Source organism: Bacillus sp. ATD, assembly GCF_050585765.1.
In the GTDB taxonomy this organism is placed as follows: Bacteria; Bacillota; Bacilli; order Bacillales; family Bacillaceae; genus Bacillus; species Bacillus stercoris.
The window spans coordinates 288,358-346,028 of record NZ_JBOBQH010000003.1 but is presented as its reverse complement, the minus strand read 5'-3'; the positions used below and the strand labels follow the sequence as shown (position 1 = coordinate 346,028).

Genomic DNA, 57,671 nt, shown 5'->3' with positions numbered 1-57,671 from the left:
CACACTGACTTTATTATGGCTGTCATTGCTGAAGAGCTCGGCATTTTTGGGGTATTGTTTGTGATTTTCTTATTGGGTTTTGTCGTCATAAAAGGTTTTTATATTGCCAGAAAATGCGAGGACCCGTTTGGAAGTCTTCTAGCGATCGGCATTTCAAGCATGATTGCCATCCAGTCGTTTATTAACCTTGGCGGTGTCAGCGGATTAATTCCGATTACAGGGGTTACCCTGCCATTTATCAGTTACGGGGGCTCTTCTTTGGTGCTGCTGCTGGGGAGTATGGGGATATTAGCGAATATCAGCATGTTTGTAAAATATTCAGAGAATAAGAAAAAGAGAGAACCCTTGGCGACGAAGGGACTGAAAAAGAAACAGCTTAAAAAAACTGTTTATCAGTAAAAAACAAGTGTGTACAGGGGAAGGATATTCCGCTATGATAGATTATATTCCATTCGGGTAAGGGGGAAAAAAGTTTGTCTCAGCAATCGATACAAAAAGTATTAGTAGCAAACAGGGGAGAAATTGCAATCCGAATATTCCGGGCGTGTACCGAGTTGAATATTCGTACAGTTGCGGTCTATTCAAAAGAAGATTCCGGTTCCTACCATCGGTACAAAGCGGATGAAGCATACTTGGTCGGTGAAGGGAAAAAACCGATTGATGCTTACCTGGATATTGAAGGGATCATTGATATTGCGAAAAGAAACAAAGTCGATGCAATTCATCCGGGATACGGTTTCTTATCTGAAAATATTCATTTTGCGAGACGATGTGAAGAAGAAGGCATCGTATTCATTGGTCCAAAATCCGAGCATCTCGATATGTTTGGTGACAAGGTAAAAGCGCGTGAGCAGGCAGAAAAAGCCGGAATCCCCGTGATTCCCGGAAGCGACGGTCCTGCAGAAACGCTTGAAGCTGTTGAACAATTTGGACAAGCTAACGGTTATCCGATTATCATTAAAGCTTCGCTTGGCGGCGGCGGCCGCGGTATGCGGATTGTCAGAGCTGAAAGTGAAGTCAAAGAAGCATATGAACGTGCAAAATCAGAGGCGAAAGCAGCCTTTGGCAATGATGAAGTTTATGTAGAAAAATTAATTGAAAATCCGAAACATATTGAAGTTCAGGTGATTGGAGACAAGCAGGGCAATGTCGTCCATCTTTTTGAAAGGGATTGTTCCGTTCAACGACGCCACCAAAAGGTCATTGAAGTGGCGCCAAGTGTGTCGCTGTCACCTGAATTAAGGGATCAAATTTGTGAGGCGGCTGTTGCGCTTGCGAAAAATGTAAACTATATAAATGCGGGTACGGTCGAATTCCTTGTTGCAAACAACGAGTTCTACTTTATTGAAGTAAATCCTCGCGTGCAGGTTGAACACACGATAACAGAAATGATTACGGGTGTCGATATTGTTCAAACACAGATCCTTGTTGCCCAAGGGCACAGTCTTCACAGCAAAAAAGTAAATATTCCTGAGCAAAAAGACATTTTTACAATCGGCTATGCCATTCAGTCACGGGTTACGACTGAGGATCCGCAAAATGATTTTATGCCTGATACAGGAAAAATTATGGCTTACCGTTCAGGCGGCGGTTTTGGTGTCCGTCTTGATACCGGAAACAGCTTCCAAGGCGCCGTGATCACACCATACTATGATTCACTGCTCGTTAAGCTTTCAACTTGGGCTTTAACGTTTGAACAGGCGGCTGCCAAAATGGTACGAAACCTTCAGGAGTTTAGAATCAGAGGCATAAAAACGAACATTCCGTTCCTTGAGAACGTTGCAAAACATGAGAAGTTCCTGACAGGGCAATATGATACGTCTTTCATTGACACAACGCCTGAATTATTTATTTTTCCTAAACAAAAAGACCGCGGAACGAAGATGCTCACTTACATCGGCAATGTGACAGTGAACGGCTTCCCCGGAATCGGGAAAAAAGAAAAACCGGCGTTTGACAAGCCGTTAACCGTAAAGGTAGACGCTGATCAGCAGCCCGCCAGAGGAACAAAGCAAATTCTCGATGAAAAAGGTGCAGAAGGGCTTGCAAATTGGGTTAAGGAGCAGAAATCTGTCCTTTTAACAGATACGACATTCAGGGATGCCCACCAATCGTTATTGGCAACTAGAATCAGATCGCATGATTTGAAAAAAATCGCAAATCCAACGGCTGCATTATGGCCTGAACTGTTCAGTATGGAAATGTGGGGAGGCGCGACCTTCGATGTAGCCTACCGATTCCTAAAAGAGGATCCGTGGAAACGTTTGGAAGACCTTCGTGAAGAAGTGCCGAATACCTTATTCCAGATGCTGCTTCGCTCATCAAATGCGGTTGGCTATACGAATTATCCGGACAATGTGATTAAAGAATTTGTGAAGCAATCAGCTCAATCGGGCATTGATGTGTTCCGTATTTTCGACAGCTTAAACTGGGTAAAAGGAATGACGTTAGCCATTGATGCCGTTCGGGATACCGGCAAAGTGGCAGAAGCGGCGATTTGTTATACGGGAGATATCCTTGACAAGAACCGGACGAAGTACGATCTTGCTTATTATACATCGATGGCGAAGGAGCTTGAGGCGGCCGGTGCCCATATTCTCGGGATTAAAGATATGGCAGGGCTGTTAAAACCGCAGGCTGCATATGAACTCGTTTCAGCGTTGAAAGAAACGATCGACATTCCGGTTCACCTTCATACACATGATACGAGCGGAAACGGTATTTATATGTATGCAAAAGCTGTGGAAGCCGGTGTTGATATCATAGATGTGGCGGTCAGCTCAATGGCGGGATTAACGTCACAGCCTAGCGCGAGCGGATTTTATCATGCGATGGAAGGCAACAACCGCCGTCCGGAAATGAATGTCCAAAACGTTGAATTGCTGTCCCAATATTGGGAGTCAGTGCGTAAATATTATAGTGAATTTGAAAGCGGAATGAAGTCTCCGCATACTGAAATTTATGAGCACGAGATGCCAGGGGGCCAATACAGCAACCTGCAGCAGCAGGCCAAGGGAGTAGGCCTTGGCGACCGCTGGAATGAAGTCAAGGAAATGTACAGACGCGTGAACGATATGTTCGGTGACATCGTCAAGGTAACGCCTTCTTCAAAAGTAGTCGGAGATATGGCACTCTATATGGTGCAAAACAACCTGACTGAAAAAGACGTTTACGAAAAAGGCGAATCATTAGATTTCCCTGATTCTGTTGTGGAGCTTTTCAAAGGGAATATCGGGCAGCCTCATGGCGGATTCCCGGAAAAACTGCAAAAGCTGATCTTAAAAGGGCAGGAGCCGATTACAGTCAGACCGGGCGAACTGCTTGAGCCGGTATCATTTGAAGCGATCAAACAGGAATTTAAAGAGCAGCATAACTTGGAAATTTCAGATCAGGACGCTGTGGCGTATGCCCTTTATCCTAAAGTTTTCACTGATTATGTGAAAACGACAGAAAGCTACGGAGACATCTCGGTATTAGATACACCGACATTCTTCTACGGCATGACATTAGGTGAAGAGATAGAAGTTGAAATTGAGCGCGGCAAAACGCTGATCGTTAAGCTGATTTCAATCGGTGAGCCTCAGCCTGACGCCACTCGCGTCGTTTATTTCGAACTGAACGGGCAGCCGCGTGAAGTAGTCATTAAAGATGAAAGCATTAAGTCTTCCGTTCAGGAAAGGCTGAAAGCAGACCGGACAAATCCAAGCCATATCGCAGCTTCCATGCCTGGAACCGTTATTAAGGTATTGACTGAAGCAGGTACAAAAGTCAATAAAGGTGATCATTTGATGATTAATGAAGCGATGAAAATGGAAACAACGGTTCAAGCCCCTTTCTCAGGAACAGTCAAGCAAGTTCATGTGAAAAATGGCGAGCCGATTCAAACGGGAGATCTGCTCCTCGAAATTGAAAAAGCATAAAAAAACAAAGAGTGTATATCATTTGATATACACTCTTGTTTTTTATAGAAAATGCGGAGTGAAACTGTTTAGAAGAGATGTAAGCGGCCTTCAAAGATTATACAGTAGTGCTGTCACAAGCCATTTCCTTTTCAAAATCAAACAGGCTTTTATACCGGCGATCTTTTAGATACTTTATTACTCTAGGCTCTATCTGACTATCCATGGTCAAAAGGGTTTATTTTCATGAAGTGATACTAATACAAAGGCTGGCCATTGAAACAATAAAGCGCCAAAACAAGACATGAAAAAAGACCAAAGCTGCTTAAGGCTTTGGTCTAGAGTCTTTATGACTGTCTGGAATCGTAACGGAAGCGGGCAATCAATAATAAGAAGTAGCATAAAACGCCAAACAGACAGGCAATAAAGAACGAGTGGGCAAGTGCAAAGCCCAGTGCCAGTTCAGTGTATACGATCATAATACCTGACAGTGCCTGTAATGTGATGAAAATAAGACACGAGATCCATCCCCAAAAAATCTGTTTTTGATCTTTGTAGGAAGTGATAGCATGAACTGCGGCAACAATAATCCATACAAATAATAGTAAGGCTGCTGCTCTGTGGCCCATTTGCACCCATTCATGGAATTGGGTCGGAAGTCCATTGTTCAGCGGGCTGCACAGCGGCACATCAGGACATGCAAGACTTGATTCAGTGTGTCTTACATATGCGCCTGTATACACAACGATATAGGAATATATTAAAATTCCTATCATGTGAAATTGCATCTTTTTGCCGATTTGAAGCGGCTTAACCAGTTTTCTGACTGATTTATCAGCTTCAAATATGAGTAATGTCAAAATAAGCACTGAAGCAAAAGAAATTAATGAGATGCCGAAGTGAAGCGCCATTATCAACGCGTTCGAACCGAATACGACAGCCAATGCGCCAAGCAATGCCTGTAGAAATAAAAAGATAATAGACATGATCGCGAGAAACGTTGTTTCACGGAAAATCGGCGTGATTTTTCTCCATGACCAAAACGCAAGGCTTAACACAAGGATAATAGAGATCCCGCTTGCGAATCTGTGGCTCCATTCAATAATTGAGGCCGGATTCAGTTCAGGGAAAAAACGGCCGTGACACAGCGGCCACTGTCTGCCGCATCCTTGGCCGGAACCTGTTTTTGTAACGAGAGCACCCCCGATTAAAACAATAAGCATGACAAATGTCGTCAAGACACCGAGAGCTTTTAATGCTTTATTCATACAATATTCACCTTCTCAACATACTGCTGCAATTTTATATACGTTCCAAGTGTAAGCGAATATGTGTTTTGTGGCAATTCCCAGAGGCTTTTGTTCACAAAAATATAATAGAATGACGGCTTCTGGAAAATGTACACTTGATTATTCGTGCCGGGTCTGATAGAAATAAGGTAAACGCAATGCCAATTTGGCGATTGCCTGCATCTTTGGTAAAATTCATAAAAAGTTCACAAATAAATTCCTGTTTGTCGTTTAATATTTAATAGGATGTTTTTTTACAAGATGTTATCTTGTATGATAGAGTTGCAGGTTTTTTTATTCTCCTGCGTTAGGTTTGTAAGGGAGGTTTACGTTATGGCTAACTCCAGAATCTTAAATGATACAGCTATAGACGGACAAATTGAAGAAACAACGGCATGGAAAGATTTTCTGTCCCTTATTAAAATAGGGATCGTCAATTCTAACCTCATCACGACTTTCACTGGAATGTGGCTTGCACTACATATTTCCGGTTTAAGTTTTTTAGGCAATATAAACACCGTTCTTCTTACATTAATCGGTTCATCTCTGATTATTGCGGGTTCTTGCGCGATCAATAACTGGTATGACCGGGATATTGACCATCTTATGGAGCGCACGAAAGTAAGACCTACGGTTACGGGTAAAATTCAGCCGAGTCAGGCGTTATGGTCAGGAATTTTGCTGGTTGCTTTAGGATTGATTATGCTGCTGATGACAACTGTCATGGCTGCTGTCATCGGTTTTATCGGAGTCTTTACGTATGTTGTATTGTACACAATGTGGACGAAACGCCGCTATACGATTAACACTGTAGTGGGAAGCGTTTCAGGTGCAGTGCCGCCGCTTATTGGATGGACGGCAGTGGAAGGGAATATCGGTGTCGTAGCATGGGTGTTATTCATGATTTTATTTATTTGGCAGATTCCTCACTTCTTAGCATTGGCTATTAAGAAAACTGAGGATTACAGAGCTGCAAATATTCCGATGCTTCCTGTCGTATACGGATTTGAAGTGACAAAAAGACAAATTATTGTGTGGGTTGCGTGCCTGATGCCGCTTCCGTTTTTCCTTGGTAGCCTAGGGCTTCCAATTGTCATCCTCGGTTTGCTGTTAAATATCGGCTGGCTGATTCTTGGCTTAATGGGATTCCGCTCCAAGAATATTATGAAGTGGGCAACGCAGATGTTCGTATACTCACTTAACTACATGACTATCTATTTCGTTGCCATGGTTGTCTTAACTCTTTTCTAAAAAATAGATATGCTGCTTGTTTTATCGCTTCAAAATAAACGATGACAACTAGTAAATGCCGCCTTGACCTCTTGTTTAATCAGGCGGCTTTACTTTTATACATAGATGGCATTTTGAGTAAAAAAACTCATAATTTAAGAGAAGAGGAAATGTAAGTGCTTTATTGGTGATAGGCTGGAGGCGATGGTTTTCGATCTGCTTTCCGCCTTTGTATTGACCAGAAAAGGGGTTGGGTGAAATGGTAAAGCATTGGCGTCTTATTTTATTATTAGCCTTAGTGCCGCTTCTATTAAGCGGATGTGGAAAACCTTTTTTATCCACGCTCAAGCCTGCTGGCGAGGTGGCTGATAAACAGTATGACCTGACAGTGCTCAGCACATTGATTATGGTGGTTGTAGTTGCAGTAGTATCTGTTATCTTCTTTTATGTGATTGTGAGATTCAGAAGATCACGGGTCGGTGAGAACACGATACCGAAACAGGTAGAGGGGAATAAATTTTTAGAAATCACATGGACCGTGATCCCGATTTTGCTGCTCATTATTCTTGTGATCCCTGTTGTATTATATACGCTGGAGCTAGCAGACACATCACCAATGGATAAGAAAGGCCGCAAAGCTGAGGATGCTCTTGTAGTCAATGTCCGGGCAAATTTATACTGGTGGGAGTTTGAATACCCTGATTACGGCATCATCACAAGCCAGGAGCTGATTGTGCCGACAGACCAGCGTGTATATTTTAATTTAAAAGCTTCTGATGTGAAACATTCCTTCTGGATTCCTTCAGTTGGAGGAAAACTTGATACAAATACGGATAATGAAAATAAGTTCTTCCTGACATTTGATTCGAAACGAAGCAAAGAGGCAGGAGATATGTTTTTTGGAAAATGTGCAGAGCTTTGCGGCCCTTCACATGCGCTGATGGATTTTAAAGTGAAGACAATGTCTGCAAAGGAATTTCAGGGCTGGACAAAAGAAATGAAAAACTATAAATCTACAGCAGAGAGTGATTTGGCTAAGCAGGGTGAAGAACTGTTTAAAGAGAAAAACTGCCTGAGCTGCCATGCGGTAGAGCCGAATGATAAGCGTGCAGAAGCCGCTAGAACGGCACCAAACTTGGCGACCTTCGGTGAGAGGACAAAAGTGGCAGGGGTGAAAGAGGCCAACAAAGAAAATGTGAAGGCCTGGCTGAAGGACCCTGACAGCATAAAGCCGGGGAACAAAATGACAGGAACATATCCAAAGCTCTCAGACAACGAAACAGATGCGCTTTATGAATACTTAAAAGGCTTAAAAGCGGAAAGCAAGTAGGGAAGAAAGGGAGATATTGGGGGAGGTCACATATGTTGAATGCGCTTACAGAAAAGCGGACGCGCGGATCTATGCTTTGGGATTATTTGACGACGGTGGACCATAAAAAAATCGCGATTCTTTATTTAGCGGCAGGAGGATTCTTCTTTCTTGTCGGGGGAATTGAAGCGATGTTTATCAGAATTCAGCTTGCAAAGCCGGAAAATGCGTTTCTCAGTGCTCAAGCGTACAATGAAGTAATGACTATGCACGGAACGACGATGATCTTTCTGGCTGCGATGCCGCTTTTATTTGCCTTGATGAATGCGGTTGTGCCATTGCAGATCGGGGCTCGGGACGTTTCGTTTCCATTTTTAAATGCGCTTGGTTTTTGGCTCTTCTTTTTCGGAGGCATTTTCTTAAATCTAAGCTGGTTTTTGGGCGGAGCGCCAGATGCGGGCTGGACGTCATATGCCTCTCTTTCGCTTCATTCAAAAGGGCACGGCATAGACTTTTTCGTCCTCGGACTCCAAATATCGGGGCTCGGGACGCTGATAGCCGGGATTAACTTTTTGGCCACGATTATCAATATGAGGGCTCCGGGCATGACGTACATGAGACTGCCTTTGTTTACATGGACGACATTCGTGGCCTCGGCATTGATCTTGTTTGCCTTTCCGCCGCTTACGGTCGGATTGGCTCTTATGATGCTGGATCGGCTGTTCGGAACCAATTTCTTTAATCCCGAGCTTGGAGGGAATACGGTCATTTGGGAGCATTTATTTTGGATTTTCGGCCATCCGGAGGTTTATATCCTAATTTTGCCTGCATTCGGTATTTTTTCCGAGGTCATCCCTGTTTTCGCCAGAAAGCGTTTGTTTGGCTATTCTTCAATGGTTTTTGCCATCGTGCTCATTGGCTTTCTGGGCTTTATGGTATGGGTGCACCACATGTTCACAACTGGTCTTGGCCCGATTGCAAATGCGATTTTTGCGGTTGCCACAATGGCTATCGCGATTCCGACCGGGATTAAGATTTTCAACTGGCTGTTGACGATTTGGGGAGGAAATGTGAAGTATACAACCGCAATGCTGTATGCTGTCTCATTTATTCCATCTTTTGTGCTTGGCGGTGTGACGGGAGTCATGCTGGCAGCGGCCGCTGCTGATTATCAGTTCCATGATACGTATTTTGTGGTGGCGCACTTCCACTACGTCATCATTGGCGGCGTGGTATTCGGCCTATTAGCCGGTGTTCATTTCTGGTGGCCGAAAATGTTCGGTAAAATTCTGCATGAGACGATGGGAAAAATTTCATTTGTACTGTTTTTTATCGGTTTTCACCTCACGTTTTTCATTCAGCATTTTGTCGGTTTAATGGGGATGCCGCGCCGGGTTTATACGTTTTTGCCTGGCCAGGGGCTTGAAACCGGCAACTTGATCAGTACAATCGGGGCGTTTTTTATGGCGGCAGCTGTTATTCTTCTGCTGGTCAATGTCATTTGGACTTCGGTAAAAGGCGAGTATGTAGGCGATGATCCATGGCATGACGGACGTACGCTTGAATGGGCCGTTTCTTCGCCGCCGCCGGAGTATAACTTTAAACAGCTTCCTTTTGTCAGAGGACTTGATCCGCTTTGGATCGAGAAGCAGGCAGGTCACAAATCAATGACACCGGCGGAACCGGTTGATGATATTCATATGCCAAACGGCTCAATCCTGCCGCTCATCATTTCCTTCGGCCTTTTTGTCGCAGCGTTCGGGCTGCTGTACAGAAGCGATTACGCTTGGGGCTTGCCAGTGATCTTTATCGGACTCGGCATCACCTTTATTACGATGCTGCTCCGCTCAGTCATTGATGATCACGGCTATCATATTCATAAAGAGGAACTGCCGAACGATGATAAAGGGGTGAAGGCATAATGCAAATTCAAGAAAAATTCACCGCAGAAACCTTTCCAGCTTCTCCTGAAAAAGTAACACTGGAAGGGAAAAATAAATTTCTAGGCTTTTGGCTTTTTCTTGGCGGAGAGACTGTTCTGTTTGCGTCTCTCTTCGCCACGTTTCTGGCGCTTCGGAATTCAAACGCCAGTGATCCGCCTACAACCGAAATGTTCGACGTAACACTTGTATTCATTGCGACAATGCTGTTATTAACGAGCAGTTTAACGAGTGTGTACGCGATGTACCACATGAAGAACTTTTCCTTCGGCAAGATGCAGCTTTGGCTGGGAATTACGGTTTTATTGGGGGCGGGCTTTTTAGGACTGGAAATCTATGAGTTTAAGCACTACACCCATGAATTTGGCTTTACCATCACAAGCTCTGCGCTCGGTTCAGCGTTTTACACGCTTGTCGGTACACACGGCGCCCACGTGGCGTTTGGGCTGATGTGGATCAGCACGCTGATGATCCGCAATGCCAAGAGAGGGCTGAACCTGTATACGGCGCCTAAGTTTTACGTTGCCAGCCTTTATTGGCACTTTATTGATGTCGTGTGGGTCTTCATCTTTACCGTTGTATATTTAATGGGGATGGTGGGATAAACATGGTCGGTAAAAAAAGCAGAGGGCATATCAACAGCGACCTTGAATTTAAGAAAAAAAAGCATGCCCAGGAGATGAAATATCAGGTTTTGTCTTTTGGTTTAATGATCGGTCTTACGATTGTTGCATTTCTGACTGTGGCAACAGATGGTGTTGCAAGCTGGTTTACGATTCCTTTCATTATTTTGCTTGCTGCAATTCAAGTCATCTTTCAGCTGTATTATTTCATGCATATGAATCAAAAAGGGCATGAGGCGCCGGCATTGTTTTTGTATTCAGGGGTGTTTGTCGCGTTTATCACTGTGCTTGCGTTTGTCACAATTATATGGTGGTAATTTGAACAGCCGCCGGAGGTGAAGAAATGAATCAGTTGGAGATATTTGGGTTTCGCGCCATGTGGAGCCCTTATCTTTTTTGTATCCTGTTAGGCATTACGGCGATTTATCTCTATTTTTACAGGCGAATGTTTTCAAAGCCGAATCGAATAACTGGAAAAGAGATGGTGTGTTTTCTGTCGGCAATGCTGTTTTTATATGCGGCCGAGGGAAGCCCTGTTGATTTGCTCGGACATATTATGTTTAGCGCGCATATGGTACAGATGGCTGTCCTGTATTTGGTTGTACCGCCGCTGTTGATCGCTGGAATTCCTGCATGGCTCTGGGAGAACATCATTTTCAGGCCTGCCATCAAACCGGTTTTTTCCTTTTTCACGAAGCCCTTAATTGCTTTGCTTTTGTTTAATGGCATTTTTTCTTTATATCATGTACCGCTTATATTTGATACTGTCAAAACTGATTCGTTTTACCATACATTCATCACTTGGCTTATCTTTGTGCTTGCATTCTTCATGTGGTGGCCGCTTGTTCATAAGGTGGGGCGTCTACGTCAGCTCAGCGGCTTGATGAAGCTGGGGTATATTATGGCGGACGGTATGCTGCTCACACCTGCTTGCGCCTTAATCATGTTCAGCGGTGCACCGTTATACGCCACCTATACAGATCCGTCTGCATGGGCCGAGGCAATGAGCCTTTGCGTGCCTGCGGATATGATGGGGCAGGTCCCATTAACAGGACCGGAGATGTTGAATACACTGCCTTTGTTAGAGGATCAGCAGCTTGGAGCCGTCATGATGAAAATCATTCAGGAAATTGTGTACGGTACTTTTTTGGCGATTATTTTTTTCCAATGGGTGAAGAAAGAAAGGGAAAAGGACGGGCAGGAGGAGCCGCCGTATATTCAGCAGACGATATCATAAAAGGTACAGCGGAATATGCTGTACCTTTTCGTTACATTTGAACTGTTTTTAACATGTCGGATATGTCCTGAATCAGTGCTTTGCTTTTTGTCACAACCTGTATGGGAAACTCTTCCGTTTCTCCATACTCTACTCCGTGCGGGTAATAATGCTTGCCTAGGAGAGGGGACATTAATTGAATCACCGCGCGTCCGCTTCCGACATCACCCTCTGCCGCAATTCCTTGTATCCGCAGGTAAAACGTGCCCTCAATCGTCGAAAACTTCTTGTCATAGGTGACTCTCTCGTAATCCCATTGGCCCGCTCTGATGAGACCTTTGCTTTCCATTAAGTCGTCTAGCAAGCTGAGTTCAGCCTTAACCCCTTCAAGTCCGCTTTCAGTAAACTTCAACACCGACCCCTCCTTATAAAAATTACCTTTCCTGACAATCATAGTATGAAAGCGTTAAACTTTCAATGAATCTTCTTCTTTTGAAAGTATGCAAAAATTAAATTTTGACGACAATAGCACTAGACTAAAGGAGGTTAAACGGATGACAAAAATAAAAGATCTGATGACAGCCGACTTGCAATATTGCACGGTATTAGATAATGTATATGAAGCTGCAGTAAAGATGAAGGACGCGAATGTAGGAGCGATTCCAGTGGTTGATGAGGATGGGGAAACATTGGTCGGCATCGTGACCGACCGTGATCTCGTGTTAAGAGGAATCGCCATCAAAAAACCGAACTCGCAAAAAATCACTGACGCAATGACCGAAAAACCTGTCAGTGTGGAGGAAGATGCTTCAGTTGATGAGGTTCTTCATTTGATGGCATCGCATCAGCTCAGAAGGATACCAGTTACAAAAAATAAAAAACTGACTGGAATTGTCACGCTTGGTGATCTTTCTTTATCTGAGCAAACAAATGAACGTGCCGGCAGCGCCTTATCGGATATTTCCGAAGGTGATAATCGAGAAGAAGGCTTTTTTCATTAACACATAAATCTTTGACATGTTAAATAGGCTGTATTGTAATGGGTTGTAAGGCAAGACATTGTGAATCGCCATGGGGGTGATAGATTGAAAAATATATTGAGAGCAATGGTTATCCTCTTGATTATTTGCGGAACTTATGTTCTGTTTATTCAATATGGATCTGTTCCTGAAAAGAAATCAAATGACAGCGAGCCTCAGGTGTCAAATGAGGAAGCACAAAGCAGCAAACGAATACATATGCCGACTTCAGGATTATTGTCCTTCATGGGCAAGTCCGCCGATGAAGTAACGAAAAAGCTTGGGGAACCTGAACGCATTGACCCTTCAGCTTATGATTACGATTGGTGGGTATACAATCAAGGTAAGGACCAATATATCCAAATCGGGGTATTAAACAATAAAGTGGTCACATTATTCGCTGCTGGGAATGATATTAACGCCAAGCCTTTCAAAATTGGCGAATCAACCGGAGATGTGTTCAAGACGACCCAGGTGGCGCCATTTGTGAATGTAGAGTATAAAGGAAATTCCTATCGGTTTGAGTTTTCTGAAGAGGATATCAATACAAGACCGACTGTAAAGGTAGGAAAAATGTATGTCCAGCTGTATATGGACAAATTTGAAGGGAAGCTATCCAGCATCAGGGCGTTTGATGCGCAGACCTTTGTAAAGCAAAGGCCTTATGAGGTAGTGTACCGCGGGGAATTAATCAAACCGAAAGCCGTTTCAGATGAGAAGTGGAAAAAGATCCAAACAACGAGCGAAAAGCAAATACTTGATTTGACGAATGTCATACGCGTCAAACATGGACTTGCGAAGCTTGAGTGGGATCAGCCGACGGCGGAAGTCGCCTTTGGGCATAGCGAGGATATGAAGGAAAATAATTATTTCTCACATGTTTCTAAGAAATACGGCTCACTGAAAGACCGCTTAGAAGAAGGGCATGTTGACTTTCAGCAAGCGGGAGAAAATATCGCATACAATTATGTGGACGCTCCGGCCGCTGTAGAAGGCTGGCTGAATAGCGAAGGCCATCGAAAAGCGCTCCTGAATTCAGATTATACGCATCTTGGTGTCGGAGTAGACCGAAAGTATTACACCCAAAATTTTATTAAGCGATGGTAATGAAAGCCGCGGACGAATGGTTCCGGGCTTTTTCTAATTTCACACAAGCTGGTCTGCGCTAAGAGAAGTGTAAACACAGACGGTTCAATATGTTACTTTTCTTGCTGTTGAGGAGCGGATTTCCCCTTCTTCTTAAGGCTTTTCACCAGTGTTTAGGGACAGCACTAAAAATTCATTTGTGAATGAATATAGGCGAACACAATGCCCGACAAAACGATACATTGTAGTAGGTAACGATTTTCGGAGGGGGTGAGGATTGTGGCGAATCAACATGCCAATCATTCAATCAATGACTTTAAACAATTCGTCAAAAAGCATCCCAAGCTGATAAAAGAAGTGCGAAAAGAACAAAGAAGCTGGCAGGACGTATATGAAAATTGGGTTCTCTTCGGGGAGAGCGACCCGATTTGGGATCCGTATCGGGAACCGGAAGAAGCTGCAGAGGCTGTGCCCGAAACACCGCAAAAAAATGATTTTGTCACGAAAATGGTGACAGCGGTGAAAAAGATGGATGTCAATCAAATGAACGAACAAATCAATAAAATGAGCCAGTCAATCTCATCGTTGCAAAACCTTCTTAATACATTTTCCGGGAACAGCCAGAAGCAATCTCAGCCAGGCTCTGGACAGCATCCTTTTTCTTTTCGAAAGGATTAAAAAAGGGGATCTCATATGCGCAAAGAGGTGCAGGAATATATTTTCGCAAACGAAGAACGGAAACGATTCATCAGAGAGCAGCCGATATGGTACCGCAGGCTTTCGAGAAAACCGGATGATCTGTCCACCTTTCAGCTTGAGATGATGAATTTTTATGAAAAAACCATTCCGCATCGGGTGAATCAGTTTACAAACGGGATTCAAATGGCGCAAATGATGATGCAAATGTTCCAAGCGATGCGGACAAAAGATTAAAAGGCCCGGGAAAGGGTCTTTTTCGTGCGTCCATACGGAGTTTGTTTTCGGCTGTGGTTAAGCATTTTCCAATTGGCTGGTTTCATGGTAAACTAACAACTGGAGGTGCATGTTATGTATGCGACGATGGAATCCGTGCGGCTTCAAAGTGAAGCTCAGCAGCTTGCCGAGATGATTCTGCAGTCGGAGACGGCTGAGAACTACCGCAATTGTTACAAGCGTCTCCAGGAAGATGAAGAGGCAGGGCGGATTATTCGTTCTTTTATCAAAATAAAAGAGCAGTATGAGGATGTACAGCGTTTTGGCAAATATCATCCTGACTATAGAGAAATATCCCGGAAAATGAGGGAGATCAAACGTGAGCTGGACCTGAACGACAAGGTGGCTGACTTCAAGAGAGCTGAAAATGAACTCCAGTCCATTCTTGATGAGGTCAGCGTCGAGATTGGGACAGCTGTTTCGGAGCATGTGAAAGTTCCGACTGGGAACCCTTATTTTGACGGTTTGTCTTCATGCGGAGGCGGCTGCGGTTCAGGCGGAAGCTGCGGATGTAAAGTGTCCTGACGAGACTGGCCGTCTCGTCTTTTACATATAAAAGAAATCAGGCAGGTGATTGTATTGGAGAATAGGCGCCAGGGCATGGTTGTGTATCTGCACTCCCTAAAGCAAAGCAAAATGCTGAGAAAGTTCGGGAATGTGCACTATGTATCAAAACGATTAAAATATGTCGTACTGTACTGTGATATGGACCAAATTGAAAAAACAATGGACAAGATTGCGTCTTACTCTTTTGTGAAAAAAGTAGAGCCTTCTTATAAACCGTTTTTAAAATTGGAATTCGAGTCAAAGCTTGATAAGGCAAAAGAATACGATTATAAAATCGGCATATAGCAATAAAAAAACCCCCGCAGACAACTGCGGGGTCCTTCTATTCCTTAATATGTTAAGGAGAAGGCAAAGGGAGAGGAGAAACCGGAGGAAGAACTTATGGGGAAACGTAAGTCTTCTCCGCGGTTGGCAACAACATCCTCTAGATGCTGTTGCTTATAGTATGGACAAGGATCATGCTGCCTATACACCTGTTTATCAAGATTAGCGTTCATTGTTTGGGAGAATGCTTTATGTTAAGATAGGATTGATTTTTTTCTATGTACATAGCGGCGTCTGGCCGAATAAAGAAACAAAATAGCTTTTAGAAAAAGTGGTGTGGAACATGAGAGTAATTTCTGGATCAAAAAAAGGCCGTTCACTAAAGGCTGTGCCGGGAACATCAACAAGACCGACAACCGACAAAGTGAAGGAATCCATTTTCAATATGATCGGCCCTTATTTTGATGGGGGCAGGGGACTAGACTTATTCGCAGGGAGCGGAGGTCTTGGAATCGAAGCGCTTTCACGCGGGTTTGAGCATTGTATATTCGTTGACCGTGATTTTAAGGCCATTCAAACGGTAAAATCTAATTTGAAAACGCTGGAGCTTACAAAACATGCACAGGTATACCGCAATGATGCGGAACGTGCTTTGCACGCTGCTGCAAAGAGAGAAACCGGCTTTCGCGGCATTTTTCTCGATCCGCCGTATAAGGAACAAAAGCTGAAAGCACTTTTAACTTTGATTGACGAATATCAAATGCTGGAAGAAGACGGCTTTATCGTCGCTGAGCATGACAGAGAGGTCGAGCTTCCCGAAACCGTAGGAGATCTTGTGATGACAAGAAAAGAAACCTATGGGCTTACAGGTGTGGCGATTTATAAAAAGAGGGGGTAGTGAGGTGGCGAGTATAGCTGTCTGTCCCGGCAGTTTTGATCCGGTGACCTACGGGCATCTGGACATCATCAAACGCGGGGCGCATATTTTTGAACAAGTGTATGTATGTGTGCTGAATAATTCTTCAAAAAAGCCTTTGTTCAGTGTAGAGGAACGGTGTGAGCTTCTGAGAGAAGTGACAAAAGACATTCCGAACATAACAGTTGAAACATCACAAGGACTGTTAATTGATTATGCAAAAAGAAAAAATGCCAAAGCGATATTAAGAGGCTTGAGAGCTGTATCAGATTTTGAATACGAGATGCAGGGAACGTCAGTAAACCGTGTGCTTGATGAATCCATTGAGACATTTTTCATGATGACAAACAATCAGTATTCGTTTTTAAGTTCAAGTATCGTAAAAGAAGTGGCGAGATACAACGGCTCGGTATCAGAATTTGTACCGCCGGAAGTAGAGCTTGCGCTTCAGCAAAAATACAGACAAGGATGAGGGGGTTGACTCATCCTTTTTTTGTGCCGTTTGTCAGTCTGTAAGAAAAAATGATAATGTACGTAAACAGCGCGCATAGTGTGACAGCAGGTCCGATCTGCACAAGCAGATTCCAGCCGTTTATAAATGCAGTCGGCATGTCACTGCTATTAAAAGATTTAAACACATACTGATAAGGATCATGCAAGGCCGTGTAAAGCGGTTTCCATAAAAGCATGACGAAGACAGCGGCATAAACGCCCTGCAGCAAACGTGCGATAAAGAATGGTTTAAATCTAATATCAGTTTCCGATAAAATACCTGCCACTTGAGCTTGTACGGAAAAGCCGCTAAACCCGAGAATAAAGCTGACGATAATCGCTTTTTGCAGAAGAGAAACATCTGTCTCGCTGACAAGCTTGCTGCCTAACGTGATTTCAAACATCCCCGATAAAAGCGGAATGTCCAATTGAGCCGGAAGCTGGAACAAAGTCAGCGCGCCTTTTGTGAAAACAGACAAAATATCAGTCAGCTGAACCACGGACAACAGCCGATTGAAGACAGAAAATAAAATAATAAAGCCGCCTACCATAAGAAGCGTTTGAACAGAAGACGTCACGGCGTCGCCTAAAATTTTGCCCAAAGGCCGTTTTTCCGCAAGTCTGGCGGTATGAAGGGCGTGTAACGCATCTTTGATCGAAGGAAAGGGTATCGTTTTCTTTCTTCTGAGATGCTGCTCTTCTTTGCGGCCGTAGGAACGCATCGTTAATCCAACAGCCAGATTCCCCAAATAGTGTGCAGAAGCCAATAAAATGCCTAGTGACGCGTTTTGAAAGAAACCGACAGCAACAGCGCCGAAAATAAAGAGCGGGTTTGAAGAATTGGTAAACGACGCAAGCCGTTCTGCCTCTACTCTTGAAATTTGTTTTTCCTGCCGCAGACGGGCAGTGAGTTTTGCTCCCGCTGGGTTTCCTGATGCCATTCCCATAGCAAGAACGAAGCCGCCGACACCCGGCACGCGAAAGATCGGCCGCATAAAAGGCTCAAGCAAAACACCGACAAACCGTACAATGCCAAAGCCGATTAAGAGTTCGGACAGAATAAAAAATGGCAGCAATGACGGAAACACAACCTCCCACCACATAGAAAGCCCGGTTTTAGAGGCTTCGAATGAGGCCTGTGGATGTGAGATGACAGTCGCTGTTAAAAAAAGAAAAAACGAGGCAATCAAAAGTGTATTGATCTTCGACAAGTTCATTCTTACCTCCCCGATGCTAAAAATGCCCAATGACATGTATATCATGATAAAATAATGTATGACATGAAACGGCCAAGCAGTACCTGTCCTCTTGATTCTTTGTACTAATATACGAGCATAGGGGTTCAGTTTAGACCATAGAATTCGGTATACAGGGAATTCAGGCAGGAGGTTAACGCTTTGGCCAAACCTAAAATCGGGTTAGCGTTAGGATCGGGAGGGGCCAGAGGGCTTGCTCATCTCGGTGTGCTTTCCAGTTTACATAAGCATCAAATTCATGTGGATATGATTGCAGGAAGCAGCATGGGCGCTTTGGTGGGCAGTTTTTATGCCGCCGGCCATGACGTGGCAACGATGAAAAAAGTAGCCAAAGCCTTTAAACGGAGGCTTTATGCTGATTATACGGTGCCGAAGCTCGGTTTTCTAAAAGGTGACCGCGTCAGACAGCTTGTGCATGCTTATACATTCGGAAAACCGATTGAAGAGCTCCAAATTCCGCTGGGCATTGTTGCATGTGATTTACAGACGGGAGAAAAGATTGTGTTCCGCAAAGGATCAGTGTCAGATGCAGTGAGGGCCAGCATCAGCATACCGGGTATCTTTATTCCGCAGAGGCTGGACGGACGCCTTCTTGTAGACGGCGCGGTCGTCGATCGAATTCCGGTTTCTGTTGTAAAAGACATGGGAGCTGATATTATCATCGCTTCGGATGTTTCCAGGGTTCGAAAAACTGAAACAGCAGTGCATATTTTTGATGTGATTATGCAAAGTATGGATATCCTGCAAAATGAATTGGTGCGGCATCAAACGATTGCCGCAGATATCATGATTCGCCCTTCTCTTGAAACATACAGCTCAAGCTCGTTTGCCAATATTGAAGAAATGATATCGGCAGGCGAAGAGGCGACAAACCGATCGATCAGCAAGATAAGAAAAGAAATAGAGAATTGGGAGGGCTCATAATTTGCTACGTAAAAAACATTTTAGCTGGATGCTCGTCATCCTCATACTGATCGCCGTTTTATCATTTATAAAACTTCCATACTATATTACAAAACCGGGAGAAGCGACAGAGCTTGCTCCATTGATAAAAGTGGAGGGAGGCTACCCGGAAAAAGGAAGCTTGTCCTTAATGACTGTCAAAGTGGGACCGGCTAATCCGTTTACATATGTGTGGGCAAAGATGCACCCTTATTATGAAATTGTTCCTGATGAGAGCATTAAGGAAGAAGGCGAGTCAGATAAGGAGTATATGAAAAGGCAGCTCCAAATGATGAAAAGCTCGCAAGAAAACGCGGTTATAGCCGCCTATCAAAAAGCAGGAAAAAAAGTCAGCTACTCCTTTAACGGCATATATGCAAGCTCAGTTGTAGAAAACATGCCGGCAAAAGGGAAAATAGAGGTCGGTGATAAAATCATCAGTGCAGACGGCAAAAACTATCAGTCAGCTGAAAAGCTGATTGATTATATCAGCAGCAAAAACGCAGGCGATAAAGTGACGTTAAAGATCGAAAGAGAAGAAAAAGAAAAGCGTGTCACTCTTACGTTAAAACAATTCCCTGATGAGCCGCAACGGGCTGGGATCGGTGTTTCACTTTATACGGACAGAAACGTCAAAGTGGAGCCGGATATTGATTTTGAAATCGAGAATATCGGCGGTCCTTCTGCCGGGTTAATGATGTCTCTTGAAATCTATAATCAGCTGACAAAAACAGACGAAACAAAAGGTTATGATATTGCGGGAACAGGTACCATCGATGTTGACGGAAAAGTAGGCCCGATTGGCGGAATTGATCAAAAAGTCGTCGCCGCAGACAAAGCCGGAAAAGACATTTTCTTCGCGCCAAATCAAAACGGCGCCAGCAATTCCGATTATGAAAATGCTGTAAAAACAGCAAAAGATATTGATTCAGATATGAAGATTGTGCCTGTTGATACCATGCAGGATGCGATTGACTATTTGAATAAGCTGAAAGCGAAAAGCACCTGATTCTCAGGTGCTTTTTCTATACATTTAAAAAGTGTTGTCCATCTTCGTCATAGCGAATCGGTGTATGTCCGTATTCCTGCAGGTCAAACTCGGTTCTCAGCGGCTCTTCTATCGGCAGGCTGTAAATTCTGCTTGCTTTTATGTCCAGATCGAGAGCTGGATGAGAGAAAGAGGACAGTTTGCTGACAAGCGGAACAGACAGTGCTTTTTTCTTTTCGGATAAATAAGCCTGTCCTTTTTTCGTCATGCCGAGAAGCCTGATATATGGCACCTTATCGTCGTCAAGCAGCTTTTTTATATCCTGTTTTTTTGTTCTGGTTAAAATGTGCGTATTCATCCGCTGGAGCCTTGTCCATGTATAACGTTTCGTTTTCAGCAGCTCCATATATTCCAGATAGGAGCTGGCCTTTCTGATCGAACGAAGAATTCTGTGCTCTAAACCTTCCTCCACCTCGTATATTTGCTGTAATTCCTGTGCTGTTACTGTTGAAAGGCTGTATTTCAAGTAAGAAAAGTAGCGCTCAGGTGTATGCCACAATCCGAAAGATTTGCGGTAAGCTGCTAATTCTCGTGCAGATGCAGCAGGGAGAAAACGAAGGCAGGCTTCGAGACTCTGGCCAGTCATCGCTTTTCTGATGCTTGTGGCGCTTGCGATAGGGTTTTCACCTTCAGGGAGATCGGCATCATGATAGTCCGAAGAGATGCGTGCCGTGGTATAAGGTTTCATAGGATATCCCCCGGTTAGAATCGAAGTCACATACTGGTATCCCAAAATGTTATTTGGTTTTGACAAGTCAAGTGCACTTTCGGAATGCAAAATGGAGCTGAAGGCGCTAGCCGCCGCTGCTGGATAACTCGTCCCCGTTTTAAGTTCTTCTTTAATTCGGTCATCAAATGTATGTTTATGCTCATTAATAAGCTGTGCTGTTTCTAAAAACGGCTTGATATCCCCATTCTCACTCCCGAAAAACAGCGCCTCACATTCAATTTCGTTTAGGATGGAAACACTGCCGCGTGCAAAAATGTCCGCTTTTTGCACGGCATAAAGATAAGGCAGCTCAATAACAAGATCAACTCCGCTTTGCAGCGCCATTTTTGTTCGGGCCCATTTTGACACAACAGCCGGTTCCCCACGCTGTAAAAAATGCCCGCTCATCACCGCGACAGCCGTGTCGCATCCGGTTTGCCGCTTTGCTGTTTGGGCATGATAAAGGTGACCGTTATGAAAGGGGTTATATTCAACCACCAATCCGACAGCATTCATATTTTTTCCGCCTTTCTTGCTATGTTTAAAAACGTATGGTACATTTGCAAATGAAAACTCTTACGCCTTATTTTTGTTTTAAGTGTATGCATAGCATATTCCGCTGTCAACGATACTTGGATGGCAGCATTATGCTGTAAAGAAAAAATATTGACAAAAACAATCTTAAAAGCTATAATCATGTTTGTTGCTTTCCTGAGGTGATACAAATGAAATGGACGATTTATCAGCTGCATCAAATGCCAAAACAAAGTTTTGAATTTGATGAAACAGTTGAGTTAAATGAGCTGACAAAGCTGAATTCTGACATTCGCCGCATTTCTCCCGTCCGGGTGAAGGGCAGAGCGGATATCAAATCCAAACAGGTTTCGTTTGATTTTACAATTTCAGGCGAAATGATTTTGCCATGCTCAAGAACACTCGTTGATGTCCCGTATCCATTTGAAATTTCAACAAAAGAACTGTTTATATTTCATCACACGGATGATATAGAAGATGATGACGTTCACATTGTTGAGGACGATACTATCGACTTAACTCCGATCGTGAAAGAAGAAATTCTTTTAGAAATCCCTATGCAAATCTTTTGTGAATCTGAACAAGAAAAAGGAGCTGCTCCTCAAGAAGGAAAGGACTGGCAAGTCATTTCGGAAGAAGACAAGAAGAATCAAGTTGATCCGAGACTTGCAGCCCTCGAAAAGCTCTTAAAACAAGATGATGAATCTTAACTCTTTAAGGAGGTGGGAATAATGGCTGTACCTTTTAGAAGAACTTCTAAAATGAAGAAAAGATTGCGCCGTACACATTTCAAACTTAATGTACCTGGTATGACAGAATGTCCGTCATGCGGAGAGATGAAGTTGTCTCACCGTGTATGCAAAGCATGCGGATCATACAACGGCAAAGACATAAATGTAAAAAGTAACTAATGAGAAAAGCGCGGGGTGAAAGCCCTGCGCTTTTTCTTTTTCTCTTCCTGTCAGCTTGCGGAAAATTTGTGAGTGCAAATAGTCTATCTAATCTATTACCGGCATATGTATGAGATAAATAAGCTGACATGGAGGGAGATTGAATTTGACCATTACAAGACAAGATGCTTGGACTCAGGATGAGGATTTGCTGCTGGCAGAAGTGGTGCTTCGTCATATTCGAGAGGGAGGAACACAGCTTTCCGCCTTTGAGGAGGTAGGAAGGGCGCTGACCAGAACCGCGGCAGCCTGCGGTTTCAGGTGGAACTCATATGTAAGAAAACAATACCAGTCAGGTATAGAGCTTGCGAAAAAGCAGAGGAAAGAACTGAGAAAGCAAATCGGCGTTCATTCGGTCAATATGCCGAATTCCGTGAAGCAGACTGCCTCGGCATCGTCAGAAGGAAAACGAGACTTGTCCATTCAGGATGTCATTCAATTTCTCGAACAATTTAAAGAAGCACCTTCTGCACAAGAATTTCAGCTCGAAAGGGAAAAATTGAAGGAGCAAATCCAATCGCTGCAAAAAGAGCTTGAGGATTTGCGGAGTGAAAATCAAACATTGCGGAATCAGCTAGAGATGACAGAAGAGGATTACAAGGCATTGATCGACATTATGGATCGGGCCAGAAAAATGGTTGTATCCAAGGAAGACGGAAGAATGAAAAAAGCGGCTCAAGAAACGTAAAGAAACGCTTGAAATGAACCGGCCCTATAGGAAGAATAGGCCGGTTGTTTTTATGTCTATGCGGACTCTCCCGGTGTCATTTCGCGATCCATATCAGGATGCCAGATGAGCGGATTTTCCCCTTTGTCCCGTGCCATATCATACTTAACAGTTTTAAAGTTCATTTTGTTCCAAAATTCTGCTGATTTCATTCGCGGATTTGTCCGGATTGGCATTTTGAATGATTTTGCAAATTCAACCAAGGCTCTCCCATATCCCCTGTTCTGGTAGCCTGGAAGAACCTCAAGCTTCCACAGCTCCAAATAATCCTGGCGATTGTCAAAATAGGAATTCGATTTGCCGTTAACTTGATACAGACTCATTCGTGCTACAAGTTTGTCGCCGAAATAAATCCCGTAAAAAGGCGAAGTGCTGTCATTTTCAATAATATTATCCTGAAGATCTTCAAGCATTGAAAGCTCCTGAATGCCGTATTCTTTAAATTTCTTGAATTCTTCCAGCGTTTTATAGTTGATAAGCAGACGTTCTACCTTTGTCAAACCAATCTCCCCCTTTGTTGTTTCTATATATATTGTAAACGCTTTATTTAAAAAATCCAAATATTTAAACTTTAATTTTAAGCACATGGAATCTTTGAGAAGTAATTTCTTCATACTTCTGCTATGATAATACGTAAAAGCTAAATTGGGTGTGACATCATGAAAATTGGAATTATCGGCGGAGGCTCCGTCGGTCTATTATGCGCCTATTATTTGTCACTTGATCACGACGTGACTGTTGTGACGAGGCGGCAGGAACAGGCTGCGGCCATTCAGTCTGAAGGAATCCGGCTTTATAAAGGCGGGGAGGAATTCAGCGCTGATTGCAGTGCAGACACGCGTATCAATTCGGATTTCGATCTGCTTGTCATGACAGTGAAGCAGCATCAGCTTCAGTCTGTTTTTCCGTCGCTTGAACGGATCGGAAAAACGAATATATTATTTTTGCAAAACGGCATGGGGCATATCCACAACCTAAAAGACTGGCACGTTGGCCACTCTATTTATGTTGGAATCGTTGAGCACGGGGCTGTAAGAAAATCGGATACAGCTGTTGATCATACAGGCCTAGGTGCGATAAAATGGAGCGCGTTCGATGCTGAACCAGATCGGCTGAACATCTTGTTTCAGCATAACCACTCGGATTTTCCGATTTGTTATGAAACGGATTGGTACCGTCTGCTAACGGGCAAGCTGATTGTAAATGCGTGTATTAATCCTTTAACTGCGTTATTGCAGGTGAAAAATGGAGACCTGCTGACAACGCCAGCTTATCTGGCTTTTATGAAGCTGGTATTTCAGGAGGCGTGCCGCATTTTAAGGCTTGAAAACGAAGAAGAGGCTTGGGAGCGGGTTCAGGCCGTTTGCAGACTAACGAAAGAAAATCGCTCTTCAATGCTGGTTGACGTCATTGAAGGCCGGCAAACGGAAGCTGACGCCATCATCGGATACTTATTGAAGGAAGCAAGTCTTCACGGAATTGATGCCGTCCATCTAGCGTTTTTATACGGCAGCATCAAAGCATTGGAGCGAAATACAAACAAAGTCTTTTGAGCTTTTTCGGTAACATGCTATACTCATTTCGGATAACTAACTATTTATTGGAGAAAGGAAGTTCTAGAAGATGCAGCTAACTGAACTTTCCATCAAAAATCAGAATGTGTTTGTACAGCACTATATAGATGGCAAAGAAGAAATGTCTTCTTTTTTTGATTACAGCATTCATCATAAGGACATGTGGCGTGAAAGACTGCAAGACTTATCCTCCCGGTTTTTCGCAAGAGAGGAATTGGCGGCGTACTTATCCTCGTACCATAATAAATTCGGTTCAAGTGCGATGCAGTCCGCTATTGAGAAGCTGAAGGACCCGTCAAGTGCCGCTGTAGTCGGCGGACAGCAGGCAGGACTTTTAACAGGGCCGCTTTACACCATACATAAAATCATTTCAATCATTGTTTTAGCAAAGCAACAAGAAAAGGAACTGCAAGTGCCTGTCATACCGATCTTCTGGGTGGCCGGAGAAGACCACGATTTGGATGAGATTAATTTTGTTCATATTTCTGAAGAGAATGGTCCTGTGAAAAAAAAGCTGTCTCAGTCATATTGGAAGAAGTCATCAGCAGCGAGCACGACGCTTGACCAGGAAAAGTGTTCCGCGTGGATAGATGATGTGTTTGCCGCTTTTGAAGAAACAGACCACACGAATTCACTTCTTGATAATGTGAAACGATGTTTACGAGAATCTGTTACGTTTACTGACTTCTTTGAGCTGCTGATCGCGGATCTGTTCCAAGAGGAGGGCTTAGTTTTATTAAATTCTGGAGATCCTGGGATTAAAAAGCTGGAAACGGCTATGTTCCAAAAGATTCTTCGAGAAAATGATGAACTCGCCCGCGCTGTATCAGATCAGCAGGCCTTCATGCGCCAAGCAGGCTACAAACCGATTATCGAGTCCGGAAAAGAGCAGGCAAATCTGTTTTATGAATATGAAGAAGAACGTTTTTTAATTGAAAAAGATAACGGCCGATTTGTTGTCAATGAGCTTGATCTAGGATGGACGATGGATGAACTTCATACGCATATGGAAGAACATCCGGAGCGCTTCAGCAACAATGTTGTAACGAGACCTTTAATGCAGGAATTTCTCATTCCGACTTTAGCATTTATTGCAGGCCCTGGAGAAATCAACTATTGGGGTGAGCTCAAACAGGCTTTTGCGGTGATGGGTTTTAAAATGCCTCCTGTCATGCCAAGACTGAACATTACGATACTTGAGCGGCATATTGAGAAAAAACTGGCTGAACGGAATATCTCGTTACAAGATGCGATTGAGCGCGGAACGGAGAATCAAAGAGAGACATACTTCGAGCGCCAGATTCCGGAAGAGTTTACGGCGGTGATGGATCAAGCGAGAAGCCAAATTGAAGCGATTCACAAAACGGTCCGGCAGGAGGCGTTAAAGGTCGATCAAAGCATGGAACCTTTACTCCTGAAAAATGCCGCTTTTATTCAGGATCAGCTTCAATTCTTAGAGCGCACGGTGACGAAGCGAATTGAGGAAAAAGAAGGCTACGTATTGAAGGATTATGAGAGAATTCAAAATAGCATTAAGCCGCTTCTTGCGCCGCAAGAACGGATTTGGAATATCATGTATTATTTGAACAGGTACGGTCCAAAATTCTTCATGACATTCAAGAATCTGCCATTTTCTTTTCAAAATCAACATCAAGTTGTCAAACTTTGAAATAAAGTTTTAAAGAACCCTGAATAGTTCAGGGTTTTTTTTTATGGGTAAACAGTGTAAAATGAAGTTGTGGAGCGAAGTGGTGAATAGTGGTGAGTTAAGGAGAGAAAGTGGGGCAAGAGATCATGTTTATGGGTGAATATCAGCATACCATCGATGCGAAAGGCCGCATGATCGTACCCGCTAAATTTAGAGAAGGCCTAGGTGAGCAATTTGTGCTGACCAGAGGGCTTGACCAATGTCTCTTCGGCTACCCTATGCACGAATGGAAACAAATTGAAGAAAAACTGAAAGCTCTTCCTCTCACAAAGAAAGATGCCCGCGCGTTTACCCGTTTCTTCTTTTCAGGGGCGACCGAATGCGAACTGGACAAGCAAGGCAGGGTAAATATTGCATCATCTCTATTGAATTATGCCAAACTGGAAAAAGAATGTGTTGTTATCGGGGTTTCTAATCGAATTGAATTGTGGAGTAAAGTAATTTGGGAACAATACACAGAAGAGCAAGAAGATTCATTTGCTGAAATTGCTGAAAACATGATTGGGTTTGATATATAATGATTCTTCGTGTATAACACTCTAAAAACAATTTCAATTCATCCTGATAAAAGGTGGGACCAACACAAAATGTTTCAACACAAGACAGTACTTCTTCGTGAAACCGTAGACGGACTCAATATTAAACCGGACGGTACATATGTAGACTGCACACTCGGCGGAGCTGGGCACAGTACATACTTATTGCAGCAGTTATCCGAGAAGGGGCGTTTAATCGCTTTTGACCAAGATGATATGGCATTACAGCATGCGAAAGAAGCGTTGTCCGATTATAAAGGGCAGCTTATTCTGATTAAAAGCAATTTCAGGTATTTAAAAGAATGTTTGAATGAACAAGGTATTACAGAAGTAGACGGTATTTTATTTGATTTAGGGGTGTCCTCTCCGCAGCTGGATACACCGGAGCGCGGATTCAGTTACCATCATGACGCACCGTTGGACATGAGGATGGACCAGTCGGCTACGCTTACGGCGAAAGAAGTCGTTAATGAGTGGCGCTATGAGGATCTCGTCCGTATTTTCTTTAAATACGGAGAAGAGAAGTTCAGTAAACAGATCGCCAGAAAAATTGAGGAGGCAAGAATGAAGTCTCCTATTCAAACTACGGGCCAACTGGTCGATCTAATAAAAGACGCGATTCCCGCTCCAGCGAGAAGGAGCGGGGGACATCCCGCTAAACGCGTGTTTCAGGCAATCAGAATTGCCGTAAACGATGAACTTAGGGTGTTTGAAGAAGCTTTGGAGCAGGCAATTGAGGTTCTGAAGCCAGGGGGCAGGGTATCAGTCATTACCTTCCACTCGCTAGAAGACAGAATTTGCAAAACCACTTTTAAAGAAAAGTCGTCGCTTCCGGAACTTCCTCCGGGTCTTCCTGTTATACCGGAAGAGTTTGAGCCGGAGCTGAAGCTCATCACACGAAAACCGATTACGGCATCTCAAGAAGAGCTTGAAGAGAACAACAGGGCCCGTTCTGCCAAGCTTCGGATTGCTGAAAAAAGAAAATAACGAAACGCGAATGCAAAATTAAAAGGAGGTCATCAGCCTATGAGCAATTTAGCTTACCAACCAGAGAAACAGCAGCGGCATGCGATCAATCCTGAGAAAAAAGTGATTGTCAAAAAAAGGGCTTCCATTACTCTCGGAGAAAAAGTGCTTCTTGTCCTCTTTGCTGCGGCGGTGCTCAGCGTATCGCTTTTGATCGTATCAAAGGCATATGCGGCATATCAAACCAATATTGAGGTGCAAAAGCTTGAGGAGCAAATTTCATCCGAAAATAAGCAAATTGGTGACCTCGAAAAAAGCGTTGCTGATTTAAGCAAACCGCAGCGCATTATGGACATTGCGAAAAAGAACGGCTTGAATTTAAAAGATAAAAAAGTGAAAAACATACAGGAATGATTCAAATGCCAAAAAAGAATAAATTTATGAATAGAGGAGCAGCGATTCTAAGTATTTGTTTCGCTCTCTTTTTCTTTGTCATCCTAGGGAGAATGGCATATATTCAAATAACCGGAAAAGCGGACGGTGAAGTGCTTGCGACAAAAGCGACAGAGCAGCATGAAAAGAAACGGACCATCGAGGCAAGCCGCGGCTCGATTTTAGATCGAAACGGAAAAGTGATTGCTGAGGACACAGCGACGTATAAGCTGATTGCGATTCTCGATAAAAAAATGACCACTGATGTCAAGCATCCTCAGCATGTCGTAGACAAAGAAAAAACGGCGGAAGCATTGTCTAAAGTGATAAACTTGGACAAGGCAGACATCCTTGATATCTTAAATAAAGATGCAAAACAAGTCGAGTTTGGCTCAGCGGGCCGGGATATTACGTATTCACAAAAGCAAAAAATTGAAAAAATGAAACTCCCGGGCATTTCATTTTTACGGGATACAAAACGCTACTATCCAAACGGTATATTTGCATCTAATCTAATCGGCTATGCCGAGGTTGATCAGGACACAAATGAAATTTCCGGCGCGATGGGATTAGAGAAGGTGCTGGATAAGTATTTGAAGGAGCGGGACGGATATGTGACATATGAAAGCGACAAATCCGGCTGGGAGCTCCCAAACAGCAAAAATAAAATTACCGCGCCAAAAAATGGTGACAATGTATATTTAACCATTGACCAGAAAATTCAAACATTTTTGGAAGACAGCATGACAAAAGTGGCGCAAAAGTATAATCCGAAAAAAATTATGGCCGCAGTCGTCGATCCGAAAACAGGCAAAGTCCTTGCCATGGGACAGCGGCCAAGCTTTGATCCGAACAAGCGCGATGTGACAAACTACTATAATGATTTGATTTCATATGCGTATGAACCCGGATCAACGATGAAGATATTTACACTTGCTGCTGCGATGCAGGAAAACGTGTTTAATGCGAACGAACAATATAAGTCAGGGACATTTGAAGTTGGCGGAGCACCTGTTAGGGATCACAATAACGGTGTAGGCTGGGGTCCGACAACCTATCATGACGGCGTTCTAAGGTCGTCGAATGTCGCTTTTGCGAAACTGGCGAAAGAAAAGCTGGGATATGACCGCCTCAATCAATATTTGCACAAGTTCAATTTTTACCAGAAAACAGGTATTGATTTGCCAGGAGAAGTCTCCAGCAAAATTAACTTTAAATATGAATTTGATAAGGCGTCAACTGCATATGGCCAAGCGTCTGCGGTCACACCAATTCAGCAGATTCAGGCCGCAACGGCAATTGCGAATGACGGTAAAATGATGAAGCCTTATGTGATTGACCATATCGTTGATCCCGATAAAGATAAAACTATTTATCAAAATAAGCCGGAATCAGCCGGAACTCCGATTTCTGCAAGCACTGCGAAAAAGGTGCGGGATATATTGGGAGAAGTCGTTACATCGAAAATCGGAACAGGGCAAGCCTATAAAATCGAAGGTTTTGATGTTGCCGGGAAAACAGGTACTGCGCAAATAGCCGGTAAAGGCGGATATTTAGACGGCACAGATAACTATATCTTTTCGTTTATGGGTATGGCGCCTAAAGATGATCCTGAGCTTTTAATTTATGTTGCTGTACAGCAGCCGCAGTTAAAAGCAGGACAAAGCAGTTCAGATCCAGTATCAGAAATCTTCAACCCAACAATGAAAAACAGCCTGCATTACCTAAACATAGAGCCAACTGAAAAATCTAATTCTGATAAGGAAGAAACAAAAGCGCAGACAATGCCTGATTTAACAGATCAAACGGTTACTGCTGCTCAAAAGAAAGCAAAAGAAGAGAATCTCACACCGATTGTCATCGGCAGTGATGTCGCTGTAAAAGAACAGTATCCGAAAGCGGATGAGGAAGTTCTCACCAATCAGAAGGTTTTCCTGAAAACGGGCGGCAAAATCAAAATGCCTGATATGACAGGGTGGTCTAGAAGAGAGGTTCTTCAGTACGGCGAGCTCGCGGGAATTCATATTGAAGTAAACGGCCAAGGCTACGCTGTCAGCCAAAGCGTCAAGAAAGACAAAGAAATAAAAGATAAAACCGTAATCAAGGTTAAGTTTAAAAATCCTGATTAAAAAGAAAGCTTGCGTTATGCAGGCTTTCTTTTTTTATGCCTTCAGAGGAGCCTCGTTCTACCTGTCCAATTTCAGGCATAAAATGAAACAAGCCTAAATAAGGAGTGAACGGTCTCTTGCGCGTCTCGAATGTAACGGTTAGAAAACGTTTATTATTTGTTTTGCTTTTTGGCGTGATCGTGTTTCTGATCATTGATACAAGGCTGGGGTATGTTCAGTTTGTGATGGGCGAAAAACTGACTTCGCTGGCGAAAGATTCCTGGAGCCGTAACTTGCCGTTTGAGCCGGAGAGAGGCGAGATTCTGGACCGGAACGGCGTGAAACTCGCAACAAACAAAAGTGCGCCGACCGTATTCGTCGTGCCGCGCCAAGTACAGAATCCGATGAAAACGAGCAAGCAGCTTGCGGCGGTGCTCAACATGTCAGAAGAAAAAGTATATAAACATGTGACAAAAAAAGCGTCAATCGAAAAGATCACTCCTGAGGGGAGAAAAATTTCAAATGAGAAGGCGAAGGAAATCAAAGCGCTTGATTTAAAAGGTGTGTATGTTGCGGAGGACAGTATCCGTCATTACCCGTTCGGCAGCTTTTTATCTCATGTGCTTGGATTTGCAGGAATTGACAACCAAGGGCTCCTTGGACTGGAAGCCTATTACGACGATGATCTAAAAGGGGAAAAAGGTTCTGTTAAGTTTTATACAGATGCCAAGGGAAAGAAGATGCCTGATGAAGCGGACGACTATACGCCGCCTAAGGATGGGCTTGATATGAAGCTGACAGTTGATTCAAAGGTTCAGACGATACTGGAAAGAGAGCTTGATAACGCTGAGGCCAAATATCATCCGGACGGCATGATTGCCGTAGCTATGAATCCGAAAAACGGAGAAATCTTGGGGATGTCTAGCAGGCCTGACTTTGACCCTGCTGATTACCAATCAGTCGATCCGTCCGTCTACAATCGAAATCTGCCAGTATGGAGCACGTATGAACCGGGATCTACCTTTAAAATCATTACGCTTGCAGCAGCCCTTGAAGAGCAAAAAGTTAATTTAAAACGGGATCAATTTTATGATAAGGGGCATGCGGAAGTGGACGGAGCGAGACTGCGGTGCTGGAAAAGAGGCGGGCACGGGCTGCAGACGTATCTAGAAGTTGTACAGAACTCCTGCAACCCGGGGTTTGTTGAATTGGGCGAGCGCTTAGGAAAAGAAAAGCTTTTCAAATATATCAAAGACTTTGGTTTTGGACAAAAAACGGGAATTGATCTTCAAGGCGAGGGAACAGGCATCTTGTTCCCCCTTGACAGAGTGGGTCCGGTGGAGCAAGCAACAACGGCTTTCGGACAGGGAGTATCCGTCACGCCGATTCAGCAGGTTGCAGCGGTATCTGCCGCTGTAAACGGAGGGACGCTCTACACACCTTATATTGCAAAGGAATGGATCGATCCTGTTACGAAGAAAACGGTCAAAAAACAATCACCAATCGCAAAGAAACAAGTCATTTCTGAAGAAACATCCAAACAAATCCGTTATGCTCTAGAAAGCGTTGTCGCAGAAGGCACCGGCCGCAATGCATTTGTGGAAGGATATCGTGTCGGAGGAAAAACGGGAACGGCACAAAAGGTTAAAGATGGAAAATACCTCGAAAACAACCATATTGTATCATTTATCGGTTTCGCGCCCGCCGATGATCCGAGTCTGGTTGTCTACGTTGCGGTGGATAACCCGAAAGGCACGATTCAGTTTGGCGGAACGGTTGCAGCGCCTATTGTCGGGAATATTATGAGAGACAGCCTGCCGGAGCTTGGTGTGAAGCCCCGGAAAAATCAAATCGAGAAAAAATACCAATGGAACGACACAAAAACAATAGAAGTTCCGAATGTTGTAGGGATGTCTGTCTCAGATCTTGAGTCACTATTGGTGAATCTCAATGTAGATGCTTCCGGGAAAGGAAGCAAAATCGTTAAACAATCGCCAGCTGCCGGAACGAAAGTAAAAGAGGGTTCGAAGATACGCGTGTATTTGACTGAAGAAGATGAAAAGGAGGCAGCCGATTGATTCGGGCTGCCTATTCTTTTATTGCAGAAAAAATGCTGATATCTTTCAAGATTAGCTGGATGTATCCTTTTATTTACGCTAAAATATGAACTGTATGCTTAAAATCATTACCACATCCTTTGATGTGACTTCAATGATAAAAAGAACGAATTAGAATGTTGAGAGGTTTGATACGATGAAACTTACAAAGCTGCTTACATACTTAACAACCGAACCTTCTGTAAACGACTCACAAGACCCTGAAATAACTTCAATTGAGATGGACTCCAGAGAAGTAAAGAAAGGGAGTCTTTTTGTATGTGTAAAAGGGTATACGGTGGATGGCCACGATTTTGCGCAAAAAGCAGTAGAAAACGGCGCAGCGGCTATTGTGGCAGAACGAGAGGTCGATGTGGATGTTCCTGTTATTATTGTCCGGCAGTCACTTCGCGCGCTCAGCGTTTTGTCTGATGCGTTTTACGGACAGCCGACGAAGAAGCTCCAGCTGATCGGGATAACGGGGACAAACGGCAAAACTTCAACGACCCATATGGTCGATGAGATCTTGAAAAAAGCGGGAAAACGCACAGGCTTGATCGGTACAATGTACATGAAAATCGGAGACGAAACACTTCCAGTGAAAAACACGACTCCGGAAAGCGTCACGCTGCAGAAAACGTTTAAGAAAATGAATGACAAGCACGTCGACACTGCTATCATGGAGGTTTCTTCCCACGCCTTGTCTTTAGGACGCGTTCACGGCTGTGATTATGATATTGCCGTGTTTACGAATTTAACACAGGACCATCTGGACTATCATAAAACGATGGATGAGTACCGGCATGCAAAAAGCCTGCTCTTTTCCCAACTTGGCGGGGCTTTCAACCATGAACATCCAAAGCGTGCCGTACTGAATGCTGACGATGAGGCGAGCGCTTATTTTGAAAAGGTAACAGCAGCGCATATCTCTACATACGGAATTAAAAACAATGCTGACGTGATGGCGAAGAACATCAATATCACTGCACAGGGCACAAGCTTTGATCTTGTGACAAACAAAGGCACGAAGCACATCACGATGTCTCTCGTCGGACAATTTAATGTGTATAACGTGCTGGCCGCTGTTGCGACATGTATTGCAGCAGGCATACCACTTGAAATCATCACTGAGGCTGTTGAAGAATTGCGTGGTGTAAGAGGACGTTTTGAATTGGTCAATCAGCAGCAGGAGTTTCCTGTCATTGTAGATTACGCGCACACACCTGACAGCCTTGAAAATGTGCTGGAGACATGCAGAGACATGACAGAAGGAAAGCTATTTGTCGTTGTCGGCTGCGGTGGAGACAGAGATAAGACGAAACGCCCGAAAATGGCTAAAATTGCTGTGGAGCTGGCTGACGAGCCGATTTTTACTTCAGATAACCCGAGAAGCGAAGACCCTCGCGCGATTTTAAGAGATATGGAAGCCGGAGTAGAGAACGCATACTATCACAGTATTGCAAACCGCGAACAGGCGATCTTTTTCGCGATTGCCAATGCCAAAAAAGGCGACGTTGTCCTCATTGCAGGAAAAGGACATGAAACCTATCAGCAGATCGGAAATGAAACCTTCGATTTTGATGATGCTGAAGTAGCGGCGAGAGCCATTGTTGAACTCAATAAGAATAAGACGAATTCATAGGAAAGAGATGTTATTGAATAATGGAGCTTGAAAAGATTTTTCATATGGAAAAAAATCATGAATATGATAACTACGTATGTCGTTTGAAAGAAACAGGAGGAGAAAAGGACAATGCTTGAGCAAGTCATTCTGTTTACAATTTTAATGGGTTTTTTAATTAGTGTTCTGCTCTCTCCGATTCTTATTCCGTTTTTAAGAAGATTAAAATTCGGCCAGAGTATTAGAGAAGAAGGACCGAAATCACATCAGAAAAAATCAGGGACACCGACAATGGGCGGGGTTATGATTATACTTTCTATCATAGTGACAACTATTGTGATGACACAGAAGTTTTCAGAAATAAGCCCCGAAATGGTGCTGCTTCTGTTTGTTACGCTCGGCTATGGATTGCTTGGCTTTTTAGATGATTACATCAAGGTTGTCATGAAGCGCAACCTTGGATTGACATCAAAGCAAAAGCTGATCGGCCAAATTATTATTGCAGTTGTATTTTATGCGGTGTACCATTACTACAATTTTGCGACAGATATTCGCGTTCCTGGAACTGACTTATCATTTGATCTAGGCTGGGCTTACTTTATTCTGGTGCTCTTTATGCTTGTCGGCGGATCAAATGCAGTTAACCTGACTGACGGCCTTGACGGCTTATTATCCGGTACTGCGGCGATTGCCTTTGGTGCCTTTGCCATTCTGGCATGGAATCAGTCTCAATATGACGTAGCGATTTTCTCAGTGGCCGTTGTCGGCGCAGTTCTGGGCTTCCTTGTATTTAATGCTCATCCGGCCAAAGTGTTTATGGGAGATACGGGATCGCTTGCATTGGGAGGAGCCATCGTTACCATTGCCATTTTAACGAAATTAGAGATCCTGCTGGTTATCATCGGCGGTGTATTCGTTATTGAGACATTATCTGTTATTCTGCAGGTCATCAGCTTTAAAACGACAGGTAAACGAATTTTCAAAATGAGTCCGCTTCATCACCATTACGAGCTTGTCGGCTGGTCTGAATGGAGAGTAGTCGTGACGTTTTGGGCTGCGGGACTGTTGCTTGCCGTTTTAGGAATTTACATCGAGGTGTGGTTATAAGTGAAAAATGATCAATTTATACAGAATCAGCATTTTTTAATCCTTGGGCTTGCGAAAAGCGGGTATGCGGCGGCCTCCATTCTTCATGAAAAAGGCAGTTATGTTGCAGTCAATGACCAAAAGCCTTTTGAAGAAAACGAACCGGCACAAAAGCTCTCTGAAAAAGGAATCGAAGTGGTTTGCGGAGAGCATCCAGTTTCTCTGTTCGATCAGCATCAAATCACGATTCTGATCAAAAACCCGGGAATTCCTTATGAAAACATTATGGTTCAGGAAGCAGAGAAAAGAGGCATTCCGGTCTGGACGGAAATTGAGCTCGCTTACTACCTGACAAACGCCAAGTTTATCGGAATTACCGGATCGAACGGTAAAACAACCACGACAACGCTGATTTACGAAATGCTCAAAGCTGACTCGCAAAAAGCACTGATTGCCGGAAACATCGGCACAGTCGCAAGTGAGGTTGCCTATCATGCTGATGGGGACGAATGGATCGTTACTGAACTGTCTTCGTTCCAGCTGATGGGAACACACGCTTTCAGACCGGAAATCAGCCTGATTTTAAATGTATTTGACGCCCATTTGGATTATCACCATACACGGGAAAACTATGAAAAAGCGAAACAGAAAGTGTATCTTCATCAGACTGCCTCAGATAAAGCCATTGTCAACCAAGATGATGACACGGTTGTGCGTCTTGCTGAAGCTGGAAAAGCTGAAATGATCCCATTTTCAGCCAGCAAAACGCTTGAACAGGGTGCTTACGTAAAAGACAGTATGATTATGTTTAACGGCGAAGCCATTCTTCCTCTGGAAGAGGTTGTCCTGCCCGGCGCTCATAACCTGGAGAACATTTTAGCAGCGATTGCAGTTGTGAAAACGGCAGGTGCGTCCAATGAGGCGGTTAAAAAAGTGCTGACAAGCTTTACTGGCGTGAAGCACCGCCTCCAATATGTGACGACAGTGAATGGCCGCAAATTTTATAACGACAGTAAAGCAACAAACATTTTGGCGACAAGCAAGGCGCTTTCAGCTTTCGATAAGCCGGTCATTTTGCTTGCGGGCGGACTGGATCGCGGAAATGGTTTTGATGACTTGAAACCTTATATGAAACATGTCAAAGCAGTGCTTACATTTGGCCAGACGGCGCCAAAACTTGAGAAACTCGGCAATGAGCTGGGAATACAACATGTCAAACGTGTCGATAATGTTGAACAAGCAGTATCTGCGGCGTTTGCGATCTCAAATGAAGGAGATGTCATCCTGCTCTCACCCGCGTGTGCGAGCTGGGATCAATTCAAAACATTTGAAGAACGCGGTGACATGTTTATAGATGCCGTGCATATGCTTAAGTAAGGGCTTGTCTTGAAGTAATCGGCAGCCCTAATGACTTTAAGCTTGGGGTGTCGATTGCTTTGACTACTAAAAAAACATCGCCTGATTTGTTATTGGTCATCATTACGTTATTATTATTAACAATCGGATTAATTATGGTGTACAGTGCGAGTGCGGTATGGGCGGATTATAAATTTGATGACTCATTCTTTTTCGCGAAACGGCAGCTTTTGTTTGCGGGAATCGGCGTCATAGCTATGTTTTTTATCATGAATGTCGATTATTGGACTTGGAGGACATGGTCCAAATTGCTGATGGTTATCTGCTTTTTCCTTCTGGTGCTTGTTTTGATACCGGGCGTCGGAATGGTGCGGAACGGTTCAAGAAGCTGGATCGGAGTCGGAGCATTCAGCATACAGCCTTCAGAGTTTATGAAGCTTGCGATGATTGCATTCCTTGCTAAATTTCTCTCTGAAAAACAAAAAAACATCACATCGTTCAGACGGGGGTTCATCCCTGCACTTGGCATCGTGTTTTCAGCATTTTTGATTATTATGTGCCAGCCTGACCTCGGAACGGGGACAGTAATGGTCGGAACTTGTATTGTCATGATTTTTGTAGCCGGCGCGCGGATCGCCCATTTCGTCTTTCTCGGGCTGATCGGCCTCAGCGGATTTGTCGGGCTCGTACTATCGGCTCCATATCGGATTAAGCGGATTACCTCATACTTAAATCCATGGGAAGATCCGCTCGGAAGCGGATTTCAGATCATTCAATCGCTTTATGCAGTGGGGCCCGGCGGATTGTTCGGAATGGGACTCGGACAAAGCAGACAGAAGTTCTTTTATCTGCCTGAGCCGCAAACAGACTTTATTTTCGCCATCTTGTCAGAGGAGCTGGGCTTTATCGGGGGAACACTTATTTTGCTCCTCTTCAGCGTCCTGCTTTGGAGAGGAATCAGAATTGCGCTTGGTGCGCCTGATCTGTACGGAAGCTTTGTCGCAGTCGGTATTATTTCAATGATTGCCATTCAAGTCATGATCAATATCGGCGTAGTCACGGGCCTGATTCCGGTAACAGGCATCACGCTCCCGTTTCTGAGCTACGGAGGCTCTTCATTGACTCTGATGCTGATGGCTGTCGGGGTGCTGCTGAATGTAAGCCGCTACTCGAGGTATTAACGAATGTTTTGCCTAGCGCCCTGTCTAACAGGAAGCTAGGAAACAATTGATGCGATAACCCTGTCCAACAAAACAGGGTTATCGTTATGTTATAGAGAAACTTAGACTGGGGGAAAAGATATGCGAATTGCAATAAGCGGAGGCGGTACAGGGGGACATATTTATCCCGCGCTTGCTTTTATTAAAGAAGTGCAAAGACGTCATCCTAATGTAGAATTTTTATATATCGGGACAGAAAACGGGCTGGAGAAAAAAATTGTTGAGCGGGAGAATATACCGTTTCGATCAATTGAAATTACAGGATTTAAAAGAAAGCTGTCATTTGAAAACGTCAAGACTGTGATGCGTTTTCTAAAGGGCGTCAAAAAGAGCAAATCGTATTTAGCGGAATTTAAGCCCGATGCTGTGATTGGAACGGGCGGTTATGTATGCGGGCCGGTGGTCTATGCCGCTGCGAAAATGGGAATTCCGACTATTGTCCATGAGCAAAACAGCCTGCCGGGCATCACAAATAAGTTTCTTTCAAAATATGTTAATAAGGTAGCGATTTGTTTTGAAGAAGCAAAATCACATTTTCCTAGTGAGAAAGTTGTATTTACGGGAAACCCGAGAGCTTCTGAAGTCGTCTCAATAAAGACGGGCCGATCAATGGCTGAATTTGGGCTTTCTGAAGAGAAAAAAACCGTTTTAATCTTTGGCGGAAGCAGGGGCGCAGCACCGATTAACCGCGCTGTCATTGAGATGCAGGATGCGTTGAAAACAAGAGACTACCAAGTGCTGTATATCACCGGTGAAGTTCACTATGAAAAAGTAATGAATGAGCTGAAAAGCAAGGGTGCAGCTGATAATATGGTCACAAAGCCGTTTCTTCATCAAATGCCGGAGTATTTAAAGGCCATTGATGTCATTGTGGCCAGAGCCGGTGCGACTACGATTGCCGAAATTACTGCTCTTGGAATTCCAAGTGTTCTGATCCCGAGTCCATACGTGACAGCGAACCACCAGGAGGTCAATGCGAGATCTCTCGGCCAGCATGATGCGGCGATTGTACTGAAAGAAACAGAGCTCAGCGGGGAGAAGCTGATTGAAGCGCTAGACCGGATTGTACTGAATGAGCAAACGTTAAAGGAAATGAGCGAACGAACAAAGTCACTCGGTGTTCCTGACGCGGCTGCCCGTCTATACAGCGTACTCGAGGAATTGAAAAAATAATAGAAAAGCAAATGGAATGCGGAGGTTTACGATGGAGAAAGTGATACAGGAATTAAAAGAACGCGAAGTCGGCAAGGTTCTTGCAAATGAACCGCTCGCGAATCATACAACAATGAAAATCGGCGGACCTGCGGATGTATTGGTCATTCCAAGCAGTGTAGATGCTGTTAAAGACATCATGGACGTGATTAAAAAATATGATGTGAAGTGGACAGTCATCGGACGCGGATCAAATCTTCTTGTTTTAGACGAAGGAATAAGAGGCGTAGTGATTAAGCTGGGCGCGGGTCTTGACCACTTGGAGCTTGAAGGGGAACAAGTAACAGTCGGAGGCGGTTATTCAGTGGTCCGCCTTGCTACATCATTGAGCAAAAAAGGCCTGTCCGGTTTGGAATTTGCTGCCGGCATTCCAGGATCAGTCGGCGGCGCGGTTTATATGAATGCCGGCGCTCACGGTTCTGATATGAGCGAGATCCTCGTCAAAGCGCACATTTTATTTGAAGACGGTACGATTGAGTGGCTGACAAATGAACAGATGGATTTCAGCTACAGGACATCTGTACTGCAAAAGAAACGTCCGGGCGTTTGCCTTGAAGCTGTTTTGAAGCTGGAGCAGAAGGATAAGGAATCAATCGTTCAGCAAATGCAAAGCAATAAAGACTATAGAAAAAATACACAGCCGTATTCAAGCCCATGTGCGGGAAGCATCTTTAGAAATCCGCTTCCGAATCATGCCGGGAACCTTGTTGAAAAAGCAGGCTTGAAAGGATATCAAATCGGCGGTGCAAAGATATCGGAGATGCACGGAAACTTTATCGTCAATGCGGGGGGAGCATCAGCAAAAGATGTACTTGATCTTATTGACCATGTGAAAAAGACAATCCGTGAAAAATACGAGATTGATATGCACACAGAGGTTGAAATCATCGGCGGAAATCGCTGATTCAAGTTCTGACTGAAGCTGTTCATATGATATACTGTAAGCAAACGACAAACGGCATCATAGCATGCCGTTTGTTTTGGAATAGACAGACTTTTAACAGCTGTTTCATTTGAATGAGGTGAACAGGCAATGAACCCGGGTCAAGACCGAGAAAAAATCGTTAACATTGAAGAGCGGATCCCTAAAATTAAAGAGCAGAGGAAACAGAAGGCAAACCGCCGTCTCATTTCATTTATTATGCTCTTTTTTATTATGGTGCTGGTCATTGTGTACCTGCAAACGCCAATCAGTAAAGTATCAACAATCTCTGTTACTGGGAATGAAAATGTATCTAAAAAGGAAATTATCGACCTTTCCGATATTAACAGCGGAGATACTGAGTTTTGGAGTTTGGACAAGCAAAAAACAGAAAAGAAGATTCAGCAAAATAAATTAGTGAAAAAAGCGGAGATCAGCAAATCGCTTCCTAATAAAATCAACATTGCAATCGAAGAATATAAAGCGATTGCTTATTTAGAAAAAGACGATGTGTACTATGAAGTGCTTGAAAACGGCTCAGTTCTGCCAAATGAAGTAACGCCGGATGATGCCGGGCCGATTTTGGTCAATTGGACAAACGCGAAGAAACGCTCTCAAATGGCCAAGCAGCTTGATGAGCTGTCAAATTCGCTAAAACAGTCGATTTCAGAAATTTATTATACGCCTGTAAAAATGGATGAAAACCGTATTAAGTTGTACATGAACGACGGTTATGTTGTCACCGCGTCTATTAAAACCTTTGCAGATCGAATGAAGACGTATCCTTCTATCATTTCACAGCTTAGCAGCAATAAAAAAGGAATTATTCATTTAGAAGTTGCCACCTATTTTGAAGAGTTCGGAAAAAACGATAAAACTGCCAAAAAGGAAGATGAAAATTGAGGGGCAAATCAGCAGTCCTTCTTTCCTTGATTATGCTTATTGCAGGCTTTTTGATTTCATTTTCTTTTCAAATGACAAAAGAAAACAACAAAAGCGCGGCTGAGACGGAAGAGTGGAAAAAAGAATATGCACTGAGAGATGAACTTCTGAAACAAGAGAAAGAAAATAGGAAGCTTGAAAAAGAATTATATCAAAAGCAAAACAAAGTCCGCCAGGCGGAAAATAAGCTGAAGAAAGAGAAGACGGAATACTATAACGTCCTCGAAGATACAGAAAAATACAGGATGTATATTGGGGAAGTCGGTGTGCAGGGAGAAGGCGTTGAGGTGACATTGGAAGATGCGTCATACATACCGGAAGGGGAGAATGTGAACAGTTATATCGTTCACGAAAGCCATATCTTCCAAGTGGTAAACGAACTGTATATCTCGGGAGCAGCTGCCGTCGCCGTAAATGGACAGCGGTTGACGCATGATTCTTATATCAAGTGCAATGGTCCTGTTGTAACGGTAGACGGGGTGCAGCATCCCGCTCCGTTTACGATATCTGCTATTGGAGATCCGGATGTCCTTCTGCCTTCGTTAAATATCGCAGGAGGCCTGATCGATCAGCTGTCACTGGATCATATTTCTGTTTCGGCAGAAAAAGAGAAAAACGTACAAATGAAACCGATTCTGAAAACGAAGGAATGACTGAAAAAGCGGGTGAAACAGATTGAAAATAAAGCGTTCCTTCATAAGCATCAGTGTGCTTATGGTCATCTTCGGCCTGATGATTTCTGTTCAGTTTAATTCATTAAAACACCCTCAAGTCCGGGATACAAGAGATATGTGGGACATTAGGGAAGAGCTGACATCAGAGCAGAAGAAGCAGGAAAAGCTGCTGGCTGAAATAAACAAATATGATAAACTGCTGAATAGCTATTCGCAAACGAAAGAAATGACAAAAGAAACCGCGCTCAATAATACCTTGCAAACCTTAAAAAAAACAGCCGGCATGACCGATATAACAGGTAGCGGAATTGTCATCACTATTTCCCCGCTTTTTTCTGAAAGCTTAACAGGAGAGGCGATCGAAAATCCGCCTCCGGATTTGCTGAAAAAGCTGATGAATGAACTCAACTTCTTCGGTGCAGAGCATATCTCAATTAACGAGCGAAGAGTTGTGAATCATACAGTCATCAGAGATATCAACGGCACAACAAAAATAGACGGGTACGCTCTTGACGATTATCCTTTAACAGTAAAAGTGCTTGCCAAAGATCCGGACATGTTGTACAGCAGGGTGAAGGGGTCAGGCCTTGAGGATCTTTTTGCATCTGAAAATTTAGCATTAAAAGCCGGTAAATCTGAAAGCAAACTAACATTAAAAGCATATGACAGACCATTAGACGTACAACAGCTGAAACTGCTTAAAGACTGAAAAGGAGGAGAATTGTCATGTGGCTGCCCGTATTGGGACTGGTGCTCGGAATAGCGATTGGACTGATGACAAACTTAACGATACCGAGTGAATACTCAAACTATTTATCGCTTGCGGTGCTTGCAGCACTTGATACATTAATCGGCGGAATCAGGGCGCATTTACAAGGTACATATGATGAAATGGTATTTGTTTCCGGTTTCTTTTTTAATATTATATTGGCAATAAGTTTAGCTTTTCTGGGAGTCCATCTTGGTGTAGACTTGTATTTAGCAGGTATATTCGCTTTTGGAGTCAGATTATTTCAGAATATAGCCGTTATCAGAAGAAATCTACTAACAAAGTGGACTCTTTCTAAAAAAAATAAAAAAAATGTGATATAAAAGAGGATATACATAGGATATAACGAATATTTTCAATAAACATAAAATGTGAATAGCACATAAAAATATTCTGTTGTTATTTTTTGTTACACACTTGTAAAGCCACATTCATTGTATTGTTGTTCCGCAAATAATAGAATAGAAATGATCGAAATGTGAGGAGGTGCCATAGAATGAACAACAATGAACTTTACGTCAGTCTTGACATCGGTACGTCCAATACAAAAGTGATCGTCGGAGAAATGACAGATGATTCCCTTAATATTATCGGTGTGGGAAATGTACCGTCTGAAGGGTTGAAAAAAGGCTCAATCGTTGATATAGATGAGACCGTTCATTCTATAAGAAAAGCGTTTGACCAAGCTGAAAGAATGGTAGGTTTTCCGCTTAGAAAAGCTATTGTCGGCGTTAATGGAAATTATATCAATATTCAAGATACAAACGGCGTTGTAGCAGTTTCCAGTGAAAATAAAGAAATTCAGGTTGAAGATGTACGCCGTGTCATGGAGGCGGCACAGGTTGTTTCAGTACCGCACGAACAGCTGATTGTCGACGTCATTCCTAAACAGTTTATCGTAGATGGAAGAGATGAAATCACCGACCCGAAAAAAATGCTGGGTGTGCGTTTAGAAGTAGAGGGCACCTTGATCACCGGTTCAAAAACAATCTTACATAATTTACTCCGCTGTGTTGAAAGAGCTGGTATTGAAATAACTGATATTTGTCTTCAGCCGCTGGCAGCCGGTTCTGCTGCATTATCAAAGGACGAGAAAAACCTTGGTGTGGCTCTCATTGATATAGGGGGAGGGTCAACAACCATTGCCGTATTCCAGAACGGACATCTCACTTCTACCCGTGTCATTCCTCTCGGAGGCGAAAATATCACCAAAGATATCTCCATCGGATTGAGAACGTCAACAGAAGAAGCAGAACGCGTGAAAAAACAATTTGGACATGCCTACTATGACGAAGCCTCGGAGGATGAAGTATTTGAGGTAACCGTTATAGGCACCAATCAAAAACAAACATTTACACAGCAAGAAGCAGCGAATATCATTGAAGCGAGAGTAGAAGAAATTCTTGAAATTGTTTCAGAAGAGCTTCGCAGTATGGGAATTACCGATCTGCCGGGAGGCTTCGTGCTGACAGGAGGACAAGCGGCAATGCCGGGTGTCATGTCTTTGGCACAGGATGTGCTGCAAAATAACGTCAGGGTGGCAAGCCCGAATTATATCGGTGTAAGAGATCCTCAATACATGACGGGAGTGGGCCTGATCCAATTCGCCTGCCGGAATGCAAGAATCCAAGGCAGAAAAATAGGCTTTAAGATGCCTGAAGAAGCGATACAGGAAATCGCAGTCTCATCATCTGAGGAACAAGAGCAGCATCATCATCAAAATGAGGTGCAGCAGCGGCCAAAAGGAAAACAAAAAACACAAGCCGAACATAATAAACAGAGCAAAATGAAAAAACTATTAAGCATGTTTTGGGAATAGATAGATAGTCATTCGGCAGATTAGGAGGATTTAGCATGTTGGAGTTCGAAACAAACATAGACGGCTTAGCATCAATTAAAGTAATCGGAGTAGGAGGCGGCGGTAACAACGCCGTTAACCGAATGATTGAAAATGAAGTGCAAGGAGTAGAGTACATCGCGGTAAATACGGACGCTCAAGCTCTTAACCTGTCAAAAGCAGAAGTGAAAATGCAAATCGGCGCAAAGCTGACTAGAGGATTGGGAGCAGGTGCGAATCCGGAAGTCGGAAAAAAAGCCGCTGAAGAAAGCAAAGAGCAGATTGAAGAAGCGTTAAAAGGCGCTGACATGGTATTCGTGACAGCTGGTATGGGCGGCGGAACAGGAACAGGTGCCGCACCGGTTATCGCACAAATCGCGAAAGACTTAGGCGCATTAACAGTCGGAGTTGTAACAAGACCGTTTACCTTCGAAGGACGCAAAAGACAGCTTCAGGCTGCAGGCGGAATCTCGGCAATGAAAGAAGCGGTGGATACACTGATTGTGATCCCGAACGACCGTATCCTTGAAATTGTTGATAAAAACACACCGATGCTTGAAGCATTCCGTGAAGCGGATAACGTACTCCGTCAAGGGGTCCAAGGTATTTCTGACTTGATTGCTACACCTGGTCTTATCAACCTTGACTTTGCTGATGTGAAAACGATCATGTCAAACAAAGGATCTGCTTTGATGGGTATCGGTATTGCTACCGGGGAAAACCGTGCGGCAGAGGCAGCGAAAAAAGCCATTTCCAGCCCGCTTCTTGAAGCGGCCATTGACGGTGCGCAAGGCGTTCTCATGAACATCACTGGGGGAACAAACCTCAGCCTATATGAAGTTCAGGAAGCAGCAGACATTGTCGCTTCGGCGTCTGATCAAGACGTAAACATGATTTTCGGTTCTGTTATTAATGAAAATCTAAAAGATGAGATTGTGGTGACAGTGATTGCAACGGGCTTTATTGAACAAGAAAAGGACGTGACGAAGCCTCAGCGCCCAGGCTTAAATCAAAGCATTAAAACACACAATCAAAGTGTTCCAAAGCGTGAGCCCAAACGTGAGGAGCCTCAGCAGCAGAACACAGTAAGCCGTCATACTTCACAGCCGGCTGATGATACGCTTGACATCCCGACATTCTTAAGAAACCGTAATAAACGCGGCTAATGTAAAGGACAAAATCGTTTTCGATTTTGTCCTTTTTGTTTTTCTCATCAAACTTTCTTCTTATATAGCCTTTTTCCCTATTACCTCCTTCGTTTAGTAATAAAATGGATGAATAGACCTATTTATTTTCGTGACAATTTTATCATTTTCATATATATGGAAATTAGCTGACATGAAACGACAATATCTGTAATTTAGATTGTCTACAGTTAACATACAGCGATGTTCTGACAAACCATTCATTTTTAAAAGGAGGGACGACATATTTTTTACAAAGCATGTTGAAAAAGGGGGATGAAAATGAGGAAAAAAACGAAAAACAGACTCATCAGCTCTGTTTTAAGTACGGTTGTCATTAGTTCACTGCTGTTTCCGGGAGCAGCCGGGGCAAGCAGCAAAGTCACCTCAGCTTCTGTTAAAAAGGAGCTTCAAACTGCGGAATCCATTCAAAACAAGATCTCGAGTTCATTAAAGAAAAGCTTTAAAAAGAAAGACAAAACGACCTTTCTGATTAAATTTAAAGATCAGGCCGACACAGAAAAAGCGGCAAAAGCGGCTGTTAAAAAAGCGAAATCGAAGAAGCTGTCTGCGGCTAAAACGGAATATCAAAAGCGCTCTGCCGTTGTGTCATCTTTAAAAGTCACAGCCGATGAATCCCAGCAAGACGTCCTAACATACTTGAACACCCAGAAAGATAAAGGAAATGCAGACCAGATTCATTCTTATTATGTGGTGAATGGGATTGCTGTTCATGCCTCAAAAGAAGTTATGGAAAAAGTGGCGCAGTTTCCCGAAGTGGAAAAAGTGCTTCCTAATGAGAAACGGCAGCTTTTTAAGTCATCCTCCCCATTTAATATGAAAAAAGCGCAAAAAGCAGTTAAAGCAACTGACGGTGTGGAATGGAATGTCGACCAAATCGATGCTCCAAAAGCCTGGGCGCTTGGATACGATGGAACTGGTACAGTTGTTGCGTCCATTGATACCGGTGTGGAATGGAACCATCCGGCATTAAAAGAGAAATATCGCGGATATAACCCTGAAAATCCCGATGAGCCTGAAAATGAAATGAACTGGTATGATGCTGTAGCAGGCGGGGCAAGCCCTTATGATGATTTGGCTCACGGAACCCATGTGACAGGTACGATGGTGGGATCTGAGCCCGATGGAACAAATCAAATCGGTGTAGCGCCTGGCGCAAAATGGATCGCTGTTAAAGCGTTCTCGGAAGATGGCGGCACTGATGCTGACATTTTGGATGCTGGTGAATGGATTTTAGCACCAAAGGACGCAGAGGGCAACCCTCACCCGGAAATGGCTCCTGATGTTGTCAATAACTCATGGGGCGGAGGCTCAGGACTTGATGAATGGTATAGAGACATGGTCAATGCCTGGCGTGCGGCCGACATTTTCCCTGAGTTTTCTGCGGGGAATACAGATCTCTTTATTCCTGGCGGGCCTGGATCTATCGCAAACCCTGCAAACTATCCGGAATCGTTTGCAACTGGAGCGACTGATATCAATAAAAAGCTCGCTGACTTTTCTCTTCAAGGGCCATCTCCATATGATGAAATAAAGCCGGAAATATCTGCACCGGGCGTAAATATTCGTTCATCCGTTCCCGGTCAGACATATGAGGACGGATGGGACGGCACATCAATGGCAGGGCCGCATGTATCGGCTGTTGCTGCACTGTTGAAACAGGCGGATGCCTCACTTTCTGTCGATGAGATGGAGGATATATTAACCAGCACGGCTGAACCGCTGACAGATTCAACATTCCCTGATTCTCCGAATAACGGATATGGCCATGGTTTGGTGAACGCTTTTGATGCTGTATCCGCTGTCACAGATGGGTTAGGCAAAGCAGAAGGACAAGTTTCTGTAGAAGGGGATGATCAAGAGCCTCCTGTCTTCCAGCATGAGAAAGTGACAGAAGCGTATGAAGGTGGCAGCCTGCCGCTGACTATAACAGCTGAAGACAATGTGAGTGTGACATCTGTAAAACTGTCCTACAAGCTTGATCAAGGTGAATGGACAGATGTAACGGCTAAACGAATCAGTGGTGATCATCTAAAAGGAACGTATCAGGCAGAGATCCCAGACATAAAAGGAACTAAGCTAAGCTATAAGTGGATCATTCAGGATTTTGGCGGACATATGGTTTCGTCTGACATATATGATATAACAGTGAAACCAAGTATTACGGTGGGATATAAGCAGGATTTTGAAACTGCAGCCGGCGGCTGGCTTGCAAGCGGAACAAATAATAACTGGGAATGGGGCGTTCCGTCAACTGGCCCAAATTCAGCAGCATCCGGAGAAAAAGTATATGGAACAAATCTGGCGGGGAATTATGCCAACTCGGCAAACATGAACCTTGTTATGCCTCCTGTTAAAGTTCCTGATTCAGGAAGTCTGTTTCTTCAATTTAAAAGCTGGCACAATTTAGAGGATGACTTTGATTACGGCTACGTTTTTGTTCTGCCTGAGGGAGAAAAGAATTGGAAGCAGGCCGGTGTTTATAATGGAAGGACATCAAGCTGGACGAATGAAGAAATTGATTTATCGGCTTATAAAGGCCAAAACATTCAAGTGATGTTTAACCTACAATCAGATGAAAGTATTAACAAAGAGGGCTGGTACATTGATGATGTAGCGCTTTCTGACAAATCAGCCGGAAAAACAGCCAAAAAGAATAAGCTGGGCGTCCAAAAGCCGTCTGGAAAACAAAAGAAAAAGGCAGTAAATCCGAAAAAAGCAAAGCCATCTCAACATACAGCTGTAAAAACCGAGAGTAAAGCTATACAGCCGCAAGTTTTGCCGCTCAGGGCACAAGTCAGTGTAGTGGAAACAGGAAAATCAACATATTCCGATCAATCCACAGGGCGGTACACGCTGACGCACAAAGCGGGAGACTATACGCTTATTGCAGAAGCATACGGTTATCAATCGAAAACACAAAAAGTGTCTCTGCAGGCGGACCAGACGACACAAGCTAATTTTACGTTAGAAGAAATGAAGAAGGGCACATTAAAAGGTACGGTTATCAATAAAACGACAAAAGAGCCGGTAAAAGGCGCTTCCATTTATGTTGTAGAGGATGCTGCGGTTGAACCGGCTACGACGAACGACAAAGGTGAATATACGCTCGAGGCCTATGAAGGCTCTTATACGATTAAAGTCGCTGCACCGGGTTATTACAGCGATGAATTTTCCGTTGAGTTAAAAGGTAATGTTACAAAAGAAACTGCATTGAAGCCTTTCGTTGGTTATCCAGGTGAAATTGCATATGATGACGGGACAGCCGAGAATGCCAATTCTTATTTTGCTGCCGGGAACGGATGGGCGGTAAAAATGACGCTGGCTGACGGCAAGGACAAAGGCATGCTTACAGGAGGGCTGTTTAGATTCTGGGATACAGAGTTCCCAGATCCAGGCGGTACAGAGTTTAAGGTTGAGGTATACGATGCTACAGGAAAAGGCGGAGCACCGGGCAAGAAAATTGCCGGGCCATTTAACGCTGTAGCTCTTCGCAATGGCGAGTGGACTAAGGTAGATCTCAGTTCAAAAGGGATTATGGTCGATAAAGACTTTTATCTCGTATATATCCAGTCGAAACCTGACCCGTATTCACCTGGACTGGCAATGGATGAAACCGGCAAGAATTCCGGCCGCAACTGGCAGTATATAGGTGGAAAATGGGAGCCGGGTGACGAAGCAGACGGCAACTATATGATTCGCGCATTAGTTGATTACGAAGCTGCTGTGCCTGAGATTACTTCACCGACAGACAAGTCATACACAAATAAGGAGAACGTCACTGTAAAAGGAAAAGCTTCACCTGGTACAACGGTACACATTTATAATGAAGAGAAAGAAGCAGGAGAAACAAAAACTGCCGCGGACGGCACGTTCCAGACAGGCATCACACTCAGCAAGGGCGAAAATAAGCTGACGGCAACTGCATCAACAGATAACGGAGCAACGGATGCCTCCAGCCCAATCACGGTCACGCTTGATCAAGAAAAGCCTGAATTAACACTGGACAATCCAAAGGATGGCGAGAAAACAAATAAAGAAACGCTGACTGTCAAAGGGGCTGTATCCGATGACAATCTGAAAGACGTCAAGGTGAATGGCAAAAAAGCAACAGTAGCTGATGGTTCATACTCAGCCCGTATTCTTTTGGATAATGGAAGAAATGAAATCAAGGTGATTGCTACAGACCTTGCAGGCAACAAAACGACGAAAAAGACAGTCATTGATGTCAACTTTGACAAGCCTGTCATTTCTGGCTTGATTCCGGGAGAGGATAAAAACTTAAAAGCCGGTGAATCTGTGAAAATCGCTTTCTCAAGCGCTGAGGATTTGGATGCAACGTTTATCATTCGTATGCCGCTGACAAATGCAAGAGCGAGTGTGCAAAACGCCACCGAGCTCCCGTTAAGAGAAATTTCTCCGGGGAGATATGAAGGCTATTGGACAGCCACTTCTTCTATTAAAGCAACCGGAGCAAAAGTAGAAGTGATCGTACGAGATGATTATGGAAATGAAACGAGAAAAACTGCGAATGGAAAACTTAATATCAACACAGAAAATTAAGTAGAAAAAAGCTGCCGTCACTGGCAGCTTTTTTTATATCCTCTCATTACACTTCCTCGACAAATTAAGCAGATTTCCCTGAAAAATTGTATTTTCCTCTCAACATTAATTGACAGACTTTCCCACAGAGCTTGCTTTATACTTATGGAGCAAGAAGAGGAACAGCGTGAGGCAAGAAAGAAAGGAGTCAGATGTGAAAATCTATTTAGATGTCATTTGGCTGTTAAACTTTTGTTTTGATGCACTTTTGCTTTTGCTCACGGCATTTATTTTAAAACGGCATGTGAAAAAAAGAAGACTGATAGGCGGGGCGTTCATCGGTTCAAGTATTGTCCTTTTGATGTTTACTCCTTTCTCGCCGATTGTTGACCATCCGGCTGGGAAGCTAGCTTTTTCAGTTGTGATTGTACTGGTGACATTTGGCTTTAAAAGATTTCGCTTTTTTTTTCAAAATTTGTTTTCCTTTTATTTTGCCACTTTTTTAATGGGGGGAGGAATTATCGGAGCTCATTCTTTGCTGCAGTCAAATTCTATTGTTCGAAACGGTGTCATGATTACCAATCAAACAGGGTTTGGAGACCCGATCAGCTGGTTGTTTATTGTTGCTGGCTTTCCAGCATTATGGTTTTTTTCTAAAAGAAGAATCGAAGATATTGAAACAAAAAACATTCAATATGAGGAACGAGTCAGCGTGCAGGCCGATTTGGGCAACCAAACACTTCATGTCAGAGGCCTGATTGATTCGGGCAATCAGCTCTACGATCCTCTTACAAAAACACCGGTTATGATCATTTACGTTGATAAATTGGAGCCGATTTTCGGAGCAGCCGAAACGATGATCATTCGAAACACAGACCCGCTGGAAGCCATCGAACAGCTTGATGATTCATTTCGCTTTTTAGATAAAATGAGGTTGATTCCATACAGGGGAGTTGGTCAGCAAAATCAATTTTTATTATGCGTTAAACCGGACCACGTAACGATTATGACAAAAGAAGAAATGATTTGTGCAGATAAATGCTTAATCGGTATCAGCACAACAAAGCTTTCGGCAGATGGAGAGTTTGATGCGATTATTCATCCGAAAATGCTTTCGGGCAAGGCTGTCAAACACGTTTCATAAAGTTCGCAAATGTCCGTTACTTATCATACTCAAACGGCGGTACATTTAGAAGGGAGAGGAAGATGAAAAAACTAAAATTACGGTTGACGCACCTCTGGTATAAGCTGCTGATGAAACTTGGGCTGAAAAGTGATGAAGTCTACTACATAGGTGGGAGTGAAGCCCTGCCGCCTCCATTGTCTAAAGATGAGGAGCAGGTGTTGTTAATGAAGCTCCCAAACGGCGATCAGGCGGCACGTGCCATTTTAATTGAACGCAATTTGCGCCTGGTCGTTTATATTGCCCGTAAATTTGAAAATACGGGAATTAATATAGAGGATTTAATCAGCATCGGTACCATCGGATTGATCAAAGCTGTGAATACATTCAATCCAGAAAAGAAAATTAAGCTGGCGACCTATGCCTCCCGCTGTATAGAAAATGAAATTCTGATGTATCTGAGGAGAAACAACAAAATCCGTTCAGAGGTTTCCTTTGACGAACCGCTTAATATTGATTGGGACGGCAATGAACTTTTGCTTTCTGATGTGCTCGGCACAGACGATGACATCATCACTAAAGACATAGAAGCTAACGTAGATAAAAAGCTTTTGAAAAAAGCGCTTGAACAGCTTAATGAGAGGGAAAAGCAAATTATGGAGCTGCGGTTTGGGCTTGTCGGTGAAGAAGAAAAAACCCAAAAGGATGTAGCGGATATGATGGGGATTTCACAGTCCTATATTTCACGGCTTGAGAAACGAATTATAAAAAGATTGAGAAAAGAGTTCAACAAAATGGTGTAAAAAATTTTATGGGTAGAACCCCTTGATTTTACAGGGATTTCCTGATTTCGACAGTTTTTCGGCCTGAGTGCAGTGCATATTTTTCCCACCCAAGGAGATACTTAACGGTGTACAGCAGCTCCTGTAGGGAGGGAAAAAAGTGTCAAGAAATAAAGTCGAAATCTGCGGGGTGGATACCTCCAAATTACCAGTACTCAAGAATGAAGAGATGAGAAAGCTGTTTAGGCAGCTGCAGGATGAAGGCGATGATTCAGCAAGAGAAAAGCTTGTAAATGGGAACTTGCGTCTTGTCTTAAGTGTCATTCAACGATTTAATAACAGAGGGGAGTATGTTGATGACTTATTTCAAGTCGGCTGCATCGGACTAATGAAATCCATTGATAATTTTGACCTAAGCCACAATGTTAAGTTTTCAACATACGCAGTACCTATGATTATCGGAGAGATCCGCAGGTATTTACGCGATAATAACCCGATCCGTGTCTCAAGATCACTCCGGGACATCGCTTACAAGGCGCTTCAGGTAAGAGAGCGGTTAATCAGTGAGACAAGCAAGGAGCCGACTGCAGAAGACATCGCAAAAGTTCTTGAAGTACCGCATGAGGAAATTGTATTTGCGCTTGATGCCATTCAGGATCCGGTTTCTCTATTTGAACCGATCTATAACGACGGCGGAGACCCGATTTATGTGATGGACCAAATCAGTGATGAGCGCAATACAGATACACAATGGATTGAAGAGCTGGCTTTAAAAGAGGGCATGAGAAGGCTGAATGATAGGGAAAAAATGATTTTGAGAAAGCGATTCTTCCAAGGGAAAACCCAAATGGAAGTCGCCGAGGAAATCGGAATATCCCAAGCACAGGTGTCCAGACTTGAAAAAGCGGCTATCAAACAAATGAATAAAAATATTCATCAATAATGAAAAGCCTTTAAAACGATTTTGTTTTAAAGGCTTTTCTATTGTTTGCCGACGGTTTACGTTTTGGAAAAAATAAGGTATCCTAGTTTGTACAAAGTTTCAAGAAAATTAAAACAATTACAAAAGGCAATCAAGAGGAGGACCACGATGATTTTGCAGCTTGACAATGTCTCATTAAAACGGAATGGGAAATGGATATTGAGGGATATTCATTGGAAGGTGGAAGAAAAGGAAAATTGGGTGCTTTACGGCCTAAATGGCGCCGGGAAGACAGCACTGTTAAATATGCTTTGCTCTTATTATTTTCCAACATCAGGCGAGATGCAGGTGCTTGGCCATGAATTTGGCAAGACAGAGCTTGGGGAAAAACTCAGACGTAAAATTGGCCTCGTCTCAGCAGCTCTTCAGCAAAAATTGTACCCGGCAGATTCAGCCTTTGAAATTGCTTTGAGCGGAGCTTACGCTTCAATTGGGTTATATGAAACGCCAAGTAAGGAAACCAGGGAAAAAGCGATTGGTTTGTTAGAGGACTTGGGAGCAATTGAATATGCCGACCGTCGCTATGAAACCCTTTCTCAAGGGGAAAAACAAAGAGCATTGATTGCAAGAGCACTAATGGCCGATCCGGAGCTGCTGATACTGGATGAACCAGTCACAGGGCTGGATTTTATTGCCCGGGAAAAGTTGTTAGATACGATTACATACATTGCAAACAAAGAAAATGCACCATCTATCCTTTATGTGACTCATCATGCTGAGGAAATTTTGCCTGTCTTTGATAAAGCTCTTTTATTAAAGCAGGGAGAGGTCTTTGGAGCCGGAGAAATAAAGGAAATGCTTACTGATCAAATACTTTCCGCTTTTTTTGATACGCCAATCCATGTATTATGGAATCAAGATCGGCCGTTTTTAACAAGAGCTGAGCCGATAACGAATGCCTGACAAACACATAGATTCATCCTAGGGGTGCTTTGCGAAGCTGAGAGAGACTTTGTCTCAACCCTTTTGACCTGATCTGGATCATGCCAGCGGAGGGAAGCGGTGAATAAACAGAGTGCATAGGACTCTGTTTGTTTTTATTGAGCCGTTTCATAACATTTGAAACGGCTTTTTATTTTAAGAGTAGGAGCGGATTAGATTGGAACAACAAATAGACTCTTTGCTCAAAAAAGTGGAAGAACAAAAGGAGGAGCTTATTCAGCTGGCAAAAGCGCTGATTTCTTATCAAACACCTGCTCCGCCTGCAAGAAATACAGAGGGGATTCAGTCATGGATTTCGGGATTTTTAAATGAATTAGGATTCTCGATCGACAAATGGGGTGTATACTCTGGAGATCCCAATGTTGTAGGCCAGCTAAAGGGAACTGGTTCAGCAGATTATCATAGCCTGATCATCAATGGCCATGTAGATGTGGCAGAGGTAAAGGAGGATGAGGAATGGGAGCACGATCCATTTCATCCAATTGAAAAAAACGGTCTCTTAATCGGGCGAGGCGCTTCCGATATGAAGGGCGGAATGGCATGTGTGCTGTTTGCTGTCAAATTAATTCGTGAAGCAGGCATTGAACTTCCCGGTGATCTGATTCTGCAATCGGTTATCGGGGAGGAAGTTGGAGAAGCCGGCACGCTTGAATGCTGCAAGAGGGGCTACCACGCTGATTTTGCAATTGTCGCGGATACGAGCGATATGCATATTCAAGGCCAAGGCGGTGTCATTACAGGCTGGATCGAAATCAAAAGCAGTCAAACATTTCATGATGGAACGAGACGAAATATGATTCATGCAGGCGGAGGAACATTCGGAGCAAGCGCAATTGAAAAAATGGCGAAAATCATTGCGGGACTCGGTGAACTTGAGCGCCACTGGTCCATTATGAAACGTTATCCCGGCTTTAAACCTGGCACAAATACAATTAACCCGGCTGTTATAGAAGGCGGCAGACATGCGGCTTTTATAGCGGACGAATGCCGGCTGTGGATCACAGTTCATTTTTATCCGAATGAAACCCATGACCAAGTGGCAGCGGAAATAGAAGATTACGTCAATCGGCTGAGTGACAGTGATATTTGGCTTAGGGAAAACCGCCCCGTATTTAAGTGGGGAGGCTCATCGATGATTGAAGACAGAGGAGAAATTTTTCCGGCATTGGAAGTTGACCCTGGCCACCCAGGCGTCTTAGCGCTTACTGCCTCTCATGAGAAAGTGAAGCGGGAGAGTCCAATTATTGACGTTTCTCAATCGGTTACAGATGGTGGGTGGCTGTATGATGCCGGTATTCCATGCGTGATATACGGTCCTGGCGATCTGCACAATGCACACTCCGTGAACGAGAAGGTATCCATTGAGCAGCTAGTAGAGTATACAAAAATTTTACTCGATTTTATCATCAGCTGGTGCAGCCGGAAAAAAGAACAATGACATGAAAATTTCTTCTTGCTGACAAGGTTCAGCCTGCCCGTTCATATACTTGAACAAAAGGACGGAAAAAGGACGTGATGGAATGATCAGCATTTCAGAATTTCAGGTGAAGGATGTCGTCAATGTCTCAAACGGAAAAAAGCTGGGGAGTATTGGTGATATTGATATCAATGTGACTACTGGAAAAATTCAGGCGATCATACTAGGAGGAAATGGGAAAGTGCTCGGATTTTTCGGAAAAGAAGAGGAATTGGTCATTCCATGGCGAAATATAGTAAAAATCGGGGAAGATGTAATCTTGGTCCGATTAAGTGAACCGCATGCATAAACCTGCTTTTCTGCCGCGGATTGGCAAATGCCGGAAGTCTCGTTTCTTCCGGCACATTTCATTTAGAAATATGCAAATCGGCGCTCAACGAATGCAGAAAGATGTGGTAAAATAAGTGGGAAATTCCGCTTTTTTAAATGTTTGTCGAAAGGTTGGATCATCATGAATACATATCACCCATTTAGTCTTACCACACCCTCGACACTCATGATACAAGACTGGGCTCAAACGAATCAAAACGACAAAGAAGTCATTGCCGGATTTACGACGAAAAACGGCGGTGTCAGCCAAAAGCCTTTTGAATCGTTAAATACAGGATTGCACGTTCATGACAAAGATGCAGATGTAGTTAAAAATCGTGAATATATTGCCGATATGTTTAATACTGATTTGCAGTCTTGGGTATTCGCTGATCAGACACATGATAATCGCGTTCAGAAAGTAACGCAGAGGGATAGGGGAAAAGGCGCCCGTGAGTATCACACAGCGCTAAAAGCAACGGACGGGCTCTATACAAACGAAAAAAATGTATTTTTAGCATTATGCTTTGCTGATTGTGTGCCTCTTTTCTTTTATGATCCGGTTAAATCACTTGTCGGAGTTGCCCATGCCGGGTGGAAAGGCACTGTCAAACAGATTGGCAGAGAAATGGTGAAGCAATGGACTGAGAAGGAAGGTTCAAATCCTTCAGATATTCAGGCTGTTATTGGCCCATCTATCAGCGGAGCATGCTATACGGTAGATGACCGTGTCATGGATGCTGTCCGCGCATTGCCGGTTTCAGCAGACCTTGCCGTTAATCAGACGGCAATGGCACAATATCAGCTTGATTTGAAAGAGCTGAACCGCCTCATACTGATAGACAGCGGTTTGGCAAATGAACAGATTTCTGTCAGCGGTTTATGCACGGAAAGCGAGCCGTCTCTTTTCTATTCTCACCGCCGCGATCAGGGGAAAGCTGGACGGATGATGTCCTTTATCGGAATGAAGGAGGCATAAAGATCTTGCGTGTTGTTGATAATTTACGACATATAAACGAACGAATAAACGAAGCATGTAACAGATCGGGCCGCAGCTCCGATGAAGTTACGGTTATTGCAGTCACAAAATATGTATCACCTGAAAGAGCACAGGAGGCAGTAGATGCTGGCATCACTTGCCTCGGAGAGAATCGGGATGCGGAACTGCTCCGCAAACAGGAATTGATGAAAGGGAATCCGGAATGGCATTTTATCGGCAGTCTGCAATCAAGAAAAGCAAAATCTGTCGTCAATGCGGTTTCTTATATCCATTCCCTAGACCGGCTCTCATTAGCGAAAGAAATTGAAAAACGGGCTGAAGGTACTGTCCGATGCTTTGTGCAGGTCAATACCTCTCTTGAGCCTTCTAAACACGGCATGAAAAAAGAAGAAGTCATTCCATTCATACAGGAGCTTTCCGGTTTCGAACATATCCAAGTGGCCGGACTGATGACAATGGCTCCGCTGACTGATGATCAAGATCAGATCAGAAGCTGTTTCAGGTCGCTGAGAGAACTCCGTGACCAGGTTCAGAAACTGAAGCAGCCGAACGCTCCGTGTACTGAACTGTCGATGGGCATGTCAAATGATTTTGAAATTGCAATTGAAGAAGGGGCTACTTATATTAGAATCGGCTCATCGTTAGTCGGAAATGAAACAGGGGGTGTACAGCAATGAGTATGAAAAATAAACTGAAAAACTTTTTCTCGATGGAAGATGAAGAATATGAATATGAATATATTGAGACAGAGCGGGAATCACATGAGGAGCATGAGCAAAAAGAAAAGCCGGCTTATACCGGGAATAAACCTGCGGGCAAACAGAATGTAGTGAGCTTGCAAAGTGTTCAGAAATCCTCTAAAGTGGTGTTGAGTGAGCCGCGCGTTTATGCGGAGGCGCAGGAAATAGCCGACCATTTGAAGAACCGGCGGGCAGTTGTCGTCAATCTTCAGCGAATACAGCATGACCAGGCGAAGCGGATTGTTGACTTTTTAAGCGGAACCGTCTATGCCATCGGCGGAGATATTCAAAGAATCGGCTCAGATATCTTTCTCTGCACGCCTGATAACGTAGATGTATCAGGCACAATTTCTGAGCTCATATCTGAAGACGAACATCAGAGGTGGTAAAGCGAGATGATCCTTTATCAAGTTTTTTCGGTTTTAAGCTTATTAATCACAATATACTCATTTGCCCTGATCATATACATTTTTATGTCATGGGTGCCGAGTACGAGGGAAACAGCAGTCGGGCGTTTTTTAG

At 43.6% G+C, this 57,671-nt stretch carries 57 protein-coding genes and 1 riboswitch (2 of these 58 only partly in view); of the genes, 51 read left to right on the top strand and 6 right to left on the bottom strand.

The features are described 5' to 3' along the window. A protein-coding gene (gene ftsW, locus ACQXR1_RS10005) for a cell division protein FtsW (RefSeq protein ID WP_040083239.1) crosses the window boundary here: on the top strand, positions 1–399 show its 3' end. It extends 813 nt beyond the left edge of the window; only the last 399 of its 1,212 coding nucleotides appear in the window; the start codon falls outside the window, past its left edge; the stop codon is at positions 397–399. A gap of 74 nt (positions 400–473) precedes the next feature. Beyond that, positions 474–3,920: a pyruvate carboxylase gene (pyc, locus tag ACQXR1_RS10000; protein ID WP_040083238.1), complete on the top strand. Its 3,447-nt coding sequence runs from the start codon at positions 474–476 to the stop codon at positions 3,918–3,920. A gap of 326 nt (positions 3,921–4,246) precedes the next feature. On the opposite strand, the gene ctaA is transcribed toward pyc, so the two are convergent. Further along, a complete protein-coding gene (ctaA, locus tag ACQXR1_RS09995; RefSeq protein ID WP_014663857.1) occupies positions 4,247–5,167 on the bottom strand; it encodes a heme A synthase CtaA in 921 nt (306 codons plus the stop codon). Between the two features lie 354 nt (positions 5,168–5,521). Here ctaA and cyoE point away from each other — a divergent pair, with 354 nt between their 5' ends. The 6 genes from cyoE to ctaG all read left to right on the top strand — a co-directional run bounded on the left by cyoE (position 5,522) and on the right by ctaG (position 11,527). Beyond that, positions 5,522–6,439 carry a heme o synthase gene (gene cyoE / locus ACQXR1_RS09990; RefSeq protein ID WP_003232250.1) on the top strand — a complete coding sequence of 306 codons (918 nt, stop codon included), beginning with the start codon at positions 5,522–5,524 and terminating at the stop codon, positions 6,437–6,439. A gap of 238 nt (positions 6,440–6,677) precedes the next feature. Beyond that, entirely contained in the window at positions 6,678–7,748 is a 1,071-nt protein-coding gene (coxB, locus tag ACQXR1_RS09985) for a cytochrome c oxidase subunit II (RefSeq protein WP_227098512.1), read from the top strand. A gap of 32 nt (positions 7,749–7,780) precedes the next feature. Next, positions 7,781–9,649 (top strand): cytochrome c oxidase subunit I, encoded by a 1,869-nt coding sequence (gene ctaD, locus ACQXR1_RS09980; RefSeq protein WP_014663860.1) that lies wholly within the window; start codon positions 7,781–7,783, stop codon positions 9,647–9,649. Then, the gene (ctaE, locus tag ACQXR1_RS09975) at positions 9,649–10,272 is read left to right on the top strand and encodes a cytochrome c oxidase subunit III (protein WP_014663861.1); all 624 of its coding nucleotides are present in this window, start codon (positions 9,649–9,651) and stop codon (positions 10,270–10,272) included. Before ctaD ends, ctaE begins: the two co-directional genes overlap by 1 nt. A gap of 2 nt (positions 10,273–10,274) precedes the next feature. Further along, the gene (gene ctaF / locus ACQXR1_RS09970) at positions 10,275–10,607 is read left to right on the top strand and encodes a cytochrome c oxidase subunit IVB (RefSeq protein ID WP_014663862.1); all 333 of its coding nucleotides are present in this window, start codon (positions 10,275–10,277) and stop codon (positions 10,605–10,607) included. A 26-nt stretch (positions 10,608–10,633) separates the two neighbouring features. Then, positions 10,634–11,527: a cytochrome c oxidase assembly factor CtaG gene (gene ctaG, locus ACQXR1_RS09965; protein ID WP_326274017.1), complete on the top strand. Its 894-nt coding sequence runs from the start codon at positions 10,634–10,636 to the stop codon at positions 11,525–11,527. 31 nt (positions 11,528–11,558) lie between these two features. Here ctaG and ACQXR1_RS09960 read toward each other — a convergent pair whose 3' ends face one another. Continuing rightward, a complete protein-coding gene (locus ACQXR1_RS09960; RefSeq protein ID WP_080488001.1) occupies positions 11,559–11,921 on the bottom strand; it encodes a YugN family protein in 363 nt (120 codons plus the stop codon). 139 nt (positions 11,922–12,060) lie between these two features. On the opposite strand from ACQXR1_RS09960, the gene ACQXR1_RS09955 reads away from it, so the two are divergent. The 8 genes from ACQXR1_RS09955 to coaD all read left to right on the top strand — a co-directional run bounded on the left by ACQXR1_RS09955 (position 12,061) and on the right by coaD (position 16,802). Beyond that, positions 12,061–12,507 (top strand): CBS domain-containing protein, encoded by a 447-nt coding sequence (locus ACQXR1_RS09955; RefSeq protein WP_003221362.1) that lies wholly within the window; start codon positions 12,061–12,063, stop codon positions 12,505–12,507. An 84-nt stretch (positions 12,508–12,591) separates the two neighbouring features. Next, the gene (locus tag ACQXR1_RS09950; protein WP_326274016.1) at positions 12,592–13,632 is read left to right on the top strand and encodes a CAP domain-containing protein; all 1,041 of its coding nucleotides are present in this window, start codon (positions 12,592–12,594) and stop codon (positions 13,630–13,632) included. A 258-nt stretch (positions 13,633–13,890) separates the two neighbouring features. Then, on the top strand, positions 13,891–14,289 hold the full coding sequence (locus tag ACQXR1_RS09945) for a YlbD family protein (protein WP_040083234.1): 399 nt from the start codon (positions 13,891–13,893) through the stop codon (positions 14,287–14,289). Positions 14,290–14,304: 15 nt separating this feature from the next. Next, positions 14,305–14,544 (top strand): YlbE-like family protein, encoded by a 240-nt coding sequence (locus ACQXR1_RS09940; protein WP_014663867.1) that lies wholly within the window; start codon positions 14,305–14,307, stop codon positions 14,542–14,544. Between the two features lie 114 nt (positions 14,545–14,658). After that, positions 14,659–15,108, top strand: a complete 450-nt coding sequence (gene ricF / locus ACQXR1_RS09935; protein ID WP_003221370.1) for a regulatory iron-sulfur-containing complex subunit RicF — start codon at positions 14,659–14,661, stop codon at positions 15,106–15,108. A gap of 54 nt (positions 15,109–15,162) precedes the next feature. Beyond that, positions 15,163–15,435 (top strand): YlbG family protein, encoded by a 273-nt coding sequence (locus ACQXR1_RS09930; RefSeq protein WP_009967171.1) that lies wholly within the window; start codon positions 15,163–15,165, stop codon positions 15,433–15,435. Between the two features lie 322 nt (positions 15,436–15,757). Then, positions 15,758–16,312, top strand: a complete 555-nt coding sequence (gene rsmD / locus ACQXR1_RS09925; protein ID WP_015483196.1) for a 16S rRNA (guanine(966)-N(2))-methyltransferase RsmD — start codon at positions 15,758–15,760, stop codon at positions 16,310–16,312. A gap of 4 nt (positions 16,313–16,316) precedes the next feature. Then, on the top strand, positions 16,317–16,802 hold the full coding sequence (coaD, locus tag ACQXR1_RS09920; RefSeq protein WP_014663869.1) for a pantetheine-phosphate adenylyltransferase: 486 nt from the start codon (positions 16,317–16,319) through the stop codon (positions 16,800–16,802). Between the two features lie 10 nt (positions 16,803–16,812). Here the strand turns inward: coaD and spoVV are convergent, their stop codons facing one another. After that, positions 16,813–18,039, bottom strand: a complete 1,227-nt coding sequence (gene spoVV, locus ACQXR1_RS09915) for a dipicolinic acid transporter SpoVV (protein ID WP_306289830.1) — start codon at positions 18,037–18,039, stop codon at positions 16,813–16,815. Positions 18,040–18,219: 180 nt separating this feature from the next. Here spoVV and ACQXR1_RS09910 point away from each other — a divergent pair, with 180 nt between their 5' ends. Further along, the gene (locus tag ACQXR1_RS09910) at positions 18,220–19,002 is read left to right on the top strand and encodes a patatin family protein (protein WP_306646334.1); all 783 of its coding nucleotides are present in this window, start codon (positions 18,220–18,222) and stop codon (positions 19,000–19,002) included. Position 19,003: 1 nt separating this feature from the next. Further along, entirely contained in the window at positions 19,004–20,029 is a 1,026-nt protein-coding gene (gene ddcP, locus ACQXR1_RS09905) for a protease DdcP (RefSeq protein WP_069838808.1), read from the top strand. A 16-nt stretch (positions 20,030–20,045) separates the two neighbouring features. Here ddcP and ACQXR1_RS09900 read toward each other — a convergent pair whose 3' ends face one another. Then, positions 20,046–21,293 carry a nucleotidyltransferase gene (locus ACQXR1_RS09900; protein ID WP_069838807.1) on the bottom strand — a complete coding sequence of 416 codons (1,248 nt, stop codon included), beginning with the start codon at positions 21,291–21,293 and terminating at the stop codon, positions 20,046–20,048. Further along, a complete protein-coding gene (locus ACQXR1_RS09895; RefSeq protein WP_014663874.1) occupies positions 21,290–21,475 on the bottom strand; it encodes a hypothetical protein in 186 nt (61 codons plus the stop codon). The genes ACQXR1_RS09900 and ACQXR1_RS09895 overlap by 4 nt, the downstream gene beginning before the upstream one ends. A 27-nt stretch (positions 21,476–21,502) precedes the next feature. Between ACQXR1_RS09895 and ACQXR1_RS09890 the strand changes: the two genes are divergently transcribed. The 3 genes from ACQXR1_RS09890 (at position 21,503) to gerR (ending at position 22,949) form a co-directional block, all read left to right on the top strand. After that, positions 21,503–22,021 carry a YceD family protein gene (locus tag ACQXR1_RS09890; protein ID WP_014479718.1) on the top strand — a complete coding sequence of 173 codons (519 nt, stop codon included), beginning with the start codon at positions 21,503–21,505 and terminating at the stop codon, positions 22,019–22,021. Positions 22,022–22,042: 21 nt separating this feature from the next. Beyond that, positions 22,043–22,222, top strand: a complete 180-nt coding sequence (gene rpmF, locus ACQXR1_RS09885) for a 50S ribosomal protein L32 (RefSeq protein ID WP_003154457.1) — start codon at positions 22,043–22,045, stop codon at positions 22,220–22,222. Between the two features lie 145 nt (positions 22,223–22,367). After that, positions 22,368–22,949, top strand: a complete 582-nt coding sequence (gene gerR / locus ACQXR1_RS09880) for a sporulation specific transcriptional regulator GerR (protein ID WP_014663876.1) — start codon at positions 22,368–22,370, stop codon at positions 22,947–22,949. A 56-nt stretch (positions 22,950–23,005) separates the two neighbouring features. Here gerR and ACQXR1_RS09875 read toward each other — a convergent pair whose 3' ends face one another. Continuing rightward, entirely contained in the window at positions 23,006–23,488 is a 483-nt protein-coding gene (locus ACQXR1_RS09875; protein WP_014663877.1) for an N-acetyltransferase, read from the bottom strand. A gap of 159 nt (positions 23,489–23,647) precedes the next feature. Between ACQXR1_RS09875 and ACQXR1_RS09870 the strand changes: the two genes are divergently transcribed. The 30 genes from ACQXR1_RS09870 to ACQXR1_RS09725 all read left to right on the top strand — a co-directional run. After that, positions 23,648–24,541 (top strand): 2-dehydropantoate 2-reductase, encoded by an 894-nt coding sequence (locus tag ACQXR1_RS09870; RefSeq protein WP_430772049.1) that lies wholly within the window; start codon positions 23,648–23,650, stop codon positions 24,539–24,541. Between the two features lie 70 nt (positions 24,542–24,611). After that, positions 24,612–26,231: a bacillithiol biosynthesis cysteine-adding enzyme BshC gene (gene bshC, locus ACQXR1_RS09865; RefSeq protein WP_069838805.1), complete on the top strand. Its 1,620-nt coding sequence runs from the start codon at positions 24,612–24,614 to the stop codon at positions 26,229–26,231. 125 nt (positions 26,232–26,356) lie between these two features. After that, positions 26,357–26,788, top strand: a complete 432-nt coding sequence (gene mraZ / locus ACQXR1_RS09860; protein ID WP_003221402.1) for a division/cell wall cluster transcriptional repressor MraZ — start codon at positions 26,357–26,359, stop codon at positions 26,786–26,788. Between the two features lie 69 nt (positions 26,789–26,857). Then, positions 26,858–27,793, top strand: coding sequence for a 16S rRNA (cytosine(1402)-N(4))-methyltransferase RsmH (gene rsmH, locus ACQXR1_RS09855; RefSeq protein ID WP_014663880.1), 936 nt, complete (start codon positions 26,858–26,860; stop codon positions 27,791–27,793). A gap of 39 nt (positions 27,794–27,832) precedes the next feature. Beyond that, positions 27,833–28,186 (top strand): cell division protein FtsL, encoded by a 354-nt coding sequence (ftsL, locus tag ACQXR1_RS09850; RefSeq protein ID WP_040083221.1) that lies wholly within the window; start codon positions 27,833–27,835, stop codon positions 28,184–28,186. Continuing rightward, a complete protein-coding gene (pbpB, locus tag ACQXR1_RS09845; RefSeq protein ID WP_430772048.1) occupies positions 28,183–30,333 on the top strand; it encodes a penicillin-binding protein 2B in 2,151 nt (716 codons plus the stop codon). The genes ftsL and pbpB overlap by 4 nt, the downstream gene beginning before the upstream one ends. 116 nt (positions 30,334–30,449) lie before the next feature. Continuing rightward, positions 30,450–32,390: a stage V sporulation protein D gene (locus ACQXR1_RS09840; protein WP_014663883.1), complete on the top strand. Its 1,941-nt coding sequence runs from the start codon at positions 30,450–30,452 to the stop codon at positions 32,388–32,390. A 175-nt stretch (positions 32,391–32,565) separates the two neighbouring features. Beyond that, a complete protein-coding gene (locus ACQXR1_RS09835; protein WP_040083219.1) occupies positions 32,566–34,050 on the top strand; it encodes a UDP-N-acetylmuramoyl-L-alanyl-D-glutamate--2,6-diaminopimelate ligase in 1,485 nt (494 codons plus the stop codon). Between the two features lie 111 nt (positions 34,051–34,161). Continuing rightward, positions 34,162–35,136, top strand: a complete 975-nt coding sequence (gene mraY, locus ACQXR1_RS09830) for a phospho-N-acetylmuramoyl-pentapeptide-transferase (RefSeq protein ID WP_003238695.1) — start codon at positions 34,162–34,164, stop codon at positions 35,134–35,136. Beyond that, positions 35,137–36,492 carry a UDP-N-acetylmuramoyl-L-alanine--D-glutamate ligase gene (gene murD / locus ACQXR1_RS09825; protein ID WP_430772047.1) on the top strand — a complete coding sequence of 452 codons (1,356 nt, stop codon included), beginning with the start codon at positions 35,137–35,139 and terminating at the stop codon, positions 36,490–36,492. Positions 36,493–36,551: 59 nt separating this feature from the next. Further along, the gene (gene spoVE / locus ACQXR1_RS09820; RefSeq protein ID WP_014663887.1) at positions 36,552–37,652 is read left to right on the top strand and encodes a stage V sporulation protein E; all 1,101 of its coding nucleotides are present in this window, start codon (positions 36,552–36,554) and stop codon (positions 37,650–37,652) included. Positions 37,653–37,772: 120 nt separating this feature from the next. Then, positions 37,773–38,864 (top strand): undecaprenyldiphospho-muramoylpentapeptide beta-N-acetylglucosaminyltransferase, encoded by a 1,092-nt coding sequence (gene murG, locus ACQXR1_RS09815; protein WP_151257020.1) that lies wholly within the window; start codon positions 37,773–37,775, stop codon positions 38,862–38,864. Positions 38,865–38,895: 31 nt separating this feature from the next. After that, entirely contained in the window at positions 38,896–39,807 is a 912-nt protein-coding gene (murB, locus tag ACQXR1_RS09810) for a UDP-N-acetylmuramate dehydrogenase (RefSeq protein ID WP_014663889.1), read from the top strand. 129 nt (positions 39,808–39,936) lie between these two features. Further along, positions 39,937–40,728, top strand: coding sequence for a cell division protein DivIB (gene divIB, locus ACQXR1_RS09805; protein WP_430772046.1), 792 nt, complete (start codon positions 39,937–39,939; stop codon positions 40,726–40,728). Continuing rightward, a complete protein-coding gene (locus ACQXR1_RS09800) occupies positions 40,725–41,420 on the top strand; it encodes a DUF881 domain-containing protein (RefSeq protein ID WP_014663891.1) in 696 nt (231 codons plus the stop codon). The genes divIB and ACQXR1_RS09800 overlap by 4 nt, the downstream gene beginning before the upstream one ends. A 22-nt stretch (positions 41,421–41,442) precedes the next feature. After that, on the top strand, positions 41,443–42,150 hold the full coding sequence (locus tag ACQXR1_RS09795; RefSeq protein ID WP_041521328.1) for a DUF881 domain-containing protein: 708 nt from the start codon (positions 41,443–41,445) through the stop codon (positions 42,148–42,150). Positions 42,151–42,167: 17 nt separating this feature from the next. Further along, the gene (locus ACQXR1_RS09790; protein WP_003238683.1) at positions 42,168–42,533 is read left to right on the top strand and encodes a small basic family protein; all 366 of its coding nucleotides are present in this window, start codon (positions 42,168–42,170) and stop codon (positions 42,531–42,533) included. 173 nt (positions 42,534–42,706) lie between these two features. Continuing rightward, positions 42,707–44,029 (top strand): cell division protein FtsA, encoded by a 1,323-nt coding sequence (gene ftsA, locus ACQXR1_RS09785; protein WP_003238682.1) that lies wholly within the window; start codon positions 42,707–42,709, stop codon positions 44,027–44,029. Positions 44,030–44,064: 35 nt separating this feature from the next. Further along, a complete protein-coding gene (gene ftsZ / locus ACQXR1_RS09780) occupies positions 44,065–45,213 on the top strand; it encodes a cell division protein FtsZ (RefSeq protein ID WP_014663893.1) in 1,149 nt (382 codons plus the stop codon). Positions 45,214–45,513: 300 nt separating this feature from the next. Next, a complete protein-coding gene (locus tag ACQXR1_RS09775; protein WP_430772045.1) occupies positions 45,514–49,815 on the top strand; it encodes a bacillopeptidase F in 4,302 nt (1,433 codons plus the stop codon). A 193-nt stretch (positions 49,816–50,008) separates the two neighbouring features. Then, on the top strand, positions 50,009–50,938 hold the full coding sequence (gene spoIIGA, locus ACQXR1_RS09770) for a sigma-E processing peptidase SpoIIGA (protein WP_040083797.1): 930 nt from the start codon (positions 50,009–50,011) through the stop codon (positions 50,936–50,938). 62 nt (positions 50,939–51,000) lie between these two features. After that, on the top strand, positions 51,001–51,720 hold the full coding sequence (gene sigE / locus ACQXR1_RS09765; RefSeq protein ID WP_003221446.1) for an RNA polymerase sporulation sigma factor SigE: 720 nt from the start codon (positions 51,001–51,003) through the stop codon (positions 51,718–51,720). 139 nt (positions 51,721–51,859) lie between these two features. Beyond that, positions 51,860–52,642, top strand: a complete 783-nt coding sequence (gene sigG / locus ACQXR1_RS09760; RefSeq protein ID WP_014663896.1) for an RNA polymerase sporulation sigma factor SigG — start codon at positions 51,860–51,862, stop codon at positions 52,640–52,642. Positions 52,643–52,789: 147 nt separating this feature from the next. After that, a complete protein-coding gene (locus tag ACQXR1_RS09755; protein WP_014663897.1) occupies positions 52,790–53,584 on the top strand; it encodes an ABC transporter ATP-binding protein in 795 nt (264 codons plus the stop codon). A gap of 10 nt (positions 53,585–53,594) precedes the next feature. After that, positions 53,595–53,696: riboswitch (TPP riboswitch) on the top strand. Positions 53,697–53,780: 84 nt separating this feature from the next. After that, entirely contained in the window at positions 53,781–55,061 is a 1,281-nt protein-coding gene (gene ylmB / locus ACQXR1_RS09750; protein ID WP_430772044.1) for an N-formyl-4-amino-5-aminomethyl-2-methylpyrimidine deformylase, read from the top strand. 82 nt (positions 55,062–55,143) lie between these two features. Then, positions 55,144–55,389: a YlmC/YmxH family sporulation protein gene (locus ACQXR1_RS09745; protein WP_003232153.1), complete on the top strand. Its 246-nt coding sequence runs from the start codon at positions 55,144–55,146 to the stop codon at positions 55,387–55,389. Between the two features lie 162 nt (positions 55,390–55,551). Beyond that, positions 55,552–56,388 (top strand): peptidoglycan editing factor PgeF, encoded by an 837-nt coding sequence (gene pgeF, locus ACQXR1_RS09740; RefSeq protein WP_430772043.1) that lies wholly within the window; start codon positions 55,552–55,554, stop codon positions 56,386–56,388. Between the two features lie 5 nt (positions 56,389–56,393). Then, positions 56,394–57,086, top strand: a complete 693-nt coding sequence (locus tag ACQXR1_RS09735; RefSeq protein WP_014663902.1) for a YggS family pyridoxal phosphate-dependent enzyme — start codon at positions 56,394–56,396, stop codon at positions 57,084–57,086. Beyond that, positions 57,083–57,538 (top strand): cell division protein SepF, encoded by a 456-nt coding sequence (gene sepF, locus ACQXR1_RS09730; protein ID WP_014476753.1) that lies wholly within the window; start codon positions 57,083–57,085, stop codon positions 57,536–57,538. The genes ACQXR1_RS09735 and sepF overlap by 4 nt, the downstream gene beginning before the upstream one ends. Positions 57,539–57,544: 6 nt before the next feature. After that, positions 57,545–57,671, top strand: the beginning of a protein-coding gene (locus ACQXR1_RS09725) for a YggT family protein (protein ID WP_003221463.1). 146 nt of this gene lie beyond the right edge of the window; the window shows 127 of its 273 coding nt (coding positions 1–127); the start codon lies at positions 57,545–57,547; its stop codon lies off the right edge, out of view.

Coding starts and splice junctions, on each gene's coding strand:
- pgeF (WP_430772043.1), top strand. CDS start 55,552: ATGAATACATATCACCCATTTAGTCTTACCACACCCTCGACACTCATG.
- rsmD (WP_015483196.1), top strand. CDS start 15,758: ATGAGAGTAATTTCTGGATCAAAAAAAGGCCGTTCACTAAAGGCTGTG.
- ACQXR1_RS09890 (WP_014479718.1), top strand. CDS start 21,503: ATGAAATGGACGATTTATCAGCTGCATCAAATGCCAAAACAAAGTTTT.
- ctaG (WP_326274017.1), top strand. CDS start 10,634: ATGAATCAGTTGGAGATATTTGGGTTTCGCGCCATGTGGAGCCCTTAT.
- mraY (WP_003238695.1), top strand. CDS start 34,162: ATGCTTGAGCAAGTCATTCTGTTTACAATTTTAATGGGTTTTTTAATT.
- ACQXR1_RS09955 (WP_003221362.1), top strand. CDS start 12,061: ATGACAAAAATAAAAGATCTGATGACAGCCGACTTGCAATATTGCACG.
- mraZ (WP_003221402.1), top strand. CDS start 26,357: ATGTTTATGGGTGAATATCAGCATACCATCGATGCGAAAGGCCGCATG.
- ctaD (WP_014663860.1), top strand. CDS start 7,781: ATGTTGAATGCGCTTACAGAAAAGCGGACGCGCGGATCTATGCTTTGG.
- murG (WP_151257020.1), top strand. CDS start 37,773: ATGCGAATTGCAATAAGCGGAGGCGGTACAGGGGGACATATTTATCCC.
- ACQXR1_RS09755 (WP_014663897.1), top strand. CDS start 52,790: ATGATTTTGCAGCTTGACAATGTCTCATTAAAACGGAATGGGAAATGG.
- ftsA (WP_003238682.1), top strand. CDS start 42,707: ATGAACAACAATGAACTTTACGTCAGTCTTGACATCGGTACGTCCAAT.
- murB (WP_014663889.1), top strand. CDS start 38,896: ATGGAGAAAGTGATACAGGAATTAAAAGAACGCGAAGTCGGCAAGGTT.
- ACQXR1_RS09895 (WP_014663874.1), bottom strand. CDS start 21,475: ATGATTATAGCTTTTAAGATTGTTTTTGTCAATATTTTTTCTTTACAG.
- cyoE (WP_003232250.1), top strand. CDS start 5,522: ATGGCTAACTCCAGAATCTTAAATGATACAGCTATAGACGGACAAATT.
- ctaF (WP_014663862.1), top strand. CDS start 10,275: ATGGTCGGTAAAAAAAGCAGAGGGCATATCAACAGCGACCTTGAATTT.
- sigE (WP_003221446.1), top strand. CDS start 51,001: ATGAAAAAACTAAAATTACGGTTGACGCACCTCTGGTATAAGCTGCTG.
- spoVV (WP_306289830.1), bottom strand. CDS start 18,039: ATGAACTTGTCGAAGATCAATACACTTTTGATTGCCTCGTTTTTTCTT.
- coxB (WP_227098512.1), top strand. CDS start 6,678: ATGGTAAAGCATTGGCGTCTTATTTTATTATTAGCCTTAGTGCCGCTT.
- ftsL (WP_040083221.1), top strand. CDS start 27,833: ATGAGCAATTTAGCTTACCAACCAGAGAAACAGCAGCGGCATGCGATC.
- ACQXR1_RS09745 (WP_003232153.1), top strand. CDS start 55,144: ATGATCAGCATTTCAGAATTTCAGGTGAAGGATGTCGTCAATGTCTCA.
- ACQXR1_RS09870 (WP_430772049.1), top strand. CDS start 23,648: ATGAAAATTGGAATTATCGGCGGAGGCTCCGTCGGTCTATTATGCGCC.
- ricF (WP_003221370.1), top strand. CDS start 14,659: ATGTATGCGACGATGGAATCCGTGCGGCTTCAAAGTGAAGCTCAGCAG.
- bshC (WP_069838805.1), top strand. CDS start 24,612: ATGCAGCTAACTGAACTTTCCATCAAAAATCAGAATGTGTTTGTACAG.
- ACQXR1_RS09775 (WP_430772045.1), top strand. CDS start 45,514: ATGAGGAAAAAAACGAAAAACAGACTCATCAGCTCTGTTTTAAGTACG.
- ctaE (WP_014663861.1), top strand. CDS start 9,649: ATGCAAATTCAAGAAAAATTCACCGCAGAAACCTTTCCAGCTTCTCCT.
- ACQXR1_RS09900 (WP_069838807.1), bottom strand. CDS start 21,293: ATGAATGCTGTCGGATTGGTGGTTGAATATAACCCCTTTCATAACGGT.
- ACQXR1_RS09940 (WP_014663867.1), top strand. CDS start 14,305: ATGCGCAAAGAGGTGCAGGAATATATTTTCGCAAACGAAGAACGGAAA.
- ftsZ (WP_014663893.1), top strand. CDS start 44,065: ATGTTGGAGTTCGAAACAAACATAGACGGCTTAGCATCAATTAAAGTA.
- divIB (WP_430772046.1), top strand. CDS start 39,937: ATGAACCCGGGTCAAGACCGAGAAAAAATCGTTAACATTGAAGAGCGG.
- rpmF (WP_003154457.1), top strand. CDS start 22,043: ATGGCTGTACCTTTTAGAAGAACTTCTAAAATGAAGAAAAGATTGCGC.
- ACQXR1_RS09835 (WP_040083219.1), top strand. CDS start 32,566: ATGAAACTTACAAAGCTGCTTACATACTTAACAACCGAACCTTCTGTA.
- sepF (WP_014476753.1), top strand. CDS start 57,083: ATGAGTATGAAAAATAAACTGAAAAACTTTTTCTCGATGGAAGATGAA.
- ACQXR1_RS09790 (WP_003238683.1), top strand. CDS start 42,168: ATGTGGCTGCCCGTATTGGGACTGGTGCTCGGAATAGCGATTGGACTG.
- rsmH (WP_014663880.1), top strand. CDS start 26,858: ATGTTTCAACACAAGACAGTACTTCTTCGTGAAACCGTAGACGGACTC.
- ctaA (WP_014663857.1), bottom strand. CDS start 5,167: ATGAATAAAGCATTAAAAGCTCTCGGTGTCTTGACGACATTTGTCATG.
- pbpB (WP_430772048.1), top strand. CDS start 28,183: ATGATTCAAATGCCAAAAAAGAATAAATTTATGAATAGAGGAGCAGCG.